Source organism: Promicromonospora sp. NPDC059942, assembly GCF_042731755.1.
Classification (GTDB): Bacteria; Actinomycetota; Actinomycetes; order Actinomycetales; family Cellulomonadaceae; genus Promicromonospora.
In genome coordinates this window covers 1-55,096 of record NZ_JBHWLR010000017.1, presented here as the reverse complement: position 1 = coordinate 55,096, position 55,096 = coordinate 1, and the positions used below count along the sequence as shown (strand labels likewise).

Annotated in this window: 51 protein-coding genes (1 of these 51 cut by a window edge); 15 read left to right on the top strand and 36 right to left on the bottom strand. The window is 72.5% G+C overall.

Annotated features, from left to right (window positions below; translation table 11 throughout):
• Positions 1-1,479: the 5' portion of a cytochrome c biogenesis protein CcdA gene (locus ACFV9Q_RS23170; RefSeq protein ID WP_377236363.1), read on the bottom strand. 342 nt of this gene lie to the left of the window's left edge; the window shows 1,479 of its 1,821 coding nt (coding positions 1-1,479); it begins with the start codon at positions 1,477-1,479; its stop codon lies beyond the left edge, outside the window.
• Positions 1,480-1,642: 163 nt separating this feature from the next.
• Here ACFV9Q_RS23170 and ACFV9Q_RS23165 point away from each other — a divergent pair, with 163 nt between their 5' ends.
• Entirely contained in the window at positions 1,643-2,326 is a 684-nt protein-coding gene (locus ACFV9Q_RS23165) for a fasciclin domain-containing protein (RefSeq protein WP_377236362.1), read from the top strand.
• Between the two features lie 93 nt (positions 2,327-2,419).
• Here ACFV9Q_RS23165 and ACFV9Q_RS23160 read toward each other — a convergent pair whose 3' ends face one another.
• The 12 genes from ACFV9Q_RS23160 to ACFV9Q_RS23105 form a co-directional block, all read right to left on the bottom strand.
• Positions 2,420-3,244, bottom strand: coding sequence for an anti-sigma factor domain-containing protein (locus tag ACFV9Q_RS23160; RefSeq protein ID WP_377236361.1), 825 nt, complete (start codon positions 3,242-3,244; stop codon positions 2,420-2,422).
• Positions 3,237-3,818, bottom strand: coding sequence for an ECF RNA polymerase sigma factor SigK (gene sigK / locus ACFV9Q_RS23155; protein WP_377236360.1), 582 nt, complete (start codon positions 3,816-3,818; stop codon positions 3,237-3,239). Before sigK ends, ACFV9Q_RS23160 begins: the two co-directional genes overlap by 8 nt.
• A gap of 96 nt (positions 3,819-3,914) precedes the next feature.
• Entirely contained in the window at positions 3,915-5,129 is a 1,215-nt protein-coding gene (manD, locus tag ACFV9Q_RS23150) for a D-mannonate dehydratase ManD (protein ID WP_377230713.1), read from the bottom strand.
• 60 nt (positions 5,130-5,189) lie between these two features.
• Entirely contained in the window at positions 5,190-6,005 is an 816-nt protein-coding gene (locus tag ACFV9Q_RS23145; RefSeq protein ID WP_377236359.1) for a carbohydrate ABC transporter permease, read from the bottom strand.
• Entirely contained in the window at positions 6,002-6,964 is a 963-nt protein-coding gene (locus ACFV9Q_RS23140; protein ID WP_377236358.1) for a carbohydrate ABC transporter permease, read from the bottom strand. The genes ACFV9Q_RS23145 and ACFV9Q_RS23140 overlap by 4 nt, the downstream gene beginning before the upstream one ends.
• Entirely contained in the window at positions 6,964-8,283 is a 1,320-nt protein-coding gene (locus ACFV9Q_RS23135; RefSeq protein WP_377236357.1) for an extracellular solute-binding protein, read from the bottom strand. The genes ACFV9Q_RS23140 and ACFV9Q_RS23135 overlap by 1 nt, the downstream gene beginning before the upstream one ends.
• A gap of 201 nt (positions 8,284-8,484) precedes the next feature.
• Complete coding sequence (locus ACFV9Q_RS23130; RefSeq protein ID WP_377236356.1) at positions 8,485-9,261, bottom strand: FadR/GntR family transcriptional regulator; 777 nt, start codon at positions 9,259-9,261, stop codon at positions 8,485-8,487.
• Between the two features lie 62 nt (positions 9,262-9,323).
• Positions 9,324-9,899: a hypothetical protein gene (locus ACFV9Q_RS23125; RefSeq protein ID WP_377236355.1), complete on the bottom strand. Its 576-nt coding sequence runs from the start codon at positions 9,897-9,899 to the stop codon at positions 9,324-9,326.
• Between the two features lie 124 nt (positions 9,900-10,023).
• Entirely contained in the window at positions 10,024-10,920 is an 897-nt protein-coding gene (locus tag ACFV9Q_RS23120; RefSeq protein WP_377236354.1) for an endo alpha-1,4 polygalactosaminidase, read from the bottom strand.
• A gap of 186 nt (positions 10,921-11,106) precedes the next feature.
• On the bottom strand, positions 11,107-11,751 hold the full coding sequence (locus ACFV9Q_RS23115; protein ID WP_377236353.1) for an SDR family oxidoreductase: 645 nt from the start codon (positions 11,749-11,751) through the stop codon (positions 11,107-11,109).
• A 45-nt stretch (positions 11,752-11,796) separates the two neighbouring features.
• Positions 11,797-12,603, bottom strand: a complete 807-nt coding sequence (locus tag ACFV9Q_RS23110) for an SDR family NAD(P)-dependent oxidoreductase (protein WP_377236352.1) — start codon at positions 12,601-12,603, stop codon at positions 11,797-11,799.
• Between the two features lie 129 nt (positions 12,604-12,732).
• A complete protein-coding gene (locus tag ACFV9Q_RS23105) occupies positions 12,733-13,230 on the bottom strand; it encodes a pyridoxamine 5'-phosphate oxidase family protein (protein WP_377236351.1) in 498 nt (165 codons plus the stop codon).
• An 88-nt stretch (positions 13,231-13,318) separates the two neighbouring features.
• Between ACFV9Q_RS23105 and ACFV9Q_RS23100 the strand changes: the two genes are divergently transcribed.
• The 8 genes from ACFV9Q_RS23100 (at position 13,319) to ACFV9Q_RS23065 (ending at position 19,410) form a co-directional block, all read left to right on the top strand.
• On the top strand, positions 13,319-14,407 hold the full coding sequence (locus ACFV9Q_RS23100) for a phosphotransferase family protein (protein WP_377236350.1): 1,089 nt from the start codon (positions 13,319-13,321) through the stop codon (positions 14,405-14,407).
• Between the two features lie 97 nt (positions 14,408-14,504).
• Positions 14,505-14,669: a hypothetical protein gene (locus ACFV9Q_RS23095; protein WP_377236349.1), complete on the top strand. Its 165-nt coding sequence runs from the start codon at positions 14,505-14,507 to the stop codon at positions 14,667-14,669.
• Positions 14,669-15,376, top strand: coding sequence for a DsbA family oxidoreductase (locus ACFV9Q_RS23090; RefSeq protein WP_377232197.1), 708 nt, complete (start codon positions 14,669-14,671; stop codon positions 15,374-15,376). The genes ACFV9Q_RS23095 and ACFV9Q_RS23090 overlap by 1 nt, the downstream gene beginning before the upstream one ends.
• Positions 15,373-15,948, top strand: a complete 576-nt coding sequence (locus ACFV9Q_RS23085; protein WP_377236348.1) for a TetR/AcrR family transcriptional regulator — start codon at positions 15,373-15,375, stop codon at positions 15,946-15,948. Before ACFV9Q_RS23090 ends, ACFV9Q_RS23085 begins: the two co-directional genes overlap by 4 nt.
• Before the next feature lie 38 nt (positions 15,949-15,986).
• A complete protein-coding gene (locus tag ACFV9Q_RS23080) occupies positions 15,987-16,697 on the top strand; it encodes a haloacid dehalogenase type II (RefSeq protein ID WP_377236347.1) in 711 nt (236 codons plus the stop codon).
• A 191-nt stretch (positions 16,698-16,888) separates the two neighbouring features.
• The gene (locus tag ACFV9Q_RS23075) at positions 16,889-17,713 is read left to right on the top strand and encodes a hypothetical protein (protein ID WP_377236346.1); all 825 of its coding nucleotides are present in this window, start codon (positions 16,889-16,891) and stop codon (positions 17,711-17,713) included.
• 34 nt (positions 17,714-17,747) lie between these two features.
• Complete coding sequence (locus ACFV9Q_RS23070; protein WP_377236345.1) at positions 17,748-18,731, top strand: Dyp-type peroxidase; 984 nt, start codon at positions 17,748-17,750, stop codon at positions 18,729-18,731.
• A gap of 49 nt (positions 18,732-18,780) precedes the next feature.
• A complete protein-coding gene (locus ACFV9Q_RS23065; RefSeq protein ID WP_377236344.1) occupies positions 18,781-19,410 on the top strand; it encodes a hypothetical protein in 630 nt (209 codons plus the stop codon).
• On the opposite strand, the gene ACFV9Q_RS23060 is transcribed toward ACFV9Q_RS23065, so the two are convergent.
• Positions 19,407-20,180, bottom strand: coding sequence for a MarR family transcriptional regulator (locus ACFV9Q_RS23060; RefSeq protein WP_377236343.1), 774 nt, complete (start codon positions 20,178-20,180; stop codon positions 19,407-19,409). The two genes, ACFV9Q_RS23065 and ACFV9Q_RS23060, sit on opposite strands and share 4 nt — an antisense overlap.
• 200 nt (positions 20,181-20,380) lie before the next feature.
• Between ACFV9Q_RS23060 and ACFV9Q_RS23055 the strand changes: the two genes are divergently transcribed.
• Together ACFV9Q_RS23055 and ACFV9Q_RS23050 are read left to right on the top strand one after the other, a co-directional pair.
• The gene (locus tag ACFV9Q_RS23055; RefSeq protein ID WP_377236342.1) at positions 20,381-21,088 is read left to right on the top strand and encodes a DUF4097 family beta strand repeat-containing protein; all 708 of its coding nucleotides are present in this window, start codon (positions 20,381-20,383) and stop codon (positions 21,086-21,088) included.
• Positions 21,089-21,210: 122 nt separating this feature from the next.
• Positions 21,211-22,029, top strand: coding sequence for an alpha/beta fold hydrolase (locus ACFV9Q_RS23050; RefSeq protein WP_377236341.1), 819 nt, complete (start codon positions 21,211-21,213; stop codon positions 22,027-22,029).
• A gap of 81 nt (positions 22,030-22,110) precedes the next feature.
• On the opposite strand, the gene ACFV9Q_RS23045 is transcribed toward ACFV9Q_RS23050, so the two are convergent.
• From ACFV9Q_RS23045 to ACFV9Q_RS23000, 10 genes are all read right to left on the bottom strand, one after another.
• On the bottom strand, positions 22,111-23,217 hold the full coding sequence (locus ACFV9Q_RS23045) for an enolase C-terminal domain-like protein (protein WP_377236340.1): 1,107 nt from the start codon (positions 23,215-23,217) through the stop codon (positions 22,111-22,113).
• Positions 23,218-23,231: 14 nt separating this feature from the next.
• Positions 23,232-24,023: an IclR family transcriptional regulator gene (locus ACFV9Q_RS23040; RefSeq protein WP_377236339.1), complete on the bottom strand. Its 792-nt coding sequence runs from the start codon at positions 24,021-24,023 to the stop codon at positions 23,232-23,234.
• A gap of 24 nt (positions 24,024-24,047) precedes the next feature.
• Positions 24,048-24,965, bottom strand: coding sequence for a carbohydrate ABC transporter permease (locus ACFV9Q_RS23035; protein WP_377236338.1), 918 nt, complete (start codon positions 24,963-24,965; stop codon positions 24,048-24,050).
• A gap of 1 nt (position 24,966) precedes the next feature.
• Positions 24,967-25,923: a carbohydrate ABC transporter permease gene (locus tag ACFV9Q_RS23030; protein WP_377236337.1), complete on the bottom strand. Its 957-nt coding sequence runs from the start codon at positions 25,921-25,923 to the stop codon at positions 24,967-24,969.
• 1 nt (position 25,924) lies between these two features.
• Positions 25,925-27,256 carry an ABC transporter substrate-binding protein gene (locus ACFV9Q_RS23025; RefSeq protein WP_377236336.1) on the bottom strand — a complete coding sequence of 444 codons (1,332 nt, stop codon included), beginning with the start codon at positions 27,254-27,256 and terminating at the stop codon, positions 25,925-25,927.
• Positions 27,257-27,432: 176 nt separating this feature from the next.
• Positions 27,433-28,779, bottom strand: coding sequence for a dipeptidase (locus ACFV9Q_RS23020; protein ID WP_377236405.1), 1,347 nt, complete (start codon positions 28,777-28,779; stop codon positions 27,433-27,435).
• Between the two features lie 2 nt (positions 28,780-28,781).
• Positions 28,782-29,231, bottom strand: a complete 450-nt coding sequence (locus ACFV9Q_RS23015) for a hypothetical protein (protein ID WP_377236335.1) — start codon at positions 29,229-29,231, stop codon at positions 28,782-28,784.
• A complete protein-coding gene (locus tag ACFV9Q_RS23010) occupies positions 29,228-30,739 on the bottom strand; it encodes an APC family permease (protein ID WP_377236334.1) in 1,512 nt (503 codons plus the stop codon). The genes ACFV9Q_RS23015 and ACFV9Q_RS23010 overlap by 4 nt, the downstream gene beginning before the upstream one ends.
• A 42-nt stretch (positions 30,740-30,781) precedes the next feature.
• Positions 30,782-31,084, bottom strand: coding sequence for an SHOCT domain-containing protein (locus tag ACFV9Q_RS23005; RefSeq protein WP_377229484.1), 303 nt, complete (start codon positions 31,082-31,084; stop codon positions 30,782-30,784).
• A complete protein-coding gene (locus ACFV9Q_RS23000; RefSeq protein ID WP_377236333.1) occupies positions 31,084-31,566 on the bottom strand; it encodes a DUF6325 family protein in 483 nt (160 codons plus the stop codon). Before ACFV9Q_RS23000 ends, ACFV9Q_RS23005 begins: the two co-directional genes overlap by 1 nt.
• A gap of 148 nt (positions 31,567-31,714) precedes the next feature.
• Between ACFV9Q_RS23000 and ACFV9Q_RS22995 the strand changes: the two genes are divergently transcribed.
• Positions 31,715-32,500 (top strand): hypothetical protein, encoded by a 786-nt coding sequence (locus tag ACFV9Q_RS22995; protein WP_377236332.1) that lies wholly within the window; start codon positions 31,715-31,717, stop codon positions 32,498-32,500.
• Here ACFV9Q_RS22995 and ACFV9Q_RS22990 read toward each other — a convergent pair.
• Together ACFV9Q_RS22990 and ACFV9Q_RS22985 are read right to left on the bottom strand one after the other, a co-directional pair.
• A complete protein-coding gene (locus ACFV9Q_RS22990) occupies positions 32,473-35,103 on the bottom strand; it encodes a LuxR C-terminal-related transcriptional regulator (RefSeq protein WP_377236331.1) in 2,631 nt (876 codons plus the stop codon). The two genes, ACFV9Q_RS22995 and ACFV9Q_RS22990, sit on opposite strands and share 28 nt — an antisense overlap.
• Before the next feature lie 78 nt (positions 35,104-35,181).
• Entirely contained in the window at positions 35,182-36,579 is a 1,398-nt protein-coding gene (locus ACFV9Q_RS22985) for a cryptochrome/photolyase family protein (RefSeq protein ID WP_377236330.1), read from the bottom strand.
• 88 nt (positions 36,580-36,667) lie between these two features.
• Here ACFV9Q_RS22985 and ACFV9Q_RS22980 point away from each other — a divergent pair, with 88 nt between their 5' ends.
• A complete protein-coding gene (locus ACFV9Q_RS22980) occupies positions 36,668-37,129 on the top strand; it encodes an HIT family protein (protein WP_377236329.1) in 462 nt (153 codons plus the stop codon).
• A 107-nt stretch (positions 37,130-37,236) separates the two neighbouring features.
• Here the strand turns inward: ACFV9Q_RS22980 and ACFV9Q_RS22975 are convergent, their stop codons facing one another.
• Positions 37,237-38,919 (bottom strand): copper resistance protein CopC, encoded by a 1,683-nt coding sequence (locus ACFV9Q_RS22975; RefSeq protein WP_377236328.1) that lies wholly within the window; start codon positions 38,917-38,919, stop codon positions 37,237-37,239.
• Positions 38,916-39,635, bottom strand: a complete 720-nt coding sequence (locus tag ACFV9Q_RS22970) for a YcnI family protein (protein WP_377236327.1) — start codon at positions 39,633-39,635, stop codon at positions 38,916-38,918. The genes ACFV9Q_RS22975 and ACFV9Q_RS22970 overlap by 4 nt, the downstream gene beginning before the upstream one ends.
• Before the next feature lie 182 nt (positions 39,636-39,817).
• Here ACFV9Q_RS22970 and ACFV9Q_RS22965 point away from each other — a divergent pair, with 182 nt between their 5' ends.
• On the top strand, positions 39,818-40,042 hold the full coding sequence (locus ACFV9Q_RS22965; protein ID WP_377229493.1) for a 4-oxalocrotonate tautomerase family protein: 225 nt from the start codon (positions 39,818-39,820) through the stop codon (positions 40,040-40,042).
• A gap of 116 nt (positions 40,043-40,158) precedes the next feature.
• Here ACFV9Q_RS22965 and ACFV9Q_RS22960 read toward each other — a convergent pair whose 3' ends face one another.
• The 8 genes from ACFV9Q_RS22960 to kduI form a co-directional block, all read right to left on the bottom strand.
• Positions 40,159-45,915 (bottom strand): LamG-like jellyroll fold domain-containing protein, encoded by a 5,757-nt coding sequence (locus tag ACFV9Q_RS22960; protein WP_377236326.1) that lies wholly within the window; start codon positions 45,913-45,915, stop codon positions 40,159-40,161.
• 165 nt (positions 45,916-46,080) lie between these two features.
• Complete coding sequence (locus ACFV9Q_RS22955) at positions 46,081-47,571, bottom strand: aldehyde dehydrogenase family protein (protein WP_377236325.1); 1,491 nt, start codon at positions 47,569-47,571, stop codon at positions 46,081-46,083.
• A gap of 59 nt (positions 47,572-47,630) precedes the next feature.
• A complete protein-coding gene (locus tag ACFV9Q_RS22950) occupies positions 47,631-48,635 on the bottom strand; it encodes an ABC transporter permease (protein ID WP_377236324.1) in 1,005 nt (334 codons plus the stop codon).
• 2 nt (positions 48,636-48,637) lie between these two features.
• Entirely contained in the window at positions 48,638-50,200 is a 1,563-nt protein-coding gene (locus ACFV9Q_RS22945; RefSeq protein ID WP_377236323.1) for a sugar ABC transporter ATP-binding protein, read from the bottom strand.
• The gene (locus ACFV9Q_RS22940; RefSeq protein WP_377230743.1) at positions 50,197-51,210 is read right to left on the bottom strand and encodes an ABC transporter permease; all 1,014 of its coding nucleotides are present in this window, start codon (positions 51,208-51,210) and stop codon (positions 50,197-50,199) included. Before ACFV9Q_RS22940 ends, ACFV9Q_RS22945 begins: the two co-directional genes overlap by 4 nt.
• 2 nt (positions 51,211-51,212) lie before the next feature.
• Positions 51,213-52,313, bottom strand: coding sequence for a sugar ABC transporter substrate-binding protein (locus ACFV9Q_RS22935; RefSeq protein WP_377230738.1), 1,101 nt, complete (start codon positions 52,311-52,313; stop codon positions 51,213-51,215).
• Between the two features lie 65 nt (positions 52,314-52,378).
• Positions 52,379-53,167, bottom strand: a complete 789-nt coding sequence (kduD, locus tag ACFV9Q_RS22930) for a 2-dehydro-3-deoxy-D-gluconate 5-dehydrogenase KduD (RefSeq protein WP_377236322.1) — start codon at positions 53,165-53,167, stop codon at positions 52,379-52,381.
• Positions 53,164-53,982 carry a 5-dehydro-4-deoxy-D-glucuronate isomerase gene (gene kduI / locus ACFV9Q_RS22925; protein ID WP_377236321.1) on the bottom strand — a complete coding sequence of 273 codons (819 nt, stop codon included), beginning with the start codon at positions 53,980-53,982 and terminating at the stop codon, positions 53,164-53,166. Before kduI ends, kduD begins: the two co-directional genes overlap by 4 nt.
• A gap of 197 nt (positions 53,983-54,179) precedes the next feature.
• Here kduI and ACFV9Q_RS22920 point away from each other — a divergent pair, with 197 nt between their 5' ends.
• The gene (locus tag ACFV9Q_RS22920; protein WP_377230735.1) at positions 54,180-54,983 is read left to right on the top strand and encodes an IclR family transcriptional regulator; all 804 of its coding nucleotides are present in this window, start codon (positions 54,180-54,182) and stop codon (positions 54,981-54,983) included.
• Positions 54,984-55,096: the final 113 nt, after the last annotated feature.

Genomic DNA, 55,096 nt, shown 5'->3' with positions numbered 1-55,096 from the left:
CCGCGGCTCGCCCGAGTAGTTGATGACGCGCTTGATGGAGAAGTACGTCTCGGGCGTGATCTGGTCGAGCGGGGTCGCGTCCCGCACCGTGGTCGCGCCGGGCAGCTCGACGCCGGGGTTGGCGTCGGCGAGCAGCTCGCGGATCAGGTTCTCGGTGCGCTGGTACCCGCCCTCGCCCAGGCGGATGTGCCGCACGGTGCCGTCGGCGTCGATGAGGTACTGGGCGGGCCAGTACCGGTTCCGGTACGCCGTCCAGGTCGCGTACGAGTTGTCCTGGGCGATCGGGTAGGTCACGCCGAGGTCCTTGGCGCCCGCGATCACGTTGCGCGTCTCGCGCTCGAAGGCGAACTCCGGCGTGTGCACACCGATCACCTCGAAGCCCTTGCCGACGTCGGCGTACTTGTCGTACCAGGCGCTGATGTGCGGGATGGACCGCTGGCAGTTGATGCACGAGTAGGTCCAGAAGTCGATGAGCACCACCTGGCCGCGCATCGCGTCGAGCTGGAGCGCCTTGCCGTCCGGCGTGTTCAGCCACTTGTCGATGCCGCGGATCTCCGGCGCCGTGCCGCAGTCCTCCAGGACGGGTGCGCCGTTCGAGCAGTTGGACAGCTCGCGGTTCTCGTCGGTCACCAGTCCGCCGAGGTCGAGCGCCTCACGCACCGTCTCGGAGGAGTCGATACGCTGCTGGAGCGCGCCCGTGTAGTCCGGCAGCAGCCGCTGGATCGCCGCGGGCACGTTGAAGGCCAGCGCTATCGCCAGCAGGATGACGACGATGCCGCCGCCGGTACGGATGGCCTTGGTGTGCCGCTGGAAGGCCTGCACCCGCTCGGCGATCCGGCGTCCGGCCAGGGCGAACAGGAGCAGCGGGAGCGCGGCGCCGACGGCGAACGACACGGTCAGCGCCACCGTCTCGACCCCGATGTTGCCCGTGGCGCCGGCGACCGTGATCGCCGCGAGCACCGGTCCGGCGCACGGCACGTAGAGCACGCCGAGGCCGAGACCGAGGATGAAGGCGCCCCGGTCCTGCCGGGCCGCGCCCCGCTTGGCCCCGAAGGCGGCGATGCGCTGGAACGGCCGCTCCAGGATCATCTCGAACCGGGGCACGATCATGCCGATGCCCAGGAGGACCAGCAGCGTGATCCCCGCCCAGCGCAGCAGGTCCTGCGGCAGCCCGAGCACGGACAGCAGCAGGGAGCCGAGCAGCGTGAAGAAGCTGAAGCTCAGGACCAGGCCCGCGATCACGATGTAGGGGCGCAGGGACGGCCGGGCGCGGACGGCGGTGTCCGGCGTCGCGGTGGCGACGCCGCCCCCGCCACCCTCGGCGTCCGGAGCCTTCCCCTGGCGCGCCCCACCGCCTGTCCGGTTCCGCGCACCCTGCACGCCGCCCGCGAAGAAGACGGCCGGCAGCATCGGGAGGATGCACGGCGAGATTCCGGTGATCAGGCCCCCGAGAAGGCCGATGACGATGAGGGTTCCCATGTGCCGGGTTCGGCGCGCGGCCCGTTCCGGATGGGTACGGACCGGACGCCGGACGCCGCGGAAAACTGATGTGCACCGACCCCCATCCGGGGAGCCGACGGCTCCGAACCCCGGTCAAGACGCCCCGTGAGACGCGGGGTGACGCCACACCGAGGAGAGACCGATGAACGCTCGAACCCGCACGTCCTACGCCGTCGCCGGTATCGCCACGCTGGCCATGCTCGGCCTCTCGGCCTGCAGCATGGACTCGTCGGGCGGGGACACCGGATCGGAGGACACCTCGGCGTCCGAGGAGGCCACCGACTCGATGACCGAGGAGACCCCCGCCGAGGACGACGCCGCGGTCGACCCCGCCGCGAACCTCGTGGGCCCCGGCTGTGCCGCGTACGCCGAGGAGGTGCCGGACGGCCCCGGCTCCGTGACCGGCATGTCCACCGACCCGGTGGCCGTGGCGGCCTCCAACAACCCGCTGCTGACGACCCTTGTCTCGGCCGTGAGCGGCAAGGTCAACCCCGACGTGGACCTCGTCGACACCCTCAACGGTGACGAGTTCACCGTCTTCGCCCCGGTGGACGACGCCTTCAAGTCGATCGACGCCGAGACGATGGACACGCTGTCCACGGACAGCGACCTGCTGACCGCGATCCTCACGTACCACGTGGTGCCCGGCCAGCTCACGCCCGACCAGGTGGTCGGCGAGCAGAAGACCGTCGAGGGCGACACCCTCGAGGTCACCGGCAGCGGTGACGACCTCAAGGTGAACGACGCGAACGTGATCTGCGGTGGCGTCATGACCCAGAACGCGACCGTCTACCTCATCGACGGGGTGCTGATGCCCCCGATGTGATCCTCCAGCGATGACCGAGAGAAGCCTCGTCCGGCCGGACGGGGCTTCTCTCGTGTCCGCGGGTGCGGACCGGTTCGCTCGGGACGGGCCGGGTCAGGCCCCCAGCACGACGATCGGTGCCGTCGTGGGCTCCTCGGAACCCGACGCCGGCTCGACCGACACCGCCATGCCCACGCCGTGCTCACCCTGGACGAGCGCGGTCGCCTGGTCGCCCCGCAGGGCGAGCAGGCCCGCCGAGGAGACGCTGCCGTCACCCTCCACCACCCAGAGCTGGTAAGCCTTGCCCTGCTCGGGAGCCGGGAGCCCCTCGGCGTGGAAGAACATGTCGTCGCCGGAGACCAGCACGGACGCCTCGCCGCCACCCTCGACGGAGGCCCGCAGCACCGAGCTGTCCGGGTCGGCCAGCATCTCCGAGACCACCTGTGCCTGCTCGCGCAGGCGGTCGCGCTCGGCGGTCACCTGGACGGCGATCGTGGTCGGGACGGCGATGGCGACCGCCGCGGCGACCGCGGCCACCGCCGTGCCCCAGCGCCGACGGCGGCGGGCGGCGAGGTCCACGACGTCGCCGCCGCTGCCCGACGACGGGGTCGCGGCCGGCGGCCCGGCGGGAGCGGCGGCGGGCAAGGCGGCCGGAGCAGAAGGTGCCTCCGCCGTCGGGCCCGGGACCTGCGGCGTGCCTGCCACCTGCGCGAGCACCCCGGCCCGCAGCGCGGCGGGCGGTTCGGCCTCGACCACGAACGCGGCGACGACGTCGCGGTACTCGTCGAGCGCGCGACGGGCGTCGGCATCCGACGCGAGCAGCCGCTCGACCGCCTCGCGGTCGGCATCGTCCAGCGCGTCCAGGGCGTACCCGGGGATCAGGTCCCGGACGTCGCCGGCCACGCCGTCGGCACCGGTACCGGTCGTCTCGTCAGCCACGTCCCACCTCCAGGCAGTCCCGGAGCCGGTTGAGGCCGTCGCGGATCCTGCTCTTGACGGTCGGCAGGGCCTTGTCGAGCTTCTCGGCGACCTCGCGATAGGTCAGGCCGCCGTAGTACGCGACCACCACCGCCTCGCGCTGCGTCGGGGTGAGCCCCTCGATGCAGCGGCGCACGGCGGACCCCTCGAGACGCCGTTCGACGTCCTCGACCACCACGTCCCGCTCGGACTCGTTGGTGCGCAGGTCCGTGTCCCGCTGGTCGCGGTCCCGGTGCGCCTGCTCCGACCGCACGCGGTCGACCGCACGCCGGCGCGCCAGCGTGGCGACCCAGGTGCGGGCGGAGCCGCGTGCGGCGTCGAACCGCGAAGCCGTCTGCCACACCTCCACCATCACCTCCTGGGTCACCTCTGCCGCATGGTCGGGGTCGCGCAGGACGCCGAGCGACGCGCCGTAGGCTACCGGCCCCAGCGCGTCGTACACGGGCGTGAACGACTCCGGGTCGCCCCCGGCGCACGCCGTGAGCAGTGCGTCGACGGTGTCCCGTGACGAGGTCCGGACAGGTGGTGAGGCCACCGAACCAGTCTGCCCCACAACGGCCTCCGATCGTGTCTGCACCGGTGGTTCGGCGCGGTGGCGCTTACGGATGGGACGACGCGGGGGTGATCCGCGTCACCAGTCGTGGACGGACCCGTCCTGGAGCCGGTTGACCGGCAGGTAGCCGGGCTCGTACGGGTGGGCGGCCGCGAGCTCCTCGTCCAGCTCGACGCCGATGCCGGGGGCCTCGCCCGGGTGCAGGTGGCCGTCCTCGAACGTGTACGCGTGCCGGAAGACCTCGTTCGTCAGGTCGGTGTGGCCCGAGTACTCCTGGATGCCGAAGTTGTGGATCGCCAGGTCGAGGTGGATCGCGGCGGCCATGCCAACCGGCGAGATGTCCTCGGGGCCGTGGATCGCGCTCTTGATCCCGCGCTGGCCCGCGTAGTCGAACAGCTTCTTCATGGGGCTGACGCCGCCGAAGTGCGTGACGGCGGAGCGCACGTAGTCGATGAGCCGGTCGTCGATCAGCGTCTGGTAGTCGAAGACGGTGTTGAACACCTCGCCGATCGCCAGCGGCGTGGTCGTGTGCTGCCGCACCAGGCGCAGCGCCTCCTGGTCCTCGGCGGGCGTGCAGTCCTCCAGCCAGAACAGGTCGTACGGCTCCAGGTCCTTGCCGAGGCGGGCGGCCTCGATCGGGGACAGCCGGTGGTGCGCGTCGTGCAGCAGCGGCAGGTCCGGGCCGAACTCGTTGCGCACGGCCTCGAAGACCTTCGGGATGTACCGCAGGTAGGCGGCGGTGTCCCAGTCCTCGACGGCCGGCCGCGCGAGCACGTCGGGCGCGGAGCCGTCGTCCGACGTCGCCGTGTGGACGCCGTAGACGGACTTCAGGCCCGGCACGCCGCTCTGGATGCGGATGCTCTGGTAGCCGCGCTCCTGCAGCGCCCGCACCGAGTCGAAGATCTCGGGCAGGCTGGAGCCGTTCGCATGCCCGTAGGCGCGGATCCGGTCGCGGCTGGCCCCGCCCAGAAGCTGGTACAGCGGCAGGCCGGCGACCTTCGCCTTGATGTCCCACAGGGCGACGTCGACGGCGGCGATCGCCGCCATGGTCACCGGGCCGCGGCGCCAGTAGGCGCCCCGGTAGAGGTACTGCCACGTGTCCTCGATGCGGTGCGGGTCGCGGCCGATCAGCAGCGGCGCGACGTGGTCGCGCAGGTAGCTGACGACGGCCAGCTCGCGGCCGTTCAGGGTGGCGTCGCCCAGGCCGGTCACCCCGTCGTCCGTGGTGATCTGGAGCGTGACGAAGTTGCGGCCGGGCGACGTGACGACGACCTTCGCGTCGACGATCTTCATGCGGAAACCTTCTGTCGGTGGTGGGGGAAGCAGGAGTGCGGGCGTCAGCCCCGGGCAGTGTCAGCCCTTCGTGGCGCCGGCGGTCAGCCCGGCCACGAGGAAACGCTGCCCGAAGATCGCGGCCAGCAGGACGGGCACGGTCATGAGGGTCGCGGCCGCCATGAGCCCGCCCCAGTCCGTGCTGGCGTAGGACATGAAGTTGAACAGCAGCACGGGCATCGTCATCGTCCGCTCGTCCGCGAGGATCAGCGCGAAGATGAAGTTGTTCCAGCTGAAGATGAACGCCAGCACCGCGGCGGACGCCGTGCCGGGCGCCGCGAGCGGGAGCGCGATCCGCAGGAACGCGCCGAAGGCGGACAGGCCGTCGGTCCGCGCGGCGTCCTCCAGCTCGACCGGCAGGCCCTCGAAGAAGCCGATCATGATCCACAGGATCAGCGGCACGGACACGAACATGTGGCTCAGGATCAGCACCAGGTGGCTGCCCACCAGGCCGAGCTGCGCGAACATGTAGTACCAGGGCACGAGCAGCGAGATGGCCGGGATGATGCGGGCCACGAGGACCGTCGAGCCGGTGCGGCGCATCCGGAACCGGCCCACCGCCCAGGCGGCCGGCACGGCGATGACCACGCTGAGCGCCGTCGAGACGACGCCGATGACCAGCGAGTTGAGCAGCGAGTGCGCCAGGGCGCCGTCGGCCAGGACGTTGCGGAAGTTGTCCCAGGTGGGCGCGAAGACCAGGCCGACCGTCGGGTCGGTGACCTGCACGTTGGTCTTGAAGGCGGCGGCGATCATCCAGATGATCGGCAGCGCGATCACCGCGCAGACGACGGTGATCAGCACGCCGCGCAGGACGCGGAAGGTGGTGGTGGCGCTCACGAGGCGCTCCTCTCGGTGCGGCGCCGCAGCACGACCACGACCGCGACGATGAACAGCGTGAACAGGACCAGCACCGCGGAGGCGAGGCCGTACTCCTGGTAGTCGAAGGTGAGCCCGTAGGCGTAGACGTTGAGCGTCTCGGCCTCGAAGTCCGACCCGCCGCCGGGACCTTTGGTCGCGTAGATCAGGTCGAACGTCTTCAGGGCGTCGACGCCGCGGAGCACCAGCGCCGTCAGGATGGTGGTGCGGAGCATCGGCAGGATGATGTGCACGAACCGCTGCCAGGCGTTGGCGCCGTCGACCCGGGCGGCCTCCTCCGGCTCCTCGGGCAGCGTGGTCAGGCCTGCCAGCAGCAGCACGGTCATCATCGGGGTCCACTGCCACACGTCGATGAGCATCAGGGTGGGCAGCGACTGCGACACCGAGCCCAGGAACTCCTGCGGCGGGATGCCCACGAAGCCGAGCAGGTGGTTGGCGATGCCGTTGGTCGGGTCGAGGATGAGCATCCACAGGATGCCGATCGCGACCGGGGTGGCCAGCAGCGGCACCATCAGGATGGTGCGCACGATCTCCATGCCGCGGAACGCCTTGCGCATGAGCATCGCCAGGGCCAGCCCGAGCACGGTCTCCAGCACGACGGCGCCGAGCGTGAACATGACCGTGCGGCCGACGGCGGGCCAGAACCGGCGCGTGTCCGTCAGGGCGTCGGCGAAGTTCTGCAGGCCCACGTAGGAGCTGCCGGCGTTCACCGCGCCGAACGCGTCGGTGAGGCTGAGGTTGATCGTGAAGACGAGCGGGAACGCGATCATCAGGCCGACGAAGCCCAGCGCGGGCGCGAGCAGCGCCCACTTGAGGCGGCGGTTCGCCTGCTCGAAGGTCACGAACGGCTTGCCCGACGGCGGGGTGCGGCGCGTGCTGTTCTTGGGGCCGACTGAGGTGGGGGCGGTGGTCGTCGTCATCAGAACTCCTGCTGACGGTTGTCGCGGACGAGGAAGTCGTTGAACTCGGCGTCCGCGTCGGCGGCCACGGACGCGACGTCCTCGCCGACGATGCCGGAGACCAGCGGGCGGCCGACGATGTCGCGGGCGCGGCCCACCTGCATCACCTCGGGGCGGTCGTGCCCGACGCCGTTGGCCGCGTTGATCCGCATGGCCTCGGCGAGGTCGGCGGGGAAGGATGCGAGCGTCGCCGGGTCGTCCCAGACGGACTGGCGCGCGCCCGGGATGCCCTCGGACTGCAGGCGGGCGACCATCTCGGGGCTGGAGGCCCACCGGAGGAACTCCCACGAGTCGTCCCGCAGCAGCGAGAACTCGTTGATCGCCAGGCTCCACGACGGGATGTTGTGCGGCACGGAACCCGCCTGACCGGCGGGGAAGGGTGCGAAGCCCACGGTGTCGGTGACGGTGGAGATCGAGGTGTCCAGGAAGTTGCTGTAGATCGCGTCGGCGTCGACGTACATCGCGGCCTTGCCCTGCGCGAAGATCGGCATCGCCTGTTCGAGGCTCATGTTGGTGGCCCCGGGCGGTCCGGCGTCGTGCAGCAGGCGCCCGTAGAACTCGTAGGCGGCGACCGCCTCGGGCGTGCCGATGCCCGACCGGCCGTCGACCGTGAAGTCGCCGCCGAACGAGTAGAGGAAGCTCGACCACTGCGTGACGGCGCCGGCCCGCTGGCCACGGCCGACGAACCCGAAGAAGCCCTCGTCGCGCCGCTGGGTCTCCAGGGCGATGTCGAGCATGTCGTCGAGGGTCTTCGGCGCCCCGCCGAACTCCTCGAGCAGGTCCTTGCGGTAGTAGAGCGCCGGACGCTCGGTGACGACGGGGACGCTGACCGCGGCGCCCGCCGTGATCGACCGCTCGCGCGGGGCGTCCTGGAAGTCGGTCCAGTGGTAGTCGGTGTCGCCCTCGACCCGGTCGGTGAGGTCGGCGATCCAGCCGTTGCGCGCGAACATCATCTGGTCCTGCAGCGGCCGGATCGTCATGACGTCGATGTCGGTGGCCGACGCGTTGAGCTTGACGTTGAAGCTGGAGGTGAGCTGGTCGGCGGTGAGCATCCGCAGGGACACCCGGCGGCCGATCCGCTCCTCGAACTCGGGGAGGTAGCGGCTGATCGCCTGCGTCCAGACGTGGTTGATCGCGAGCACCCGCAGCGGGGCGTCCGGGCTCGCCGTCCGCGGGCTGCCCGAGCAGGCGGCCAGCACGGACGCCGCGGCGAGCACGCCGAACGACCGCCGGCTCAGCTCGAACCCCCGCGCCACCCGCGGCCTGAGTAGATGCGTCATGACGAAAAGTCACACCTCCATGTGTGCCCAAGCCCGTTGAGTGCTGGGTATTTGCGTCCCCAGGCGCTGAGATCGCGCAGATATCCAGCACTCAACGAGGGAAGGAGCGTCAGTGGTCCAACTGGTAGGACCAGTTGGACCGTAGCACGGTGCCGAGGGTGGGTTCAAAGGTGCTGGTGGGGTTCGGGGCCCGGCCTCGGCCTACCGCTCCAGCAGGGTCTCGATGTGGCGGGACGCCATCAGGTCCAGGCCCACGTCGAGGTCCGGGCCGTAGGTGCGCAGGCCGAGCGCGAGGTGCTCGCGCATGCGCTCCCGGGCGAGCGCGACGTCGCGCGCCTGGATCGCCTCGACGATCTCGGGGTGGTGCGGCACGCCCGGTTCCCCGATCCGCGGATCGGAGTTGGAGCGCAGCATCATCTCGAACATCATGCCGCCGATCGACGACAGCATGATGCGCAGCACCGGGTTGCCGCAGGCGGCGGCGATGGTGTCGTGGAACCGGAGGTCCTCGCGCGCCTTGTCGACGACGTCGCCGGCCGACTCCACGCGGTCCAGCGCCTGCACGATGGCGTCGACCTGCTCGTCCGTGGCCCGCTCCGTCGCCAGCCCGGCGATCTCGACCTCGAGCGGGATCCGCGCCTCGATGAGCTGCCGGACCGTCGGGCGCTCGGTGCGGTAGAGGGCGTCGTAGCCCCGCGCGTGCGCCGACGACTGCTCGGTGACGAACGACCCGCGGCCCGGCGCCACCTCGATCAGGTCAGTGGCCTCCAGGCGGCGCAGCACCTCGCGGATCACGTTCCTGCTCGCCCCGAACTGCACCGCGAGCTCGCGCTCGGACGGCAGCTTGGAGCCCACGGCCCACTCCCCCGTGCGGATCTGCTGCTCGAGCTGGCGCGCGATGTGCTCGGTGAGCAGGCCCCTGCGACCGGTCGTCCCCGCGTCACGGGGATCCAGCGGCGGCACGAGGGGGGATGTCATGCGTCGAGGATAAGCACCGGCGGGACCGGCCCGGGCCCGACGGCGCAGCGGGACGGCGCCGGCTACCGCTCTCCCCAGGGTCGATGACGGCAGCCGGCCGTCGCGCAGCTCATCGGACCGCTCGGGTGGTGCTTGTAGTAGTACCGGTCGAAGTCCTCGACGGCGATCATGGTCGGCTCCTGCTCGGAACCGTCCCAGTCGTAGTCCAGGTGGACCCACCCCGACTCGACGGACGTGATCGACCACGGCCGGTGGTTCTGGGACCAGACGCCGTTGCCGACCTCGACGCGGACGCCGTCCCTGGTCACCAGCCCGGAGTCCGACGAGGACGACGGCGAGGAGGCGCCGCTGCCGGACGAGCTCGACGACGTGTCGCCGTCCGCGACCTTGATCACGAACCAGATGACGACCCCGATGATCACGAACAGCTTGATCCAGTTGAGCGGCGTCTCCTCGACACCGCCGTCGAAGAGCTGGCCGACGAACGGGACTGCCAGCACGCCGAAGGCAACGAACCCGATCAGCAAGGCGGTGAACTCGAAGCCCCCGGGGTCATCCATGTCGTTCAGGATGAACACGCAGATCCCGAGGACGACCAGCAGGAAGACGTCGACCTGTTCCGCCGTGAACTGCTCCATCGCGCCCCCTACGTCGCTGCGGTCGGTACCGGTCAGTCAGACGTGCTCGACGTAGCACCCCAGTCTCAGGCCTGACCGTTGTGTCCGGCAACAGCCACTTTGCGCCGCACGCCCAGCGCCGGGCTCAGCACTGCTCGTACGCGTAGGCCTCGTCGTCGGGGCCCACCAGGTCGCGGTCGCGCAGGATCGCCAGCGGGGCGCGGTCCGGGTCGGCGCAGACGGCGTCGAACCCGTCCGGGAGGTTGTCGGTGTACTCGATCTGCAGCACGTTCTGCCCGTAGACGCCGGTGTAGGCGCCGCACTCGGCGTACGCGGCGCACTCCTCGGTGACGGCGAAGTCGAACCCCAGGTCGCGCCCCACCGTCGTCGCCTCGGCGGCGTTCTTCTGTCCGATGGCGAGGCCTGCCTCGTGCGCGAGGTCGATGTACGCGCCGGCCAGGGCCAGGGCGGCGTCCTTCTCGATCAGGCCGGTGCCCGGTTCGGTGAATCGCGTCCAGGTGTCGAGGTTGTCGATCTCGACGCCGGCGAATCCCGCGTCGGCGCAGCCCGTGATCACCGGGCCGAGCAGGTCGAGGATGCGGCCGCGCTTGTCGTCGGTCGACGGGTCCAGGACGTACTCGTCGGGCCAGTCCGGGTCCACGACGAGCTCCCCCGCCGCGTCGTGGAGCAGCAGGTCCTCGTTGTCGCCGAGCCAGAGGTCCGCCTGGTCCGGCTGGGTCTGGAAGCCGTTGACGTAGCAGATCCCGTAGGCGCCGTCCGCGGGTTCGGCGGTGGCGTCGCGCACGACGACGTCGAGGCCGCCGTCCGGCTCGTACGCGGTGCCGAGCTGGTAGTCGAACCGGCCCGTCGTCGGCGGAAGGGTCACCGCGGCGTCGCCGGTTCCGGCGTCGGTACCGGCGCCCGCGCCGGCGTCGTCCGAGGCCAGAGCGCTGCTGGAGCCGGCCTCCGGGCCGGCCGCCTGGCTGCCCCCGCAGGCCGTGAGCACGAGGGCGACGAGGACGGCGACGATCAGCTGCGGCATCCGGCGATCGTAACGAGCGCGGCGGCAGGGCGAGGGTTGGCCGGCATGCCGCCGTCCGCCCCTCCCCTTTGAGGCCTGGGTTTCTTGTCTTTGCGGAGCCGCAAAGACAAGAAACCCGGGCCTCAAAGGGAAGTTGCGAGGCGACGTCAGGCGACGTCAGCCCAGGTCAGCCGACGTCAACCCACCTCAGCCCGCGATCGCCTCCGCGATCGGCGTGCCGCCGTTGCCGAACGCGATGGTGCGGCCCAAGGTGCCGTCATCGAGCAGGACGGCGGCGATCACCCCGGCCACGTCGGCGCGCGCGACCCGCCCGACACCCGGGTCGGCCACCTCGATGAGACCCGTCGGCTCGTCCAGCGTGAGCGGTCCGGGCTGGAGGATCGTGTAGTCGAGTCCCGTGCCGCGCAGGTGCTCGTCGGCCGCGGTCTTCGCCTCCGCGTAGGCGAAGAACGAGTTGTCCTCGGGCACGCCGTGGTCGGGGCCCGCGCCGAGGTAGGACACCATCACGTAGCGTGCGACGCCCGCCGCCTTCGCGGCGTCCATCGACCGGATCGCGGCGTCGCGGTCGACGGCGTAGGTGCGCGCCGGGTTGCCGCCGCCGGCACCCGCCGACCAGACCACGGCGTCCTGGCCGCGCAGCAGGTCCGTGAGGCCCGCGGTGTCGAGCTGCTCGACGTCGGCGACCAGCGGCGTCGCCCCCGTGGCCGCGACCTCCTCCTGGTGGTCCGGGTTGCGGAAGACGCTGGTGACCTCGTCACCCCGCTCGACGAGCAGGGGCGCGAGGCGCAGCGCGATCTTTCCGTGGCCGCCGATGATGAGAACGCGGGACATGGTGCTTCCTTCCGTCAGGGTCCGCTCCAGGCTATGCCGGAACCCTCACAGGTACGGCCGCAGCACCCCGAAGGCGTAGTCCATGAGCGCCCGCCCGAGCCGGGCGTCCCGCGCCTGGGCGCTGGGCTCGACCAGCTCGCCGTCGTCGAAGTAGTCGCCCGCGCGGACCGGCCCCGTGACCGCGGCCAGGACGTTGTCGGCCCCGTGCCGCACCGACACCCCGCCGACGCTGAACATCGCGTGCAGCAGCGGCGTGCTGATCACGCCGGGGCTGAGGCTCACGGGTGTGACGCCGTTGCCGGCCAGCCGGTCCGCGAGCCACCGGGTGTACAGGATGATCGCGAGCTTGGAGCGGGCGTAGGCCCGGACGGCGTCGTAGCCGCGCTCCAGCTCGATGTCCGCCAGGTCGAGCTCGGTCATCTCGTGCGTGGCCGACGCGAGGTTGACCACGCGGGCGTCGTCCGCGAGCGCCGGCAGCAGCCGCTCGGTGAGGAGCACCATCGCGAGGAAGTTCACCTGGAGCGTGCGTTCGTGCTCGTCCTTCGTGACCTGGCGGGTGGTCGCCCCGGGGACGCCCGCGTTGTTGACGACGGCGTCGATCGGTCCCGCGGCCAGCGCGGCCATGGTGGCGGCGGCGTCGGCGACGTCCGCGAGCGACTCGAAGTCGCACTGGACGTAGCGGACCTCCGCGGCCCCCTCGGTGAGCACGTGGAGCGCCGGGCGCACCATGGTCTCCGGCTCGGGGCCCTGGACGATCACCTGCCGGACGCGGCCCACGAGGTCACGCGCGGTCTGGAGCCCGATGCCACCGGTCGCACCGGTGACGATCACGGTCGATTTCTCGGAGATCATGCCGCTCCTCGTGGGTCACCTGCGACGAGCGTAAGCAGGCGAGCGGCCGGTGGTAACCCCCGTTTAGCCGGTTTCACCCGGTGCGTCCGGACGCGGCCGGGATGCACCACCTCGGCGCCGCGTCCGCCGTCACGCCCCCTGGCGCTCGGCCTGCCTCCGGAGCAGCTCCTCGACGGCGGAGGGCAGCGTCGTCTCGAAGTCGATCAGCTTCGCCCAGGTCGGGGTCACCACGACCCGGACCATGCCGTCGTAGAGCGAGCGCACGCCGACCTCCCACTCGGCGCGCTGCTCCGGCGTCATCTCGTAGCTGGTGTTCGCCTCCAGGTACTCGTCCGGGATGCCGTCGACGACGTCCAGCTCGGCCCGGCCGCGGACCAGCAGGATCCTGGGCGGGTGCAACTCGGTGTCGATCGTCAGGGCGACCATGGGGTTCGCCCGCAGGTGCGGGAGCTTGGGCGCGTTGGTCGAGGTGCACATCACGATCTCGGTGCCGTTCCAGGAGAACCCGATCGGCACGGTGCGGGGCGTGCCGTCCGTGGCGACGTACGCGAGGCGCGTGATGTCGCGGGCCAGCAGCTCCTGGCTGAGCGGCCGGTTCAGGATCTCGGTGACCTCGTTCGCTTCCATCGGTATCACTCCAAGCATTCGCGCTGCCCGTGTGGCTGCTGGTATCCCTGGGACGGAGCCGCCGCCACGTTCTCGACATCGAGGGAAGATGATGAACGCACCTGGCCTGCCCGACGCCGAGACGATCGAGACCGTCCTGAAGTCCCGGGAGGGCGCCTGGGGTCCCGGCGCGCGCGTCCTGTCGGTGCGCGACCTGTCGCAGGGCCTGAGCCAGGCCGCCGTGCTCCGGGTCTGCGTGGCGGTCCCGCACGCGGAGCCGTCCGCCTGGATCGTGAAGGTCCCGGGCTGGGGTCAGCCCTCCCTGCTCGACTCGCGCGACGGCGGGCTGGACCACCGCGAGGCCCGCTTCTTCCGGAGCGGCGTCCCGGGCCTGCTCCCCCGCGGCACGACGACGCCGCCCCATGTCACCGTGGTCGGGCACAACGGGCTCGACTGGATCGTCATGCGCGACGTCGACGCCGTGCTGCAGCAGAGCTGGACGCCCGCCGCCGCGACGATCGCCGCCGAGCGGGCCGCGCTGCTGCACGTGCCCGGCGACCTGGAGCCCGGCCTGCTCGGCGCCCCCTGGCTGGAGACCGCGGGCTACGCCGCCTACGCCCACCACGTGCCGGACGGGCACGACAACCTCGACGCCCTGCCCGGCGACCCGCGGCTGCGGAACCTGTTCACCCCCGAGCAGGTCGACGCGCTGCACGCCGGGCTGGACGCCGCGGACGAGCTCGCGGCGCGCGCGGCGGAGCTGCCGACCACGCTCGTCCACGGCGACCTCACGCCCCGCAACGCGGGCCTGACCGCCGACGGCGCCCTGGTGCTCATCGACTGGGAGCACGTCGGCGTGGGGCCGGTCGGCTACGACCTCGGCACGTTCGTCTCCATGTACCGGGCCTTCGGTGGCCACGGCGAGCTGGACGAGCCGGCCGTCCTCGACGTCTACGCCGAGGCCGTGAGTGCCCTGGCGGGCACCAACCTGCGCCCGGCCGCCGCCCTCGGCTTCGCGGTCGCCCACCTCACGTGGGGGCTGCACCTGCGGCTCGGCCCGGGGCTGACCGCCGTCCGGCAGGGCCTGAACAGCCACGCCCCGGCGCGGCTCGCCGCGCACCTCGACGACATCCGGTCGGGGTGCCTGCGCGCGCTGTCCTGGGCGCCGGTGACCCAGGCTGTCACCGCGGGCCGCTGAGGGGGCCGGGCCCGGCCGTGATCTGTCGGTCACACTGCTCGCGAACCCCCGCGACGGAAGTTGACGGAGGGTTCAAGTTAGACCTACCGTCCTTGGCATGACAACGAGTGACACGGTCGCCGAGGCGACCCCGGTGGTCGAGACCCCGGCGGAGGTGACCCCCGGCGCCGTCGACGGCGCCCCGGTCGCCTCCTCCCCGTTCGAGCTCCTGCCCGTGGGCGACGCGTTCGGCGTCTGCTCCGTGGACGGGGTGTGCTCCTGATGGCCGGTGCGTTCGGCCGGGCCGCCGACAAGCTCGTGATCGACGTCTGGAGCGACGTCATGTGCCCGTTCTGCTACATGGGCGACGCGCTCCTGGAGCAGGCCCTGGAGCAGTTCCCGCACTCCGCCCAGGTCGAGGTGCGCTACCACAGCTTCCTGCTGATGCCGCAGCTCACCGGCGACGTGCCGATCGACCTCATGGACCTGCTGGTGGCCGAGAAGGGCTTCCCGCGCGAGCAGGCGGCGGCCATGCACGAGCAGATCTCAGAGCGCGGCCGGCAGCTCGGCCTGGACTACCGCTTCGAGCAGGCGAAGGCCGTGGGCACGCGCACGGCACACCAGCTCAGCCACTTCGCGGCGGGCCACGGCAAGCAGCACGAGATGGTCCAGCGGCTGTTCCGGGCCTACTTCACGGACGGCCTGAACGTCGCGGACCACCAGGTCCTGGGCGACCTGGCCGCCGAGGTCGGCCTGGACCGCGACGCCGCCCTCGCGGCGCTCGCCTCCGAGGAGTTCGCCGGCGCCGTCGAGGCCGACATCCAGCAGGCCCGGCAGTACGGGATCCAGGGCGTGCCGTTCTTCGTGTTCGCCGGCAAGTACGCGGTCTCCGGCGCGCAGCCGGTGGAGTCGTTCCTGCGGACGCTGGAGACGAGCTGGAACGAGACGGTGGGCTCCCCCGCCGCCGCCGGGGCCGGGACCGCTCGATGACCTCGGACCCGCCGCGGCTCCGCGCCGACGCGCGGCGCAACGTCGAGGGCATCCGGCTGGCCGCCCTCGACGTGTTCCGCGCGGGCGGGCTGAACAGCCCGCTGGACGAGGTGGCGCGGGCCGCGGGGGTCAGCAAGGGCACGATCTACCACCGCTTCGGGGGTCGGCAGGGCCTGATCGACGCGGTGGTCGAGGAGCTGTTCGCCGAGCGCATCGCCGGGATCATCACCGAGGTCGGCGCCGTCGAGGACCCTGTCGAGCGGTTCGAGGGCTACCTGCGGCGCATCTGGCTGGTCGCGTTCGACGAGCCCGCGGCCAACGACGTGCTGCTGCGCGCCCAGCCCGGGTCCGGCACGCTGACCGCGCTGTGCGAGCGCGCCAGCAAGGTCGCCGCGGGATTCCTCGCCGACGCCCAGGCGACCGGCGCGATCCGCGCCGACCTCACGCCGGACGACGTCTACGTGCTGATCTGGGAGCGCGGGATCATCGCCCGCGCCAGCGAGGAGCAGCACCGCGACGGCTACATCCGCAGCTTCGAGCACACCCTGCGGGGGCTGCGCAGCACCCCGTAGCCCTCGGGGCTTCGACGTCGGCGGCTAGCGTGGGGCCCATGCAGCCTGCGGAGATGCGGACAGCCCGGCCGGTCGTCGTCCTCGACGTGCTCGGCACCCTCGTGGACCAGGCCGGGAGCCTGCGGCGTCAGGTCGCCGACGCCACCGGGTCGGGCGCCGACGCCGCGGCGGACGTCGTCGGGCGCTGGCTCGACCACGTCGCCGCGCAGGAGCGGGCGATCATCGCGGGCCGCCGGCCGTTCGCGCCCAGCCACGAGCTCGACCGCGAGGCCCTCGACACGCTGGTCCGTGAGCGCATGCTCCCGCCCGACGCCGCCACCACGCTGGCCGACGCCGCGGAACGGCTGGAGCCCTGGCCCGACACGGTGGCAGGCGTCGACCGGCTCGCCGCCGACGTCACGGTGCTCGGCCTCTCGAACGCGAGCCGCCGCACCCTCGCCGGCCTCGGCGCGAACGCCGGGCTGCGGTGGCACCGGGTGCTCTCCGCGGAGGACGCCGCCACGTACAAGCCAGCCTCGGGGATCTACGAGCTCGCGCTGCGCAGCGCGCCTGCGACGTCGGGCACGCCGGTCATGGTTGCCGCGCACGCCTGGGACCTGCGCGGTGCCGCGGCCGCGGGCCTGCGCACGGCGTACGTGCCCCGGCCCGACGGCGACGCGCCGGGCCCGGACGACGCGTTCGACCTGTACGCGACGGACCTCCAGGACCTGCACGCCCAGCTCCTGAATGTTGGCGCCGGCACGCTCTGACGCAGCCCGCGGGGTCGGCACCCCGTGGCCGGTCGGCAGCCAGCGGCCAGGTCGGCACCTTGCATCGAGGTCGGCACAGGCCTGTGCCGACCTCGATGCAAGGTGCCGACCCCAAGGACAGACTGCCGACGTCGAGGGGGACGACGAAAAGGCCAGGACCACCGCCGGCACCGGACACTAGGCTCCCCCGCGTGATCGTGACCCACCTCGACGGCCTGCCCGTACGCCTGCGGGCGCCGCACGACCTGTCCTTCACGGCCCGCTGGGGCACGGTGTTCGCGGTGCTCGACAACCAGGACTCGGGCAACCTCTGCCTCGGCGTCGAGGGGCCGGCGGGCCGGGTGTTCGTCAAGTACGCGGGCGCCCCCACGCTGCGGTACGACGGCGACGTCGCGGAGGCGGCCGACCGCGCCCGCCGGGCCGCCGAGGTCTACCGGGCGCTCGCCCACCCGACGCTCGTGACCCTGCGCGAGGCCGTCGACGTCGGGACCGGCCACGCCCTGGTGTTCGACTGGACCGACGCGACGCCGGTCGGCCGGCAGTACGAGCAGTCGCACGTGGTGCGGTCCCTGGACCTCGCCGCCCGGGTCGACGCCGTCCGACAGGTCTACGACTTCCACGCGCACGCGGCGGCGCTCGGCTGGGTGGCCGTCGACCTGTACGACGGCTCCGTGCTGATCGACCCGGAGAGCGGGCGCGTCGTCCTGTGCGACCTCGACCTCTACGAGCCCGCGCCGACGGTCAACCGGATGGGGCGGATGTGGGGGTCGTCCAGGTTCATGTCGCCGGAGGAGTACGCGCTCGGCGCGCCGATCGACGAGGTCACGAACGTCGTCGCGCTCGGGACGCTCGCGCACACGTTCCTGGGCGACGACGCGACGCGGTCGCCCGCGGCCTGGGCCGGCTCGCCCGCGCAGCTCGCCATCGCCGACCGCGCGGTGCGCGCCGAGCGGGCGGAGCGCTGGCCGTCGGTCGCGGCGCTGGCCGAGGCCTGGCGGGCAGCAGCCCGGGACTGAGCCCGGGCCGGCCCGCCGCTGTTAGCCTTCCGGCATGCCGGACAGCACGAGCAGCGGACACACCGACCGGACCGCCCCGTCAACCTACGGCGCACCCGTCTCGCCGCAGGGCGTGGACGCCCCGCTGCGCCGGTCGGCCGTCTTCCTCACGCTGGTCGTGGCCGACGGCGACGAGGCGATGAGCACCGTCCGCGAGGTGCTCGCCGACCTCGGCGGGCTGGTCAAGACCGTCGGCTTCCGGGACCTGGCGAACCCGGTCTCGTGCACCGTCGGCATCGGCAGCCGGATCTGGACGGAGCTGACCGGGCGGGAGCAGCCCGCCGAGCTCCACCCCTTCCGCGAGATCGCCGGCGCCGCGCACACGGCGGTCTCCACCCCGGGTGACCTGCTGTTCCACCTCTGGTCGGACCGTCAGGACCTCTGCTTCGAGCTGGAGCGCCTGCTGCTCGCTGCGCTCGGCACCGCGGTCACCACCGCCGACGAGGTGTCGGGGTTCCGCTACTTCGACACCCGCGACCTGCTCGGCTTCGTCGACGGCACGGCCAACCCGGTGGGCGCGGAGCTGCCGGAGTCCACCCTGGTGGGCGACGAGGACCCGGAGCTCGCCGGCGGCAGCTACGTCGTCGTGCAGAAGTACCTGCACACCCTCGCCGCCTGGCAGGCGCTGTCCACCGAGCAGCAGGAGCGGATCATCGGCCGCACCAAGGCGGACGGCGTCGAGCTCGACGACGCGGCCGCCGGGCAGAAGTCGCACAAGACGCTCGCCACGATCACCGACGAGGACGGCGAGCACGACATCCTGCGCGACAACATGCCGTTCGGCCGTCCGGGGCACGGCGAGTTCGGCACCTACTTCATCGGCTACGCCCGGCACCTGTGGGTCATCGAGCGGATGCTGGAGCGCATGTTCGTGGGTGACCCGCCCGGCCTGCACGACCGGATCCTCGACTTCTCGACGCCGCAGACCGGCACCACGTTCTTCGTGCCGCCCACGTCGGTCCTCGACGCGCTGGCCTGACCGCCTTCACCGCTTTCGGGTGAGGTGCGCGCACCCCGTCGCTCCTAGCGTGCAGACGCACCTTCCCACCGCGACGAAGCGGAGCCCCGTGCGCACCGACGAGCCGGAACCCCGCCGCACCGGCCGGCACGCCAGGACCGACGGACCGGACGAGCCGCCGGGGCCGCACGCGCGCGACGAACCGCACGAGCCCGGCGATCCGCACGAGCCCGCCGAGTCGCTCAAGGAGCGTGCCGCGTACCTGTACGGGCTGGTCATCACGGGCTCCGTGCTCGCGTCGGCCCCTGCGGACCTGGGGCTCGTCCGGGTCGCCGGGCTGCTGGGCGGCACCCTGCTGGTCTACTGGTGCGCCGAGTCCTACGCGCACCTCATCGCCGCCCGCTCCCTCGCGCGCCGCCCCCTGCACCCCGACGAGCGCCGGCACGTGCTGGCCGAGGGGCTGCCGATCGTCGCCGCCTGCACGGCGCCCGCCGTCGTGCTCCTGATCGAGGCGCTGCTCCGGGTGCCCGCCGACGTCGCCGTCGACATCGCGCTGCTGGTCAACCTCGCGCTGCTGCTCGTCGTGGGCTGGCGGATGAGCACCGACGGCGGCCTGACGGGCGGCCGGCGGCTGGGCGCGACCCTCGTCGCGGGGCTGCTGGGCGTCGCGATGATCGGGCTCAAGCTGGCGTTGCACTAGCCGTCGCGGGACGGCGCTCCGGCCTCGTCCGGTGCCGGTCCCGCGTCGCCCGACGCCACCGCGGGACCGGTGTGCAGCACCTCGCGGGCCTGCTCGGCGGCCCGCACGATGCTCTCGCTGATGAAGTCGAGGAACCGGGCGATGTTCTCCAGGCGCGCCGCGGCGGGCGTGCTCGCCCCGAGCACGACGACGCCCTGCCGGGCGGTCGCGGCGAGCTGGTCGTTGGCCCGGGCGCTGCCGATCGTCGACTGGTACCAGACGTCGTTGTCCGCGACGTACCGCTCTCGGCGGCCCTCGTCGCGCTCCCGCCGCACGAGGCCCTGGCGCTCGAGGTACGTGATCGCCTTGGAGACGGACGCCGGGCTGACCTGGAGGCGCTGCACGAGGTCCGCGGCGGTGACGCTCCCGGCGTCGGTGGTGAACACGCAGGTCAGCACCCGGGCGGTCATCCTGGTCAGGCCGGAGGCCATGAGCACGCCGGTGAGCGACTCCTCGAACTCGGCCACGGCGGCGGCGTCGCGCCCGTGGGCCTGCGGGGCCGCCTGCGCGGCGCGCGGCGCGACCTGGCGGCTGCGCTGGGCGCGGCGCTCCGTGGCGCGGTGCGCCAGCTCGGCGCGGTAGCCCCCCGGGCCGCCGTTGCGCAGCACCTCCCGCGTGACCGTGGACGTCGGGCGGTCCAGCCGGCGCGCGATCTCGGCGTACGACAGGTCGTCGGCCAGGCCCAGCGCGATCTGCTGACGTTCCTGCTTGGTGAGTCGGCCTCCCGGCATCGCGATCTCCTCCGTGCTGCGCGTGATGGTCCCTGCCCGCCCACCATAGCGTTCACTCTCCAGTCATTGCAATGCAACGACACTCACCGTTGCATTACTCTCACGATCGTTGCAACAGTTTTATGGCTGTGACCTGCGTAAACGTAGATCCAACGCAACAAGCATGTTGCCCGCTTGTGGAAAGCAACGTAGCGTTTGCGATGTCAGAAACACCGGGAACACCAGCACAGGAGCCGATCGCCATGCAGAACTTCGCCACCCCCGCCCCGATCTCCGCCGTCGTCGAGATCCCCGCCGGCCGGGTCCAGCTCATCGCCGCCGACCGCGCCGACACCACCGTCGAGGTCCGGCCCACCAACCCCGCCAAGAGCAACGACGTCCGGACCGCCGAGCAGACCACCGTCACCTACACCGACGGCGTGCTCAAGATCCAGACCGCCGAGCCGCACAACAAGCTCGTCGGCCACGCGGGTTCGGTCGAGGTCACCGTCCAGCTCCCCGCGGGCTCCGCTCTCGAGGGCACGTCCGGGGCCGCCGAGCTCCGCGCCGTCGGCCGCCTCGGTGCCGTCGTCTTCGACGGCGCCTACCAGCAGATCAAGATCGACGAGGCGGCGAGCCTGCGCCTCACCGCGACCGACGGCGACGTCGAGGTGGGCCGGCTCACCGGTCCCGCGGAGATCACCACCGCCCGCGGTGACATCAAGATCGCCGAGGCCACGAACGGTTCGGTCGTGCTCAGCACCCAGGCCGGTGACATCACGGTCGCCGCGAGCGCCGGCGTCTCGGCCACGCTCGACGCCGGTACGACCCTCGGCCGCATCAGCAACACCCTCAAGAACGACGGCGCCGCCGTGCTCGACGTCCGCGCGACCACCGCCTACGGCGACATCTCGGCGCACAGCCTCTGAGCCGAACCGGTCCGGGCCTTCGGGCCCGGACCAGGCACCACCCCGCACGACGCGACAACACACCGCGCACCGCGCGCACCGACCAGCACCACTCCCGCACCACGAACCGACAGGTGGAGAACATGACGAACGACAGCGCTTCCTCGACCAGCACCGCGTGGTCCGGCCTGGTACCGGTCGACGACACGGCCCTGGCCGTGACCGACACGGGCGGCACCGGCCTCCCGGTCGTCTACCTGAACGGCCAGTTCGCCACCCAGGGCTACTGGCGCAGGACCATCGCCGACCTGGGTACCGGCTACCGGCACATCACCTTCGACGAGCGCGCCCGCGGCAAGAAGTCCGGGACGTCCGCGGACTACTCGTTCGAGGCGGCCGTGCGCGACGTCGACGCCGTCCTCGCCGCCCGCGGCGTGGAGAAGGCGCTGGTGATCGGCTGGTCCTACGGGGCGGTCGTCGCGGCGCACTGGGCGCAGCGCAACCCGGGACGCACCCTGGGCGCGGTCCTGGTCGACGGCGCCTTCCCCCACGACTGGCTCGACGACGCGATGGAGGTCCGCATCCGCAAGCTGTTCCGCCGCATGAGCTGGTTCACCGTCCCGCTGCGGATCACGGGCATCACGCCCCGGATGTCCGCGGCGGAGCAGGCGGAGAGCAACATCGAGCTCGGCAAGCTGTCCCGGGAGGCCGCCCTGGCGCCGGTGCTGAACGACATCAGCGTCCCGGTCCGGTACGTCGTGGCCTCGGGGACGTCGCTCGGCAGCAAGGGTGACGAGCAGGAGCAGATCCGGGCCGGGCTGGAGGCGGCGACCGCCGACAACCCGAACATCAGGATCAGCGCCAAGGTCGCCAGCAACCACGGGGCGATCCTCAACAAGGACTTCCGCGCGATCGGCGACGCCCTCCGGGAGGTCGCGGACCTGAGCCGCACGCAGAAGTAGGCACCACAAGTAGGCACCGCAAGACGACGAGGGCCGGGGCATCGCGCGAGCGACGCCCCGGCCCCGTCCGCGTCGTCCGGGTCAGCCGATCGGGCGCAGGTGGACGTCGTCCGGCACCGGGATGCCGAAGCCCGGCGCGTCACCCAGCCGGAGCACGCCGTCCGCGGGCGCGAGCAGCGCGGGGTCGACGCCGGCCACGGTGCCCGGCACCCCCTCGACCACCTCGACGTTGCCGAGGCCGGCCGCGAGGTGTGCGGCGTAGCGGGTCTTGAGCGGCCGCCCCCACGCGTGCGGCGAACCGTGGACGCCGTCCGCCACGAGCCGGGGCATCAGGGCGCGCCAGGCGGTCAGGCCGTACGACATCACGTCCATGAGCAGCACGTCGATCGAGCCCGCGGCGGCCACCGGCAGCAGCGCGGCGACGTCGGGCGAGGTCTCGCCCTCCGCGATCCGGGTGTCCGGCGAGTGCGCGTCGAGCCAGGCGCGCAGGGCCTTGAGGTCGTCTGCGTCGTCCAGGAACGGCTCCTCGACCCAGTACAGCCCGACGTCGGCGACGGCCTCCAGGTAGGCGATGAACCCGTCGCGGTCGTAGCCGTCGTTGGCGTCCACCAGGATCCGGGCGTCCGGGAACGCGTCCCGGATCGCGCGGGTCACCTCGATGTCGCGGGCGTCGCCGGCCTCCCTGGAGAGCCACTTGTTGCCGCGGCCGATCTTGAGCTTGAAGTCGCGGAAGCCCAGCGCGGCGTCCGCGCGGCACTCCTCGACCAGCACGCCGACGCCGCGCGGAGCGTCGTCGGGGTCGAGGTCGTCGAAGTAGATCGCGCCGTCGTAGACGGCCACGTCCCGTGTGCCCCGCCCGCCGAGCAGCACGTGCACGGGCTCCTCGAGCACCACGCCCAACAGGTCGTGCAGGGCGATGTCGAGCCAGTGCTCCGCGGCGTCGAGGATGCCCGTGGCGGGGTCGATCAGCTCCGAGAGCAGGCGCCCCTCGACCCGGGCGACGTCGCCCGGCGGCCCCTCGAACAGTCCCCAGCCGGTCCGGCCGTCGTCGGTGACCAGCACCGCGACGTCCGAGTCGGGGCCGGCGCCGTGGCTGCCGAGCCGGGCGTTGCGGCCCACGGTCCGCGGGTAGCGGGTCTCCAGCGAGGCGAGCCGGACGGAACGGATACGGGGGTCTGCGGAGGCCATGGGGTCCAATCAGGTCAGGTCAGGTCGGGCGGTGGCGCCGCGCCGAGCGCGACGGAGAGGCGGGTGGCGGTACGGCGCACGGCCGCCACGATCGAGGGCTGGGCCGCGACGATGCGGTCCCGGGGCCCGGCCGCGCTGATCGCGGCGACCGGGAGATCGTCCGCGCCGAGGATCGGCGCGGCGACGCAGCGCACGCCGGGCTCCCGCTCGGCGTCGTCGAGGGCCCAGCCGCGGTCGCGGATGAGGTCGAGCTCCGCGTGCAGCGTGGGCGCGGTGGTCAGGGTGGTCGGGGTGTAGCCCGTCAGCGGGATGCGGTCGACGATCGCCGCGGCCTCGGCCGGCGGGAGCGCCGACAGGTAGGCCTTGCCGAGCGCCGACGCGTGCAGCGGGGCGCGGCTGCCCAGCTTGGAGACCACCTTCACCACCTGCGGCCCCTCCTGCTGCATCACGTAGCACATCTGGTCGTCGTCGAAGATGGCGATGAACGCCGTCTCCTCGGTCTCGGCGACGAGCTCGCGCAGGTGGTCGGGCCCGACGGCGTGGACGTCGAGGCCGTCCAGCGCCTGCAGCCCCAGCCGCATGATGACGGGCCCGAGCCGCAGCTCGGTCTCGCCCACCACGTAGCCGCGCTCCCGCAGCGTGCCCACGATGCGGTAGGCGGCGCTGCGGCTGAGCCCGAGGTCCGCGGCCAGCCGCTGGACGGTCAGGCCCGGCGTCGCCGCGATCCGTTCGACGATGTCCAGGCCGCGTGCGAGGGTGCCGGCGGCCCCGCCGTCGGCGGGGGTCCGGTTGCTCGTGTCATTCACGCTGCCATTCTGCACGGCACCTGCTCACCCCTTGAGACCGGAGCGGGCGACGCCGGCGATCACGTAGCGCTGCACGAACGCGAACAGGATCAGCACCGGGACGCTCGCGATCGCCGCCCCCGCCATGACGGCCGGGAAGTCGGTGGCATACGCGCCGCGCAGCGTCGCCAGGCCCGCGGGGAGCGTGAGCTGCTCCGGGTTGAACAGCACGTACAGGGGCCACAGGAAGTCGTTCCAGCTCCCGAGGAACGACAGCAGGCCGAGCGTCGCGAGCGGCGCCCTGGACAGGGGCAGCACCACGCGGACGAAGATCTGCCAGCGGTTGGCGCCGTCGATCAGCGCCGCCTCCTCCAGCTCCGCCGGGAGGCTCTGGAAGAACTGGACCAGGAAGAACACGCCGAACGCGCTCGCCGCGCCCGGCACCACCAGCGCCCAGACGCTGTCGAGCCAGCCCAGCCCGTCCACGATCAGGTAGTTCGGCATGAGGAAGACGAAGCCGGGGACGAACAGCGTGGCGATGATCAGCCCGAAGATCAGCCGGCGTCCGGGGAACCGCATCCGGGCCAGCGGGTACGCGGCCGCCGACGCCGTGGCGAGCACCAGCACCGTGTGCAGCACGCCGACCAGCACGGAGTTGCCGAGCCAGCGCAGCAGCGGGGCCTGGGCGTCGGCGAACAGCCGGGTGTAGCCCTCGACGCTCGGCGTGGGCGGGATCCACTGCGGCGGCAGGGCCGTGGCGTCGCCCGTCGTCTTGAACGACGTCGAGAGCATCCACAGCAGCGGCGCCAGGATCAGCACGGACAGGATGAGCAGCATCGCGTACAGCAGCAGCGTGCCGACGACGCCGCGGCCGGTCGCCTCGTCACGCCGGCGCCGCGGCGCGGGCTGCCGTGTCGTGGGCGGGCGGGTGGTGCTGCCAGGGGGAACGACGGTGGTCGCCATGTCAGCTCTCCTTCTGTCGCAGGAACAGGAAGTTCAGGGCGCTGACGGCGATCAGCAGCAGGGCCAGGAGGTAGCTCATCGCGGCGGCGAGGCCCATGCGGAACTGTTCCAGGCCCACCTCGGCGATGAACATGATGGCCGTGCGCGTCTCGTTCGACGGGTTGCCCGCGGTGAGCAGGTAGGACTGGCCGAACATGTTCGCCGAGGCCAGCACAGTCATCGTCAGGACGAAGAGGATGACGGGGCGCAGCTGCGGGATCGTGACGTGCACGAACTGCTGCCAGCGGTTGGCGCCGTCGACCTTGGCGGCGTCGTAGAGCGCGTCGTCCACGTTCTGCAGGCCCGCGAGGTAGACCACGGAGTTGAAGCCCAGGGTCCACCAGAGCGTGACGCCCACCAGCGAGACCCAGACCCACGGCGTCGCCGTCAGCCACGGCACCGCCTCGGTGACGCCGAGCTCCGCGAGGTACCCGTTGACCAGGCCGGTGTTGCCGTTGAGCAGGTACTGCCAGAGCAGGCCGACCACGCTGACGCCCAGCACGTACGGCGCGAAGAAGACCGCGCGGAAGAAGGTGCGCCCGCGGAACCGCTGGTTGAGCAGGAGCGCCAGGCCCAGCGGGACGGCCATGAGCAGCGGCACGGAGAGCACCACGAACAGCCCGGTGGCCCGCATGCTCTCCCAGAACTGCTGCGCCACCAGGGCGTCCGGGGTGAACAGGTCCACGTAGTTCTGCAGGCCCACGAACGGCCGGTCGGGCAGGAAGAAGTCCCAGTTGTGCAGGCTCATCCAGAGCCCCGACACGGCGGGGACCAGCACGAACGTGCCGAAGATCAGCAGGAACGGCGCGAGGAAGAGGTAGGGCGTCCAGGGCCGGGGCCGGCTGGGCGAGACGACGGCGGCGGCCCGGGCTCCGGCGACGGGCGTGGTCGCCGGGGCCGCGGTGGCGGTGGCGGTCATGTCAGGCCCTCCCGTACTTCTCGGCGTTCTCCTGGAGCAGGAAGGACGCCTGGGTCGTCGCGGTCCCGAGGGCCGCAGCGGGGTCGCCGAGCGAGAGCAGGGCGTCGCCGATCGCGGGGTACAGGATGGTGGTCTGCACCTCCGCGATCCCCGGCACCAGCGGGTAGAACCGGATGTGCTCCACGCCCTCGGCCACGTGTGACTGCGCTGTCAGCTCAGCCAGCTCGGGCGAGTCGAGGATGGGCAGGCGGGCGGGGACCGGGCCCGCGGTGGCCCAGCCGATCGAGTTCGCGAGGATCCAGCCGAGGAACGTCACGACGGCGGCGAGCCGGTCGGCGTCGAACCGCGGCTGGCGCGCGACCACGAACTGGTGCGAGCCGGAGAACGCGGCCCGTCCGCTGCCGATCTGGGGTAGCGGCGCGACGTCCCAGTCGAGCCCGTCGACGGAGCCGAGGTCGTTGATGAGGGCGCCGGGGCCGCCCCAGAGGAACGCGTTCTGGTCGTTCTTGAACGCCATCGAGGCGTCCGAGCCGCTCACGTTCCGCGGGCTCCAGCCGGCCCGGATCAGGGACTGCTGCCAGGTGAGCGCGTCCACGCCGGCCTGCGCGCCGAACGTCGCGGCGCGTCCGGCGGCGTCGTAGTGCTCGCCGCCGAACTGCCAGAGCAGGGAGTCGAAGCCGCGCCCGACGCCCTGCGGGTCGACGGCGGGCAGCCAGTGGCCCTGGACGCCGGACGAGGCCAGCGCGTCGAGCGCGTGCTCGTACGCGGCGCGGTCGGTCGGCGGCGCGTCCGGGTCCAGCCCGGCCTGCTCCAGCACCCGGCGGTTGTAGAACAGCGAGTCGGGCCACATGTCCAGCGGCAGCGACCAGCGCTGGTCGCGGTAGACGCCGGAGCCCCAGACGACCGGGAGGTAGTCGGACTCCACGAGGCCGACCGTCTCCAGGACGTCGTCGACCGGCATGATCACCTTCCGCGCGGCGTTGGTCGCCACCTGGAAGTTGTGCATGAGGGCGAAGTCCGGCGCGAGCCCGCTCGTCACCGCGGCGGGGAACTTCTGGTAGAAGTCGCCCCACGGCAGGGCGTACATGTCGATGCCGATGTGCGGGTGCTCCCGCGTGAACTCGTCGATCAGGGTCCGCATGACCGGCCCGTCGCCGCCGGTGAGACCGTTCCAGAACTTCAGCGTGACCGGCGGCCCGTCGTAGGCCGCGGGGACCCGCGGCAGCCGCGCCGTCCCGATCGTCGGCGCGCAGCCGGCGAGCGACGCCGCGACGCCGGCGAGCCCGGCCGCACCGATCGCCCGCAGTACCGCGCGGCGCGTGAGCGTACTCATCTCCACGTCCCCACCTCATTGTGTGCTGTCCCGATCATCGGGACTGCTGTGTCGATGAGCGGGACACTATCGAAAGGCATGGAACGCGCGCAAGGGTCCGCCGCGAAAAGGTGCTCGCGCAGACCCTCGACGTCGAGAGCCTGCGCGAGCACCGCCCGGGAGCGGAATCCGGACGGTCAGCGGGCGGCGGCCTCCGCGTAGCGCTGGAGGAAGCGGGCGGTGCCCCGCGCCATGTTCGCGATCTCGGTGGGGTCCACGCTCTCGTTCGGGGCGTGGATGGCGGCGAGCGGTTCCTCGACGCCGACCAGGAGGATCTCCGCCCCGGGGTAGGTGTCCGCGAAGACGTTGCAGAGCGGGATCGACCCGCCCTGCCCGAGCCGGGCCAGCGGCTTGCCGTAGGCCTCCTCCAGTGCCGCGGCGAGCGCGTGGAACGCGGGGCCGTCGACCGCCGCGAGGAAGGGTTCGCCCTCTGCCTCGACCGTGACCTGCACCGCGACGCCCCAGGGTGCCGCCGCGCGGAGCTGGCGCTCGAGCGCCGTCCGGGCCTGGTCCGCCGTGGTCCCCGGCGGGATGCGGAGGTTCAGCCGGGCGGAGGCGCGCGGCGTGATCGCCGAGGCGGACCCCACCACCGGCGGGCAGTCGATGCCCAGGATGGTCAGCGCGGGACGCGCCCAGAGCAGGTCCGCGACGCTGCCGTCGCCGAGCAGGGAGACGCCCTCCAGCACGGTCGCGTCCCACCGGAACCGGTCGGCGGGGTACCCCTCGCCCGCCCAGGTCCCGCGGTGGTCGAGCCCGGCGACCGTGGTGTCCCCGTTGCCGTCGCGCAGGGTGGCCAGCACCGCGACCAGGGCCGCCAGCGCGTCAGGGGCGGCGCCCCCGAACATGCCGGAGTGCACCTCTGAGGCGAGCGCCTGGAGCGTCAGCACCACGTTGACCATCCCGCGCAGGCTGACGGTCGCCGCGGGCTGCCCGACGGCGGCGTTGCCGGTGTCGCACACGAGGACGGCGTCGGCGCGCAGCAGGTCGGCGTGCTCCGGCACGAACGCCTCCAGGCCGCCCGTGCCCTGCTCCTCCGAGCCCTCGACCACGAGCTTGAGGTGCACCGGCGGCTCGCCGAGCGCCCGCAGGGCGGCCAGGAGCATGACGATGTTCCCCTTGCAGTCCGCGCTGCCGCGGCCGTACCACCGGCCGTCGGCCTCGGTGAGCTCGAAGGGCGGCGTGCGCCACGCGGCCTCGTCCAGCGGCGGCTGCACGTCGTAGTGCGCGTAGAGCAGCACGGTCGGGGCGGCCGGGTCGGCGCAGGGCCGGGAGCCGACCACTGCCATGCTCCCGTCCGCCGTCCGCTCCAGGTGCGCGTCCTCGAAGCCGACGTCGGCGAACCGGGTGAGCACCCACTGCGCGGCCCGGTCGCACTCGTCCGGCGGGAACTGCCGGGAGTCCGCGACGGACCGGATGGCGACGAGCTCCGCGAGCTCGGCGCGGACCTGTGGCATCTCGGCGTCGACCCGGGCGCGGAGGTCCATGGTCACGCACCCGTCACGTCGTCGGTCTCGAGGCTGTCCACGTACTGCTGGAACTCCTCGAGCTCGTCGGGGCAGTAGATCTGGATGATCAGCATCTGGCCGCGCAGGATCTTGCGGTCCGAGATCACCGGGCGCGCCCCGGGCCCGCCGGCGCCGTTGGCGAGCTGCGCCTGCAGCGTCGCGCGGTTCAGGGGGTCGTTCGGGTCGGCGCAGGTCGCCCCGCCGTCGTCGCCGAGCACCCGGACGATCTGGTCCTTCGACGGCGAGACCGTGGCCCCCGCCTCGTCGAGCGCCTGGATCAGCTCGTCGGCCTTCGCCTCGGCGTCGTGGGTCCGGTCCGCCGCGCGGTAGAGGACCAGGGCCAGGACGAGGAGGACGCCGATCACGACGCCCACCGCCACGTACAGGATGGTGCGCTCGCGCCTGGACTGGGTCTCGTCGGTGGTGCTCATTCCGGGCTCGCCTCCTCCGCCGACTCCGCCAGCTTCCACGAGGGCTTGCGGGCCCGGTAGAAGAGGTACGGGACCAGCAGGCCGAGGCCCAGGGCACCGACGACGACGATCACGACGTACACGGCCGGGTTGCCCCCGCTGAACTGGGACGGCGGCACGAACCCGACCAGCAGGGCCGCGAGCGACGCCCCGAAGCCGATGCCGCAGAGCGACTTGAGCATCGGGCTGCGGAAGCCGCGCGGATGGTCGGGGTACTTGCGGCGCAGCCCGATGGCCGCGACGAACATGAGCAGGTACATGATCAGGTACACCTGCGTGGTGATCACCGAGAAGATCCAGTACGCGCTGGAGACGTTGGGGATCAGCGCGTACATCAGGCCGATCGCCGTGGTGACGACGCCCTGGACCACCAGGATGTTCTGCTGCACCCCGTTCTTGTTGAGCCGCTGCAGGTAGGGCGGCAGGTAGCCCTCCTGCCGGGAGATCAGCAGCAGGCCCTTGGACGGGCCGGCGAGCCAGGTGAGCATCCCGCCGAGCGAGGCAGCCACGAGCATGACGCCGACGATCGGGGTGAGCCACTGCGTCCCGAAGTTCGCGAACACGGCGTCGAAGGCCTGCATCACCCCGGCGGTGAGCGAGAGCTGGTCGGCGGGCACCACCCAGCTGATCGCCAGGGCCGGGAGGATGAAGATCAGCAGCACCATGCCCATCGCCAGGAACATCGACTTCGGGAACTCCTTGCCCGGGTTCCGCAGCGACGACACGTGCACCGCGTTCATCTCCATGCCGGAGTACGAGAGGAAGTTGTTCACGATGAGCACGAGGCTGGCGAGCCCCGCCCACGCGGGGAGGATGTGGTCGGACGTCATCGGCGCGGCCGACTCGTTGCCCTGGCCGAGGAACACCATGCCGAGCACCACCAGCACCACGCCGGGGATCAGCGTGCCGATGATGAGGCCGCCGCTCGCGAGCCCCGCCACGCCCTTGGTGCCCCGCGAGGAGACCCAGACGCCGCTCCAGTAGACGACGATGATCACGCACGCCGTCCAGACGCCGCTGCTCGCGAGCGCCGGGTTGAAGACGTAGGCCAGGGTGCTCGCGACGAACCCCAGCAGGCTGGGGTAGTAGAAGATCGTCATCGCGAACTGGCACCACACCGCGAGGAACCCCATGGGCTTGGAGATGCCGCGCGCGACCCAGTTGTAGACGCCGCCCTTCCAGCCGGAGGCGAGCTCCGCGGAGACGAGCGACGTCGGCAGCAGGAAGACCACCGCCGGCACCAGGTAGAGGAACACGCACGCCAGCCCGTAGACCGCCATGGTCGGCGCGGCCCGCAGGCTCGCCACCGAGCTGGTGGTCATCATCGCGAGCGCGACCCAGGAGATCCACGCCGTCGCGGGCACCTTGGCGCGGACCTGGGCGGCCGGCTCCGCGACGGGGGTCGGCTCGGCGGCGTGCCGCGCCACCGGCTCGTGCGCGGGTTCGTGCGAAGCGTCCATGGCGCTCATGACCTGCCTCCGTCCGGTCGGGCGGTACAGCGGGGAAAGACGTCAGCCGGCGAGGAGCCTGGCCTTCTGCGCGCTGAACTCGGCGTCGGTCAGGACGCCGTCGTCCCGCAGGCGGCCGAGCCGTTCGAGCTGCGCGATCACGTCCTCCGACGCCGGGCCGGGGTTCGTGACCGGGGCCGGGGCAGGCGGCGGGGGCGCCGCGTAGACCTGCTGCTGCGGCGGCGGCGCCGCGTAGGACTCCTGCGCGGCCCAGCGGTTCGCCTGACGCCGCGAGACCCGGTTGGACACCGCGGTCGCGGTGCCGGCCACGACGGCCGTGCGTGCCATGCCTCCGATGAGTCCCATCACGTCATCCCTTCCTGCGTCTGAGCCGGTGTGGTGCTCGGCGACGTCTGCTCCGCCTCCAGCGCGTCGAGCGCCGCGACGACGTCCTCCACGGGGATGCGGCCGGTGGCGATCACCTGCGCCCCGGCCTCCCGCATGGCCGTCACGAACGGGCCGGCCCACGTGTTCTCGTACACGATGAGGCCGACGGCGTCGCCGGGAGCGACCAGCGCGACGCTCTGCGCCAGGTCCTCGTCGTCGAGCAGGCCGGAGCCCACGCCCTCGAACACGGCGAGGTCGAGCGAGCCGTCGTGGTCCAGGTCGGTGAGGGCGACCGCCACGACGTCGCCCTCCTCGGTACGTCTGGCGACCCGGAGGTCGAGGATCCGGATGATCCCGCGTTCTACGAGGTCCAGCAGCGCGGCAAGGCCCTTGCCCTGCATCCTGCTGCCGGGGAACTCGACGGCGAGGTAGTCGATCGGTCCGACGTCCAGCTCGGTCATCTCCGCACCTCCTGCGGTGCCGGTCGGGTACAGCGCTTCCGGACCCAGGCTGGCGTCGACCAGGGTGGTAGCGGCCCACCCGCACCGGGGTGGACCTGCGCCACCCGGTCCGGCGCCATGATCGCGGGACAGACCCCCGGAGGCCCCCATGTCCGCCATCCCGACCTACGACGCCGAGCAGCTCACCGGCATGCTCGCGCTCCTGCCCGACGTGGACTCGGTCGAGCTCAAGCTCACCGTCCCCGACGACTTCCAGCGCACCGCCGTGCGGACCCTCGGCATCGACCCGCTGGACGCGGTGCTGCGCCAGGTCGCGTTCGTCGACACCCCCGACCTGCGGCTCTCGACCGCCGGGGTGGTGCTGCGCGCCCGCCGCACCCAGCGCAAGCCCGCCGACCTGACGGTCAAGCTCCGGCCCGCGATGCCGCGCGACGTGCCCGACGGCTACCGCGGCCACGACGGGTTCAAGGTCGAGCTCGACGCGTCACCCGCCGGGTACACCTGCTCGTGCTCCCTGACCGTCGAGGCGCCCGACCGCCGGGTCCGCAAGGTGATGCTCGGCGACCGGGGCATCCACGGCCTGCTCGACGACGACCAGCGGGCCCTGCTGGGCGAGCGCATGCCCGAGGACGTGCAGGCCGACGACCTCGTCGTCCTGGGTCCGATCAACCTGATCAAGTGCCGGTTCCGGGCCAAGGGGTACCGCCGCCGCATGGTCGCCGAGCTGTGGGGGCTGCCGGACGGCTCACGGATCCTCGAGCTGTCCACCAAGGCACCCCCGGAGGAGGCCTTCCAGGCCGCCGCGGAGACCAAGGCCGTCCTGGCCGGCAAGGGGCTCGACCTCGGCTCCCCGCAGGAGACCAAGACCCGGGCGGCGCTCGCCGCCCTGACGGCCGGGGACGACCCTCAGCGCCGCCAGGCGCCCGCGGGCTGACCGCGCCGGGGCCGGTTCATCAGGGCCCGGGCCAGGTCGGCCGCCTCGGCGCGGGACCCGCAGCCGAGCTTGCGGTAGATCACCTTGAGATGGAACTTGAGCGTGTTCACCGAGATGAACAGCTCGTCCGCGATCTCCCGCAGGCTGAGCCGGCTCGGGAGCATCCGCAGGATGCCGAGCTGCCGGTCCGTCAGGTCCTCGACGAGCTCGACCACCGCCGTCCCGGGCGGGGACGCCCCGGAGAGCGGCACACGGCGGAGCCGGTCCAGCCAGGGCCGCGGCACCTGCCAGGCCAGCCGCTCGATCGCCTCGACGACCTCCGTGCCCTCGGACGCGACCGTCTGCACGAGGCCGTGCGCGGCGGCGAGCCGCACCGCGCGCGACAGGGCGGCCTCGGCCTCGTCCGCGTCGCGGGTCGTTCGGCTCAGCAGCAGGTCGAGGAGCACGTGGTGCCGCACGCACCGCGGGGCGGCTGCGCGCAGCGTCGTGTCCGCCGCGCCGACGTCGCCCTCGGCGATGAGCACGCGCGCCGACTCGACGCCGCCCCAGAAGGGGTCATCGACCTCGGCGGCCCAGCGCGCGGCGTCGTCGAGCCGGCTCTCGGCCAGGGCCAGCAGGGTGCCCGTGCGGGCCAGGAGCGTGCGGCTGCCGGGCCCCGTGAGCTCCGTGTCGACCAGCTCCGCGGCGGCGCCGAAGGCACGCTCGGCCGCCGCGCCGTCGCCGGAGTCGACCGCGGCCCGCGCCAGCTCCAGGGAGGCCAGCAGCCGGCAGTGCGGCACCGGGTCGCACGGGGTCTCGACCAGGCGCGACAGGACCGGCAGCGCCGCCGACTGCTCCCCGATCTCCCGGTTGGCCAGCGCCTCCGCGACCATCAGCTCGGTCTGCGCCGTCGTCAGGTTCGCCGCCTCGGACACCTGCCGGGTGCCGTACACCAGGCGCAGCGCCTCGACCGGGCGTCCGGCGAGGGCCACGCCCAGGGCCCGGGTGGCCTCGAAGGCGATCCGCCGTCCGGGTACCGGGCTGAGGGTGCGGGCCACGTGGCGCACCTCCGCGCCGGCGTCGTCCCACCGCTCCGTGAGGGCGATCTCCCGGGCCAGCAGGTTCCAGCCGAACCGGCACAGCGGGTCGGTCTGCCAGCGGTCCCCGATCGTCGCGAGAGCCCACCGGGCCGACCGGGCCCCCGCTCCCCAGTCGCCGGACACGGCCGCCGACGCCGCGCGGAGCATCTCCAGCCGCGCGAGCAGCCCCGGTTCGATCGCGCCGTCGCCGTCGGCCTGGGCGACGACGGTGTGCACCGCCTGCACGAACGCGTTCCGGTCGGCGAAGAGCTGGCACCAGGCGAGGTCGACGGCCGCGGCGGTGTCGCCCGACGCGGCGCCCACCGGGATCGCGGCGAGCATGCGCCGCACCGTGACCTCACGCCCGCTGTCGTAGAGCTGGGGCACGCAGGACGCCAGCAGCCGGAGCGCGGCGCGGTCCTGGCCGGCGCGCAGCAGGTGCTCGAGCGCGACCACCGGCCGCCCACCGTCCTCGAACCACCGCGCGGCGCGGCGGTGCAGCTCTGCCAGGCGGTCGGGGTCGCGCCTGCGCAGCTCGACCAGGAGGGCGTCCCGGACCAGGGCGTGCGTCTCGTACGCCCCCGAGGGCTCGATCCGCGCGGCGAACAGCCCCCGCTCCTCGGCCCGCTCCAGCAGCTCCGGGGCGTCGGGCCGGCCGGCGAGCACCCGGGCGAGGCCCGGCTCCACCCGGTCCACCACGGACACCGCCATCAGCACGTCGACGACGTCGGCGGGCTCCCCGCTGAGCACCTCGTGCCAGACGTAGTCGCCGACGTAGCGCTCGACGTCGTCCTGCCGCGGCGCGTCCGGCGCCGCGCGGGCGTCCGCCGTCCGGGCGGCCAGCGCGGCGAGCTGGATGCTGGCGGCCCAGCCGCCGGCGTGCCGTGCGGCCTTGGCCACGCGCTGCGGCGGAAGCGTCGGGGCCAGCCGGGACAGCATCTCCGTCGCCTCGTCGAACGAGAACCGCAGCTCGGGGAACCGCACCTCGCCGATCAGCCCCCGCGCGCGCAGCCGGTCCACCGGAAGGGGCGGGACGTGCCGGCTGACCAGCACGACGCGCAGCCACCGGGGCAGGTGCTGGACGAACATCGTCAGGGACCCGCCCGCGACCGCCTCGTCCACGACCTCCAGGTCGTCGATCACCAGCACGCGCGGGCCGTACCGCCGCGACTCCAGGTCGTCGAGCAGCGTCCCCACGGCGTCGAGGAGCGCGTGCCGGCGCCGGATGAGGTCGGCGGCGGGCTCTGCGCAGCCCGGGGCGATCCCGTCGAGCGCGGCGAGGATGCTCAGCCAGAGCTGGGCGGGGTCCCGGTCCGACTCGTCGACGGACAGCCAGGCGTGCGGCAGGTCGGTCCAGCCCACCCAGTCGCGCAGCAGGGAGGTCTTGCCCGAGCCGGCCGGCGCGACGACGAGGGTGAGCGGCGACTCGACCGCGGTGTCGAGCAGCTCGATGAGCCGGGGCCGCCGCACGAGGTACTCCGGGTTGACGGCCGGCCGCAGCTTCGCCTGGTAGACGAGCACGTTGCCGCCGAACGAGTCGCTCATGTCCGACTCTCCTAGGTGCGCCTGGCTGCCGTGTGGGCACGACACCACGCAGTCGACCACTCCCGTGTGCGGGGACGCTCACCCGGTTCGGGGGATCTGGCGCGCCGCGCGGACGGCCTCGTAGCGGTCCAGGGCCTCCACGCGCTCGGCCTTGTGGTCGACGACGGGTGCGGGGTAGCCGGCCGGCGGACCGTCCGGCAGCTTCCAGGGCTGGTGCGCCGCCTTGCCCGGCACGTCCGCGAGCTCGGGGACGTACTTGCGCACGTAGGCGCCGTCCGGGTCGAACCGCTCGCCCTGCAGCACCGGGTTGAACACCCGGAAGTACGGGGCTGCGTCGGTGCCGCTGCCGGCCACCCACTGCCAGCCGTGCTGGTTGGAGGCGAGGTCGCCGTCGACGAGCTTGCTCATGAAGTGCCTGGCGCCCCACCACCACGGCAGGTGCAGGTCCTTGACGAGGAACGACGCCGTGATCATGCGCACCCGGTTGTGCATCCACCTCTCGGCCAGGAGCTGCCGCATCCCGGCGTCGACGACGGGAAAGCCGGTGCGGCCCTCCCGCCAGGCGGCGAACAGCTCGTCGGCGTCGGGCCCGCTGTCGGTGACCAGCGCGTCGAAGGAGCGGTCGTAGTTGCGGTGGGCGGAGTCGGGGCGCTGGTCGAGCACGTCGGCGTAGAAGTCGCGCCACGCGAGCTCGTTGCGGAACGACTGGGCGCCGTTCGAACGCTTGGCCGCGAGGTCGGCGAGCAGGCTGCGCGGGTGCACGCAGCCGTACTTGAGGTAGACCGACATCCGCGAGGTGCCGGGGCGGTCGGGCCGGTCACGGCCGTCCGCGTAGTCCTGGAGGTGGTCGCCGACGAACTCGTCCCAGCGCCGGTGCGCCGCCGCCTCCCCGGGCTCGGGCAGGTCGGCGTCGACGGTGGGCTGGTCGGGGATCTCCGTCGCCTTCACGTCGACGGTCGCGGGATCGATCCAGTCCAGGGAGCCCGCGTCGGTGTCCGCGGGGGCGCGCCACCCGTGGTCGGCCCAGGCCCGGCTGAACGGCGTGAACACGCGGTAGCGGCCGCCGTCCCCGGACCGGACCCGGCCGGGGGCGACGGCGTACGGCGAGCCCGTGCGCACCAGCTCGCGGCCCTGCTCGCCGAGGGCGTGCTCGACGTCGTTGTCCCGGGCCTGGCCGTAGGGACCGAAGTCGGCGGCGATGTGGACGGCGCCCGCGCCGATCGCCTCGGCCACCCGGGGCACGACGTCGACCGGGTCGCCCTTCACGACCAGCAGCCTGCCGCCGAGGCTCTCGCTCAGGTCCCGCAGGCAGCCGTAGAGGAACCACTGCCGCGGGGTGCCGGAGGGCTTGAGCAGGCGCGGGTCGAGCACGAACAGGGCCAGCGCGCGGGCGCCCTGACCTGCGGCGAGAAAGGTCGGCTGGTCGGCGACGCGCAGGTCGCGACGGAACCAGATCAGCGCCGGGGCATCGGTCATGCCGCCCACCGTACGGGGGCGCGGGTCGGCTCGCGCCCGGGCGGGACCGTTCCTGTCCCCGCCTCGACGGGGGCCCTAGGGTCCACCTGTGCACAACCACGAACCCGCGGACTACGACTGCCCGTTCTGCGACTTCGCGGCGGAGCGCGAGGCCGACGTGGTCTACCGCGACGACCGGGTCTTCGCGATCATCGCGCCCCGCTGGTGGCCGCGGAACGCGGGCCACGCGCTGATCATCCCGGTCGCCCACCACGAGAACCTGTACGACCTCCCGGCGGCCGACGGCCACGCGATCTTCGACGTCACCCAGCGGCTCGCCCGCGCGATGCGCACCGCGTACGGCTGCGCGGGCGTCTCCACCCGCCAGCACAACGAGCCCGCCGGCAACCAGGACGTGTGGCACTTCCACCAGCACCTGTTCCCCCGCTACCCGGGCGACGACCTCTACGGCACGCTCCCGGAACCGGACTGGCTCCCGGCCGACCGCCGCCGCGCCTACGCGGACCGCCTGCGGTCCGCCCTCCAACCCGCCGCCGAGTCAGCCGACTAGTCCGACCACCCGGCTGACTCGCCACACATTCTTCGCCGAGTCAGCCGGGTGGTCGGACCAGTCGACTGACTCGGCGAAGAAGGTCGGGCGAGTCAGCCGACTGGGCGTCAGGGCACTTCGAACGTCACCGTCTGCACCGGGTTGTCGAACTCCGTGGTCCGGAGCGACACCTGCACGTCCCACTCCCCCGTGGTCGGCAGCACGAGGTCGCCCGCGTAGACGCCCGGCCCCAGCGAGCTGAGCGTCACCTCGCCCAGCTCCACCTCGTCCGAGGCCAGCGCGAGCCGCGGCGCCTCGTAGCCTTCCACGGGTTCGCCGGCGGCGTCGGTCATCTCGATGGTGAGGGTGGCGGGGCCGACGGCGAGGGGGGCCAGGGTGATCCGGGCCGAGATGTCGTCGAGCTGCACCGACTCCTCGGCGGTCGGTCCCCGGGTCTCGGCGGCGGTGACGGCCGCGTCGGACTCGGGGCTGCGGTCCACCAGGAAGCCAGTGACGGCCAGGACCACGACCAGCACGCCCGCCTCCGCGAGCGCCGTCCGGACCAGGAGCGCGGCGGGCGCCGCACGACCCTTGCGCGGTGCCGTGCGCAGGCGCGGCAGCAGCGCGAACCGGTTCCACGCGGCGATCCCGATCGCGACCAGCGCTGCGAGGACCTTGACCAGCAGCAGCGCCCCGTAGCCGGAGTCGACGAGCGCGCCCCAGCTCCCGGCGACCCGCCAGGCCAGCACGGTCCCGGCGACCACGAGCACCGCCAGCAGCACCGAGGCCCAGGTGGAGAAACGGCCGAGCACGACTGCGCCGGCGTCGCCGCGCGCGAGGTCCCCGAGCACGAGCGCGACCGCCACGAGGCCGCCGAGCCACAGGGCTCCCGCGGCCAGGTGCAGCACGTCCACGCCGATCACGAGCGCCTCGGGCGTCGCCGCGCGCGTGTGCCCGGTGAACGCGGGCGCGGCCAGCGCGAGCGCGCAGCCGGCCAGCACCAGGACGACCCGCTTCCGGTCGGGCGCCGCACCCGCCGGGAGCAACCGGACGGCGAGCGCGAGCCCCGCGACCACGGCGGCGGGGACGGCGTACTCGGCGGGCGCGAGCGCCGACCAGGTCGAGCCGTCGGTGATCGCCGACGCCGGCAGGCCGAGCTGGTAGAGCGCGACCAGCGGCACGGCCAGCCCCCAGCCGAGGGCGGCGACGCCGGCCGCCATCCTGGCGACTGCACGGAGTCGCGTGCGTGACCGGTCGGCCACGCGGTCGCGCGGGAGGAACAGGACCACGAAGGCCGCCACCCCGGCGGCCGCCAGCAGGCCCACGTACCCCACCCCGCGGACGACGCCGAGCAGGACGGGCGCGTCGGTGCCGGCGTCCGCGCCGGTCGGCACGTCCACCACGTCGCTGGGCGCCCCCACCGAGAAGCTGAGCGAGCCGCCGATCGGGTGCCCGTCCTCCGACACGAGCCGCCACACCACCACGAGCGTGCCGTCCGGGACCTCCTCGTCGAGGTCGACGAGGAGCCGCGAGGCGCGGACCGTGGCCGTCGACGCCACCTCCTCGCCGGTCGCGTCGAACACCTTGATCCCGGCCGGGACCCCGATCACGGACTCGTTGAAGGTGAAGGTGACCCGCTCGGGGGCGGCGTCGAGCACCGCGCCCTGCGCCGGGTCGGTGCTGATGAGCGTCGCGTGGGCCGCGGCGGGGCTCGCCGACCCGAGCAGGAGCGCCCAGGCGACGGCGAGCAGGAGCAGCCAGCCGCCGGCGCGCCGCCCCGCGGTGCGGTGGCCCGCGGTACGGCGGGTCATCCGCGTCGGCGCTGCCGCAGCAGCACCGCCCCGCCCACCAGGACGCCCGCGGCCAGGAGGCCCGCGGCACCGTAGGTGACCAGCGAGCCGCGCGCCTCGGCGGCGGCAGGCTCCGCGGCGGCAGGCTCGCCGGCGGCGGGCTCAGCGGCCGGCTCCGCGATCACGGTCGCCTCGGGAGTGGGCTCCGCGGTGGGCTCGGCCTTCGCGGACGGCGTCGCGGCGGGCTCGTCCTCACCCGCCGTCACCACGAGGACCGGCGCCGGCCGTTCGAGCGCGTCGTGGCCCTCCCCGTGCTCGGCGACCTCGGTCCAGGCCGCCTCCCCCACCTCGCACTGCTGGACGACCGGGAAGACGAGGGTCGCCCCGGCGTCGTCGGGCAGGCGCACGGAGAACTCGACCTCGGCGTGCTCCCCGTCCGGGAGCGGCTCGTCGGTCGACCAGGTCAGGGCGTCCGGGGTCTGCTCGACGGCCCAGCGGTCCGTGCCGGAGGCGGTGACGTCGGTGGCCTCCTCGGGGACCCGGACGGAGATCGCGGTCGTGGCCGACTCCGCGCAGCCGTGCGGGATCTCGACGCGGAGCTCGGCCGTGGCACCCGCAGCGGTGGTGGAGGGCGTGATGGTCACGTGGGCTGACGCCGTCGTCGTCCCGAGGACCACGAGGCCCACGGCGGCAAGGCCGGTGAGGGCCGCGCGACGGATCGTTGTCGTGCGATTCATGGTGACTCCTGGGGAATGGAGCTGGCCCGCACACCAAACCAGCCTGTCGAACTAGTGTCAAGAATGTGAACTGATGCACCCGCGACCATGGATTTCGGGGTGCGCTGCGCGTACGGTGGTTCACGTCACTGAATCAAGGTCGCAGCCGTGAACTGCGGAGCGGCCGCCACCGGAGGGAAGACATGCCCAACATCACCGTCGAGCTGCTGCGCGGCCGCACGATCGAGCAGCGTCGCGACTTCGCCAAGGCCGTGGCCGACAGCGCCGTCGAGATCCTGGGTGCCCGCCGCCAGGACGTCCGCATGGTGTTCAGCGAGATCACCCCCGACATCGTCGCCAACGGCGGTGTGCTCGCCAGCGAGGACGACAGCCGGGCCGGCGTCGTCGCCACGTTCGCCGACGACTGACAGTTCACTTCGAGGCCCGGGTTTCTTCGACTGTGGTGAGCTCAGCGGGAAGAAAACAAGGACCCGAAGGGGATCGGGCCGGGCCCGGAGGACACGTCCTCCAGGCCCGGCCTCTTCTACTTCACCTTGACGGTCACCCTGGTCTCCGCCGCGAGCGCCAGCTCGCTGCCGAGGTAGGACGCCGTCAGCGTCAGGTCCTTCCCCTTGGGCTGGTCCACCTCGAACCGGGCACGCCCGTTCTCGATGGTCCCGAGGAGCGTCTGCCCGTCCTTCACCGCGAGGCGCACCTGCCCCGTCACCGGGACCTCGTTCGCGGCGGTGAAGGAGACCTCGACGGCCACCTTCTTGCCCGACTTCTTCGCGGTGATCTCCATGGTGGGTACCACCTTGTCGACCACGACCCGGACCTTGGACGTCGCGGCCTTGTGGTCGGCGTCGCCCCCGTAGCGCAGGGTCAGGTCGTACACCCCGGGCTTCAGGCCCTTGGCCGCCAGGACGAGGGTTCCTCGCCCGTCCGCGACCGTGGCCGTCGCGAGGGTGGTGTCACCGTCGCGCAGCTCGACCGCACCCGTGGCCGTGTCCGGCGAGACCGCCACCGAGACCGTGCCCGCCGTGCCGTAGGTGATGGGCAGGGCCACACCGGCCACCGCCGTCACCGTCGGCGACTTCACCGTGATGGTCACCGTGGCCGCGGCGGACGTCGCCGTGCCGTCGGACGCCTTGTAGGTGAACACGTCCTTGCCGGAGAACCCGTCGTCGGAGGTGTAGGTGAACGACCCGTCCGCCTCCAGGGTGACCCGGCCGTTGGCCGGCTGCGTCACCGCGGTCGCGGTCAGCACGTTCCCGTCGGCGTCGGTGTCGTTGGCCAGCACACCCGGCGCCGGGAGGGTCAGCGGCTGGCCGCCCACGGCCGAGTACGCGTCGTTGCCCGCGACCGGAGCCGTGTTGACGGGCGGCTGCTCGCCCTCCTCCACCGTGATGGTCACCGTCGTCGCGGCGGACGTCGCCGCGCCGTCGGAGGCCTTGTAGGTGAACGTGTCCGTCCCGAACCACCCGCTGTCGGGCGTGTAGGTGAAGGACCCGTCCGCCTGCAGGACGACGTCGCCGTGGGCCGGCTGGGTGAGCCCGGTCGCGGTCAGGTCGTCGCCGTCGATGTCGGTGTCGTTCGCCAGGAGACCGGGCGCCGCCACCTCCAGCGCCTTGTCCTCGACGGTGCCGTAGGCGTCGGCGGCACCCACCGGGGCCGTGTTCGCTGCCGTCCCGGCGGCCAGGTCGCCCACCTGCTCGGCGGTCAGCTCGTAGCCGAACATCCGGAAGTCGTCGACCAGGCCGTCCCAGCGGCCGTCCGGCCAGCTGGTCCCGCCGATGAGGTTGGTCGTCGTCTGGCCGCCCACCCCGACGTCACCGATGGTGACGGTGAAGTCGTTGCGCGTGGCCTGGAGCTCGCCGTCGAAGTAGATCTTCCCGACTGAGCCGCTCTGGGTGAACACGACGTGCGTCCACTCGTTCAGCGGCAGGTCCTTGCCCTGGCCCAGGACCAGACGCTCCTGGGCGGTACCCGGGGTGCCCGGCGCCTTGAACGTCGCCGCGAAGCCGGTGGCCCCGCTGGTCTGGGTGTTGGACTGGAGCAGGAAGAACGTGTCGGTGCTGCTGCCGATCTGCAGCAGCGGCACCCACGTGGGCAGGGCGTCCGGACGGGCCCAGATCGAGACGCTGAACTCGTCCTCCATCCCGGCCTCGATGTTGTCCGGCAGCTCGACCTGGTTGCCCGTGCCCGCCGCACCGCCGGGCAGGTTGACCGCCCCGCCGAACCTGCCGGCACCGGACCAGCCGGTCGACCCGGTGAGCGTCGCCGCCCCGACCGAGCTGTCCAGCCCGGTGTTGGCCGCCGTCGACCCCTGACCCTCGTCGAAGGTGTAGTGGATCGGCGTGCCCTCGCCGGGCGGCGGCCGCTCGACCGTGTGCTCCACGGTCTGCGCGGAGTCGCGCCACCCGTCGTCGGCGAGAAAGCGGATCTGCACGTCGTGGTCGCCCGGGGAGAGCGCCACGTCGGTGAACTCCACCGCGCCGGCGACGACGTCGACCTGCCCGCCCACGCGGGCGCCGTCGACCCACAGCTCGGCGACGCCCGTGGGGGCCCCGCCGCTCGCGGCCGCGAAGGCGCCCGAGACGGTGACCGGCGCGCCGAACGGCGACGGGGAGCCCGGCTCGACCGTGACCGTGGTGGTCGTGGCGAGCGCGCTGCCGTCGGCGTACAGGGCAGCCACGGCGTCGTCACCGAGCGCCGAGGTGTAGACCCGGACGTCGTCCATGAGGCCGTCGTAGGCCGGGTCCGGGAAGCCGTTGCGTCCCAGCCAGTTGTTGGCCGTCGGCCCGACGTCGGTCATGTCGATCGTCAGGTCGTCCCGGGACGCGATGGGCTCGCCGTTCAGGTAGAGCGTGCCGGTCGCACCCTGCCGGGTGAACGCGACGTGGTTCCACTCGTTGGCCGTCACGTCCCGGGTCGGCGTGGCGTAGACCCGTTCCTGCAGCGCGGCGCCCTTGGCCTTGAACGTCGCCGCGAGCCCGGTGGCCCCGGCGGCGTTGGTCTGCATCTGGATCTGGAAGAAGCTGCCCGCGTCCCCGAGCCCGTCGCCGAGGTGGAACAGGCCGGTCCAGCCGGTCCTGGTGTCGGGCCGCACCCAGAACGAGGTGGTGAAGCTCTCCTCGCCCTGGAGCAGGTTGTCCGGCAGGTCCACCGCGTTGGCGTTGCTGCCGCCGCTGAGGTCGAGGGCGTCGCCGAACACGCCGTCCTCGCTCCAGCCGGTGGTCCCCGTGAGCGTGGCAGCGCCCACGGACCCGTCCGTGCCGGTGTTGGCGGCCCGGGTGCCGGAACCCTCCTCGAACGCGTAGTGCACCGGGACGTCGGAGGCGCCCGTGTCGGAGCCCACGATCACCAGGTCGTCGATCATGACGCCCGCGCCGGACGCCCCGGCGGAGAGGGTCAGGTCCTGCGACCGTGCCCCGGCCACGAAGGTCCCGACGTACTTGCCGAACTTGCTCTGCGACGACAGGTCCGTGCCCGCCGAGAGCGTGGTCGACAGGTCGCCGACCGAGAGGTCGGCGGTGCCGGGTGCCGTGCCGGAGGACCGGCTGTCGCGGGCGTAGCGCAGCGAGACCCGGTACTCGCGGCCCGGGTCGAGACCCTTGACCGTGCGGGTCAGGCTGCCCTCGCCGCCCACGGCGAGGTGGTAGCCGGTCGCGCCGAGTCCGCCCTGGCTGGGCGCGGCGGCGCGGACGAGCTGGACCTCGCTGTCGACCTCCCAGGGAGACATGCGGCCGTTGCCCGGCTCGACGTCCACCACGGCCGGCGGGTTGGCGGAACGCCAGTCCGCGGGCAGGCGCGGGTACTCGAGCTGGTCGACCAGGTGCGGGGCCGGGGAGTCCATCTCGACCTCGGGGTCGATCTGGAAGATGTCGGCCACCGACGGCGTGCCGTCCTCGTCGAAGACGAAGAGCATGTACGCACCGGGCGGGGCGTACGTGCCGTCGACCGGGCTCTCGACGGTGAGGGTGTCACCGTTCTGGGCGAACGCCAGGTCCTGGAAGTTCTGGTCGTTGTTGAACCCGTGCGTCACCGAGCCGTTGCGGACCAGGGTGACCCGCGAGACGTCGACGTCGGCCTGCACGTCGAACGTGCCGTCGTAGCCGACCTTCTCCGGCACGCCCGTGACCTCCGGGCGCACCGCCGGCTCGTCGCCGTCGAACAGGTACGACGGGGAGTAGAACTCGACGTCCGTGTAGTTACGCGGGCCCGGCGTGCCGCCGCCGCCCACCATCAGGCGGCCGTCGGGCAGCAGCAGGGCGGTCGAGTGGTACAGCCGGGCGTGCTCGTAGGGCACGTCGACCGTGGCCCACTCGCCCGTCTCCGGGTCCCAGATCTCGGCGGTGGTGACGTAGCCACCGTTGCCGTTGTTGTCGCGCGAGCCGCCGGTGACGATCACGTCGCCGTCGGGCAGCACCGTGGACGTGGCCCAGTGCCGGGCGTACTGCATCGGCTCGGTCGCCTCGACCACCGGCGCGTCGGTGCCGCCGGTGATGTCGACGGTGAAGCCGGCGCGGGCGCCGTCCGGACCGCCGCCGTTGGCCCACCAGCCGCCGCCGACCTGCAGGATCTTGCCGGGGCGGTACATCGTGGCTGTGGACGTGGCGCCGACCGGGTTGCCGAGGCCGCCCTGGTTCGCGATGTTCGCCGGCAGGGTGCCGCGGAGGGTCACCTCGCCGTCGCCCGAGGGGTCGAGCTCGTACATCTGGGTGCCGGTGATGTTGAAGACGTTGCCGTTGCCCGGCGCGACGAACGCGCGCGGGTACCACCAGCGGTTCTCGTCGGGCCCGTTGCCGTTGCCGCCGTCGCCGTACGCGGCCGCGCTGGTGGCGCCGTCCAGCAGCTTCCAGGAGCTGCCCTCGTCCGGCGTGTAGATCTCCGGCGTCAGCACGCCGGGACCGCCGGGGCCGCCCTTGAGGCTGCCGCCCTGCACCACGACGGAGCCGTCCGGCAGGGTGGTGCCCGTGGGGTACCAGCGCGGGAAGTTCATCGGGGCCTCGTTGCGCAGCCCCTGGTTGGTCGTGTAGCTGGTGACGCCGATCGCGGCGTCGTTCGGCGCGTTGCCGCCCAGGCCGTCGTCACCGCCGACCGTCATCGTGGCCCGCCGGTGCGGCATCTGGACCTGCATCGAGCAGAACAGGTCGGTGTAGGTCGAGTTCGTCACGATGCCGTCGTTCACGTTGGCGGTCGTGCGCTCCTCGTCCGGGTCCCAGACGTCGATCTCCATCTGGCCGCCCTGCGTGACGCAGGAGTTGCCGTAGAAGTCGTAGGGCGTGTTGTCGGTGCAGCCCGACGAGACGCTGCCGAACGACTGGACCTTGCCGTCGGACGTCAGCGCCGCGTTGATCGGCACCAACGGCCAGGGCGTGACGCCGCTCCAGGCGCCCTGCTCGGCCTTGTTCGGCGCCGAGCAGTCGGCCGGGAGCAGGCCCGCGGTGTAGGCCAGGCCGTTCTTGATCTGGGTGCGGATCGGGGCCTCGGCGTAGGCCGTGCCCTCGTGCCCCATCCCCGAGTACCACGACCGGCCGGAGTCGATCTCCTGGCACCACGTGATCGGGTGGTTCGTGCCGTTGTTGCCCCCGCCGTACGACGACTCGTCGGCGTTCAGCAGCGTGCGCACGTTGGGCGCCGGGTTGACCAGCCAGTCGTACCACTCGTCGCTGCGGGTGAACTCGGCCGGCAGGCCCTGGGTCAGCGGGTGCGAGGTGTCCTTGACCACCACGCGGCCCGGGCGCACCGCCGGGTTCTCCGGGTGGCCCTCGGACGCCGCGCCCACGAGCCGGGCGTAGAACGGGTTCACGTCGTGCTCGCTCTGGCCGACCGACCAGCCCGCGTAGTGCAGGCCCAGGTAGCCGCCGCCACCGCGGATGTAGGCCTCCAGCGCGGCGCGCTGGTCCACGTTGAACAGCACGCCACCGGTCTGGGCGAACGCGATCGTGTCCTTGGTCGCCAGGTTCGCCGTGGTGAACGCAGCGGGGTCGTCGGTCTCCTGGATCTCGACCGGCTGGTTGTACTCCACGCCCAGGTCCGCGACCAGGTCGCGGATGGCCTGGCGGGCCTGGACGTGCGAGGCGTGGAAGTTGGACTTGTAGAACAGCAGGACGCGCAGCACGCCGTCGTCCACGGAGCCCGGCGCGGCCTGCGCGGGGGCCGCCGCTGCGGGGGCGGCCTGGGCGACGCCGCCCAGGAAGGGCACGACCGCCAAGGAGGCGGCGAGCACGGCCGCCAGGCGTGCCCGGCGGGAGCGACGCGCATGGTGGCGCCGGTCAGGTCTGCGTAACAGGTTCATCGTTGATCCCTTTTCGCACGTTGTTGATGGACATGAGGGCAGGCCGGGACGGCCGATCCCCGCACGGGGTCGGCCGCCCCGGAGCTGCTCTCCGGTGGTGCGTCTTGCGTTCAGTGCCCCCTGAAGTACAGTGCCCCCTGAACATGTGGTGCCCTCGGGGCCCGGTCAGCGCAGCTCGGCGATGACCGTCTTGAGCTCCGTGTAGTCGTCCAGCCCGAACGAGCCCAGCTCGCGGCCCCAGCCGGACTGCTTGAAGCCGCCCCGCGGGAGGGTGACGTCGTCCGCGTGCCAGGTGTTGAGCCAGACCGTGCCGGCCCGGAGCCTGCTGCCGACCCGGTGGGCCGTGCTCAGGTCGCGCGACCACACGCCCGCGGCCAGGCCGTAGACCGTGTTGTTGGCCGCCGCGACCACCTCGTCCTCGCTGTCGAACGGGATGGCGGTGATGACGGGCCCGAAGATCTCGTCGGTCTGGACCGCCATCTGCTCGGTGACGTCGGTGATGAGCGTCGGGGAGAAGAAGTAGCCGCGGTCGGCGGCCGGGTCGGGGCTGCCCGCGGCGATCGTGGCGCCGTCGGCGACCGCTCCCCGCACGTAGCCCATGACCTTCTCGTGCTGCTCCTGCGAGACCAGCGGCCCCATCGTGGTGGCGGGGTCGAACGCGTCGCCGACCCGGATGGCCTTGGCGGCCGCGGCCACACCCTCGATGACCTGGTCGAACACCTCGCGCTGCACGTAGAGGCGCGAGCCGTTGACGCAGCACTGGCCCTCGTTGAAGTAGCCCGCCAGGGCGGCGCCGGCGATCGCGGCGTCGAGGTCGGCGTCGGCGAAGATGATGTTGGGCGCCTTGCCGCCCAGCTCCAGCGAGACCTTCTTGAGGTTCTTCGAGGCGCCCGCGGCGATCTTCTTGCCCACCTCGGTGCTGCCGGTGAAGGCGACCTTGTCCACGCCGGCGTGGTCCACCAGGGCGGCGCCCGCGTCCCCGAACCCGGGCAGCACGTTCACCACACCGGCCGGGACGCCGGCCTCCAGCAGCAGCTCGCCGAGCCGGAGCGCGGTGAGCGGGGTCTGCTCGGCGGGCTTGAGCACCACGGTGTTGCCCGCCGTGATCGACGGGATGATCTTGAAGGCGGCCATCGTGAGCGGGAAGTTCCACGGCACGATGCCGGCGACGACACCGATCGCCTCGCGGCGCGTGTAGGCGTGGAAGTCGCGGCCGGGCACCGACATCGGGATGGTCGTGCCCTCCATCTTGGTGGCCCAGCCCGCGAAGTACCGGAACAGCTCGGCGGCCACGCCGACGTCGCCCCGGGCGGACGCGAGGCTCTTTCCGTTGTCGAGCGACTCGAGCTGCGCGAACTCCTCGGCGCGCTCGTCGATCATGTCGCCGATGCGCCACAACAGGTGCGAGCGGTCGCGCGGGGTCATCCGCGACCACGGCGAGCCCGACTCGAAGGCGTTGCGGGCGGCGGTGACCGCCCGGTCGGCGTCGACCGCGGACGCCTGGGCCACCTGGACCAGGACCTCCTCGGTCGCCGGATTCACCGTCGCAAAGGTCTTGCCGTCCTTGGAGTCGACCCACTCGCCGTCGATCAGCAGCTGCTTGGGCGAGGACAGGAACGAGGAGACGGCGGGCAGAAGAAGGGAGTTCTCGGACATGGGGAGCCTTCCGGGGTGTCGGGGTTCTCAGGGGTGGTTCGGGGCGAGTTCGGCCGCGGCTACTTGATGATCAGCACCTTCGACCGGTCGAGGGTGAGCGCGACGGCGGCGACGATGATCGCGCCGTAGAGGATCTGCTCGTAGGCCGACGGCACGCCGACGATCGGCAGCCCCACGCGCAGCAGCGTCACCACGAGCGCCCCGGCGAGGCTGCGCCAGAGCGAGCCGTGGCCGCCGGTGATGGCGGTGCCGCCCACCACGATGGCCGCCACCGCGGGCAGCAGCAGATTGTCCGCCATGGTCGGGCTGCCGCTGAAGTTCCGGGAGACCAGCATGACGGCGGCCAGGCCCGCGCAGGCGCCGGAGAGCGTGAACGCGGCGACCTTGACCAGGTCGACCGGCGCGCCGCCCAGGCGGGCCGCCGACTCGGAGTAGCCGGTGGCGCGGACCCAGGCGTCGAGCGGGGTGAACCGGAGCACCAGGGAGACCGCGACCACGACGAGCAGCGCGACGAAGAAGGACATCGGCACCACGCCGGCCACGTAGAGCGTGAGCCAGTGGGTGGCGTCCCGGTCGACCACGCGGATCGGCCCGGCGTCGGAGATCACCAGGGCGATCGCGGTGAAGATGCTCATGCCGCCGAGCGTGACGATGAACGACGGGATGCGCAGCAGCACGTGGGCGACGCCCTGGAGCGCGCCGATCGCGCCGGTGGCCGCGATGATCGCCAGGGTGGTGAGCCCGCCGAGGTCGGGCAGCCACAGCGCGAAGAAGACCGTCGCCAGGGAGCACAGCGCGGCGATCGACAGGTCGATGCCGCCGCACAGGACCACCAGGGTGGCGCCGGCGGCGAGCACGACGAGCGGCGCCGAGGTGCGGACCGCGGCCGTGAGGCTGCTGGCGGTCAGGAAGCTCGGGTCGGCGACGGTGAGCGCCGCCAGCAGCACGACGAGCGCGATGACCGGCATGAACGACGTGAGCCGCTGGGCCGTGGTCGGCCGGCCCTTGACGACGGGCTCGGAGGCCGGCCCGGGGGCCGGCTGGGTGAGGACGGGCGTGGACATGCTCAGACCATCTCCTTGACGAGGTCGAGCGGAGTCGGCTTGTTCCCCGTGGGAGCGGCGACCTCCGTGGTCGCGCGGCCGTCGCTCATGACGATGATCCGGTCGGACATGCCGATCGCCTCCTCGAGGCTGTCGGCCAGCAGCACCGTGGCCACGCCGCTGTTGGCGAGCTCACGCATGAGCCGGTACACCTCCGAGCGCGCCCCGACGTCGAGGCCGCGGGTTGGGTGGTCGAGCAGCAGCAGCCGGACGTCGCCGGCCACCAGCCAGCGCGCCAGGACGACCTTCTGCTGGTTGCCGCCCGACAGCCGCTGGATCGCGGTGCCCCGGTGCGGGGTGCGGATCGAGAGCCGGTCGATCCACGTGTCCACCAGCGTCGCCTGCTTGCGCGGCCGGACGACGGGCCCGGTGCAGCGGGCCTGCTGCTTGGTGAGCGTCATGTTGTCGGCCACCGACATCGGCCCGACCATGCCCTCGGTCTTGCGCTCGGCCGGGACGTACCCGATGCCTGCGGCGCAGGCCGCGCGGGTGCCGGACAGGTCGAGCCGCTTGCCGTCGAGCACGACCTCGCCGGCCGTGGTCGGCTCGGCGCCGAAGAGCGCCCGGCACACGTCCTCGCGGCCGGAGCCGTGCACGCCGACGATGCCGACGATCTCGCCGGCGTGGACGTCGAGGTCGACGCCGCTGAACGTCCTGCCGGACAGGCCGCGCACCTCGAGCCGGGGCCTGCGGGGCTCCTCGGACCGCTCGGCGGCGCCGTCGTGGTAGTGGTCGTCGGACCCGGTCGAGCCGATCATCATGCGGTGCAGCTCGGCCGGGGCCGCGCCCTCGGCGGGCACCTCGCCCACCGACTGGCCGCCGCGCAGCACGGCGACCCGGTCGCAGACGTCGAGCACCTCGTCGAGCCGGTGCGAGACGAAGACGACGGACGCGAACTCGCGCAGCCGCCGCACCTGGGTGAACAGGGTCTCGATCTCCTTGGACTCCAGCACGGAAGTGGGCTCGTCGAGGATGATCACCGGCGGGTGCGAGGTGCGCTCCTCGATGCGGAGCACCTTGGCGATCTCGACCATCTGCCGGTCGGCGAAGCTCAGGGTGTCGGTGCGCGCGAGGGGGTCGATGTGCGACCCGATCTTGTCGAGCTGCTCCTGCGCGAGCCGGCGCATCGTGCCCCACCGGTAGATGCCGCGGCGCACGCCGGGTCCCTCGCTGCCGAGCACGATGTTCTCGGCGGCGGTGAGGTTGGGCACGAGCGACTGCTCCTGGAACACCATGCCGATGCCGTGGTCGGCGGCGTCGACGACGCTCCGCAGGCGCACCTTCTCGCCCCGCACCCAGATCTCGCCGTCGTCCGGCCGCACGAGCCCGACCAGAGCCTTGAGCAGCGTGGACTTGCCCGCGCCGTTCTCGCCGGCCAGGCCGAGCACCTCGTTCTGGCGCACCACGAGGTCCACGCCGTCGAGCGCCTTGACGCCCGGGTAGTGCTTGACGAGCCCGCGCACCTCGAGGGCGTGCCGGGGTTCCGGCACGCGGGGTGCGGACTCTGTCCGCAGGTTCGTTGTCACTTGGTCACCTGGTTCCTACGACGCTGTGGGATGACGGCGGCCGCGACGGCCGCGACGACGATGAGGCCCTGGACCCCGCCCTGCCAGTACGGGCTGACCCCGACCTGGACGAGGCCGTTGGTCAGGACGGTCACCAGCAGCACGCCGACCGTGGAGTGGAGGATGCCACCGCGGCCGCCGGTGAGCAGGGTGCCGCCGACGACGGCGGCCGTGATGGCCGAGAAGTCGTAGCCCTTGCCCGCCTGGACCAGGCCCGCGCCGAGCTGGCTGGTGACCAGCACGCCGGCCAGGCCGTAGAACGCGCCCGCCATGGTGAAGACCGCCACCTTGAACGGCGCGACCCGCACGCCGGAGAGCGACAGCACCTCCTCGGCGCCGCCGATCGCGAAGGCGTACCGGCCCAGGCGCGAGTAGCGCTGCACCAGGGCGCCCAGGACCACGCAGGCGAGCGCGATCCAGGTCAGGTGGGCCAGGCCGAGGAACCGGTCCACGGCCCAGCCCTCCAGCATCGGGTCGGTGACGTTGGGCTGGACGCCCGCGAACAGGAGGGTGGCCACGCCCAGGCCCACGGCGGAGACGCCGAGGGTGGCCATGAACGACGGCACCTTGAGCACGACCAGGGCGAGCCCGCTGAGGCAGCCGAGCGCGGCGGCCAGCAGGACCGCGACGGCGACCCCGAGGAGCCCCCAGTCGTTGTCGTTGCGGTTGTTGGCGACCAGGAGGGCGACCGTGATGGCGGACGCGCCCATGATCCCGGGGGCGGACAGGTCGATCGAGCCCATCATCAGCACGAAGCTGATGCCGATGGTCACGACCGCGAGGACCGCCGCGGCGTCCAGGACGTTCTGCACGTTGGAGAGCGTGCGGAACCCGGGGCTGAGCACCGCGAAGATCGCGAAGATGACGACGAGCGCGACCGGCGGTCCCGCGTCCCGCAGGGACACCCCCCGCCGAGGCCGGGGGCGTTGCGCGTGCACGACGTCGGTGTCGGCTTCGGCGGGGGGTGCCATGGTCACGAGATCGCGCCCTGCGACCGGCTGAAGAGGTTGTCGCAGGCGAAGTCGGCCTCGTCGGTCTCCGGGGAGACGAAGTCGGCGACGTTGTCCTGCTCGATGAGGAACTGCTCGGCGAACCAGGCGCGGTCCTCGTCGGCGATGTCCTCGGCGGCGAGCTCACCGGTGGCCACGCAGTAGCCGATGGCCAGGCCGATGCCGCCCTGCCAGGGGCCGTCGCTGGAGACGGTCGCCGTCATGGTGCCGTCCTCGATCGCCGTCAGCGCGTCGGGCACGGCGTCGATGCCGACCACGGCCACGTCGTCCCGGCCGGCCTGCTGCAGCGCCTCGAGCGCGCCGAGCGCCATGTCGTCGTTGGCGGCCCAGATGCCCTTGACGTCGTCGCCGTGCTTGGTCAGCAGCGTCTTGGTGACCTCCAGCGCCTCCGCGCGGGAGAAGTTGGCGGTCTGGTCGTCGAGCAGCTCGACGTCCGGGTTGGCCGCCAGCGACTCCTCGAGCCCGGCGAACCGGTCCTTGGCGGCACCGGTGTCCAGGATTCCCTGGAGGGCGATGATGCCGCCCGAGCCACCGATGGCCTCGGACAGCGCGTCGCCGATCTGCTTGCCGGACTCCACGCCGTTGTAGGTGATGTGCGAGAGCCACTGGTCGTAGTCGGCGACGTTCAGGTCGGCCGGCTTGTTCCACTGGGTGACCAGGAAGGCGCCGGCCTCCTCGGCGCCCTCGACGATCGGCGGGGTGTCGGAGTCGCCGTTGGGCAGGATGTTCATGACGAGGCACTCGGTGTCGCCGGCGAGGAGCTGGGAGATCTGCTCCTGCTGGCGCGTCGAGTCGCCGTCGTAGGTGAGCCGCTCCTGGGTGAGGCCGACCTGCTCGGCGAAGGCGTCGCCGCCGTCGAGCCACGAGGCCTCGTAGGGGTTGGACTCGTTGCGCACCTGGCCCACCAGGGTGACGTCGGCGGGGTCGCAGGCGGCGGCGCCCTCGGTGCTGCCACCGCCCCCGGCGGCCGTCTCGGTGCAGCCCGTGAGCGTGGCGGCCGCCAGGGCGACGCCGAAGACGGCGGCCGTGCCTCGCGCGGCGGTGTGTCGAGAGGTGAACTTCATTGTCGTTTCCTCGATTTCGTTCGGTGCCGGTGTCCGGCGGTGAAACTGGTGTGGGAGGGACGGGCTCAGCGCGCCAGCCAGCCTCCGTCGACGGCCAGGACGTGGCCGTTGACGTAGTCGGCAGCGGGTGAGCTGAGGAAGACGGCCGCTCCGGCGACGTCCTCGGCGGTGCCCCAGCGGCCGGCCGGGATCCGTTCGAGGATGGAGCGTGAGCGGTCCGCGTCGTCGCGGAGCGCGGTGGTGTTGTCGGTGACCATGTAGCCCGGGGCGATCGCGTTGACCTGGACGCCGTGCGGCCCCCACTCGTTGGCCAGCGCCTTGGTCACGCCGGCGACGGCGTGCTTGCTGGCCGCGTAGGACACCACCCGCAGGCCGCCCTGGAAGGACAGCAGGCTGGCGATGCTGACGATCTTGCCGTGACCCCGCTCGACCATCGGCCGGCCGAGCTGCTGGGTCAGGAAGAAGAGCCCGTTGAGGTTGACGTCGAGCACGCGCTGCCAGGAGTCGCGGCTGACGGCCACGGAGTCCTCGCGGTCGATGATCCCGGCGTTGTTGACCACGATGTCGATCTGCCGCGAGCCGGTCAGCTCGGCGCCGACCCGCTCGACCGCGTCGAGGTCGCTCACGTCGAGGTCCACGACGTCGGCCTTCGCGCCGAGCGCGAGGACCTGGTCGCGGGTCTCGTCCTGGTTGCCGGGCCGGCCCAGCAGCACGACGTCGGCGCCCGCGCGAGCAAGGCCGAGCGCGACCGCGCGGCCGAGGCCGCGCCCCGCACCGGTCACCGCGGCGCACCTGCCGTGCAGGTCGAAGGGTGAGCGCGCCTCGCCGGAGGCAGCGGCCGGGCCGGTCGTCACAGGTCCTCCACCGCCACGGGGCTCAGGTCGGTGTAGACGTTGTTCTCGCCGGCCATCGCCCAGATGAAGGCGTACGACCCGGTGCCGGCCCCGGCGTGGACCGACCAGGGCGGGGAGATGACGGCCTCGCGGTTGCGGAGCACGAGGTGCCGGGTGGCGCCGGGCTTGCCCATGAAGTGGAAGACGCGGGCCTCCTCGTCGAGGTCGACGTAGCAGTAGATCTCCGTGCGCCGGTCGTGCAGGTGCGGCGGGAAGGTGTTCCAGACCGAGCCGCTGGCGATGACGGTCACGCCGAACTGGAGCTGCGAGGTCTTGACGTCCTGGCCCCAGACGTAGCGGAAGAGACTGCGCTCGTTGGCGGCGTCGGCCGAGCCCAGCGCCACCGGCTCCACCTCGCTGTGGCTGAGCGCCGTGGTCGGGTAGGTCGCGTGCGCCGGGGCGGACACGAAGTAGAAGGCGGCGTCGGCGCCACCGAACGACACCTCGCTCCCCCGGCCCACGAAGAGGCCGTCGAGGTGCTCGAGCTCGTACTTCTCGTCGTCGACGACGACGTGCCCGGGCGCCCCGACGTTGATGATGCCCAGCTCGCGGCCCTCGAGGTGGGACTCGGTGCCCAGCACCTCGGACCAGGCCGGGAGCGCGAGCTCGGCGGTGCCGGGGACGGCGCCGCCGATGACCAGCCGGTCGTCGTGGGTGTAGGTGCCGTTGACCTCGCCGCTCACGAAGAGGTCGGGGACGAGGAAGTTCTCCCGCAGGTCCGCTGTGGTGGCCGTCTCCGCGCTGGACGGAGATGTCGAGTATCGAACCTGGATCACGTAGCTGCCCCTCGGTCGGTCTGCGAATCGCGTTCGTCTGTGAACTGCGTTCGTCTATGTGAACTGGTCTGAAGATAGACGTGATCCGGCTCACGGGTCAAGGGGCGGAAACCTGTCCATGTATGCGAACTAGCGGTAGCGTTGTATTCACCCCCGGGGAGGGCCCGGTGCACCGTGGTAGGACCAGAGGAGAGTTCATGCAGCTTCAGAAGGAGTTCAAGAGGGAGACGAACGGCGCCGCCGACGCGGGGCCGGTCAAGTCCGCCGCCCGCGCCCTGGACCTGCTGGACGACATCGCGGCCCGCGGCCCCGGAACTCAGCTGCAGCTCTCGAACCGCCTCAACATCCCCAAGAGCAGCCTCCACGCGCTGCTGCGGACCATGACCGAGCGCGGCTGGCTGCAGACGGACCCCACGGGGAGCGTCTACCAGCTCGGCATCCACTCACTAGTCGTCAGCTCGGCCTACCTCGACGGCGACCCCGTGCTGGCGCGCGCCCAGTCCGTGCTCGACGAGGTGGCCGCCGCCACCCAGGAGACGGTTCACCTGGGCCGCCTCGACGGCGCCGACGTCATCTACACCGCCAAGCGCGAGTCGGTGCACCCGCTGCGCATGCACTCCGCCGTCGGACGCCGGCTCCCGGCGTACGCGACCTCGCTGGGCCGCGCCCTGCTGGCCGAGATGCCGGCCGAGGAACGTCGCGACCTGGTGCCCGAGTCGATCGCCGCGATCACGCCGAACACGACCACCGAGAAGGAGGCCGTGCTGGAGATCATCGACCAGGCGGCCTACCAGGGCTACGCCACCGAGAGCGAGGAGTCGTGCATGGGCGTGCGCTGCTTCGGCGTCGCGCTCCCCTTCGGCCACCACGCCGTGGACGCGATGAGCGTCGCGGTGCCGATCAGCCGGCTCGGCGACGGCCGCGAGGACCTCATCATCGAGACCCTGCTGAGCGTGCGGTCGCGGCTCGCGGCCGTGCACGAGAACAGCATGGTGCGCTGAGGGGCCGTCCCGGACGCGCCCCGGACGCACGAGACCCCGCAGGTCCCCTTTGAGGCCCGGGGTTTTTTTTTTTTTTCTTTTTTCCAGCTAAAAAAACCCGGCCCCCCACAGGA

What these genes read in the sequence shown, in the direction of transcription:
- ACFV9Q_RS23020 (WP_377236405.1), bottom strand. Translation starts at nt 28,779, where the DNA reads ATGGACCTCCGCGCCCGGGTCGACGCCGAGATGCCACAGGTCCGCGCC.
- ACFV9Q_RS22935 (WP_377230738.1), bottom strand. Translation starts at nt 52,313, where the DNA reads ATGAAGTTCACCTCTCGACACACCGCCGCGCGAGGCACGGCCGCCGTC.
- ACFV9Q_RS23105 (WP_377236351.1), bottom strand. Translation starts at nt 13,230, where the DNA reads ATGGAAGCGAACGAGGTCACCGAGATCCTGAACCGGCCGCTCAGCCAG.
- ACFV9Q_RS23035 (WP_377236338.1), bottom strand. Translation starts at nt 24,965, where the DNA reads ATGGCGACCACCGTCGTTCCCCCTGGCAGCACCACCCGCCCGCCCACG.
- ACFV9Q_RS23080 (WP_377236347.1), top strand. Translation starts at nt 15,987, where the DNA reads ATGCAGCCTGCGGAGATGCGGACAGCCCGGCCGGTCGTCGTCCTCGAC.
- ACFV9Q_RS23115 (WP_377236353.1), bottom strand. Translation starts at nt 11,751, where the DNA reads ATGTCCCGCGTTCTCATCATCGGCGGCCACGGAAAGATCGCGCTGCGC.
- ACFV9Q_RS23055 (WP_377236342.1), top strand. Translation starts at nt 20,381, where the DNA reads ATGTCAGAAACACCGGGAACACCAGCACAGGAGCCGATCGCCATGCAG.
- ACFV9Q_RS22995 (WP_377236332.1), top strand. Translation starts at nt 31,715, where the DNA reads ATGTCCGCCATCCCGACCTACGACGCCGAGCAGCTCACCGGCATGCTC.
- ACFV9Q_RS23070 (WP_377236345.1), top strand. Translation starts at nt 17,748, where the DNA reads ATGCCGGACAGCACGAGCAGCGGACACACCGACCGGACCGCCCCGTCA.
- ACFV9Q_RS23120 (WP_377236354.1), bottom strand. Translation starts at nt 10,920, where the DNA reads ATGCCGCAGCTGATCGTCGCCGTCCTCGTCGCCCTCGTGCTCACGGCC.
- ACFV9Q_RS22955 (WP_377236325.1), bottom strand. Translation starts at nt 47,571, where the DNA reads ATGTCCGAGAACTCCCTTCTTCTGCCCGCCGTCTCCTCGTTCCTGTCC.
- ACFV9Q_RS23030 (WP_377236337.1), bottom strand. Translation starts at nt 25,923, where the DNA reads ATGACCGCCACCGCCACCGCGGCCCCGGCGACCACGCCCGTCGCCGGA.
- ACFV9Q_RS22950 (WP_377236324.1), bottom strand. Translation starts at nt 48,635, where the DNA reads ATGTCCACGCCCGTCCTCACCCAGCCGGCCCCCGGGCCGGCCTCCGAG.
- ACFV9Q_RS23095 (WP_377236349.1), top strand. Translation starts at nt 14,505, where the DNA reads ATGACAACGAGTGACACGGTCGCCGAGGCGACCCCGGTGGTCGAGACC.
- ACFV9Q_RS22965 (WP_377229493.1), top strand. Translation starts at nt 39,818, where the DNA reads ATGCCCAACATCACCGTCGAGCTGCTGCGCGGCCGCACGATCGAGCAG.
- ACFV9Q_RS23005 (WP_377229484.1), bottom strand. Translation starts at nt 31,084, where the DNA reads ATGGGACTCATCGGAGGCATGGCACGCACGGCCGTCGTGGCCGGCACC.
- ACFV9Q_RS23100 (WP_377236350.1), top strand. Translation starts at nt 13,319, where the DNA reads ATGATGAACGCACCTGGCCTGCCCGACGCCGAGACGATCGAGACCGTC.
- ACFV9Q_RS23110 (WP_377236352.1), bottom strand. Translation starts at nt 12,603, where the DNA reads ATGATCTCCGAGAAATCGACCGTGATCGTCACCGGTGCGACCGGTGGC.
- ACFV9Q_RS23050 (WP_377236341.1), top strand. Translation starts at nt 21,211, where the DNA reads ATGACGAACGACAGCGCTTCCTCGACCAGCACCGCGTGGTCCGGCCTG.
- ACFV9Q_RS22975 (WP_377236328.1), bottom strand. Translation starts at nt 38,919, where the DNA reads ATGACCCGCCGTACCGCGGGCCACCGCACCGCGGGGCGGCGCGCCGGC.
- ACFV9Q_RS23125 (WP_377236355.1), bottom strand. Translation starts at nt 9,899, where the DNA reads ATGGAGCAGTTCACGGCGGAACAGGTCGACGTCTTCCTGCTGGTCGTC.
- ACFV9Q_RS22970 (WP_377236327.1), bottom strand. Translation starts at nt 39,635, where the DNA reads ATGAATCGCACGACAACGATCCGTCGCGCGGCCCTCACCGGCCTTGCC.
- ACFV9Q_RS22960 (WP_377236326.1), bottom strand. Translation starts at nt 45,915, where the DNA reads ATGAACCTGTTACGCAGACCTGACCGGCGCCACCATGCGCGTCGCTCC.
- manD (WP_377230713.1), bottom strand. Translation starts at nt 5,129, where the DNA reads ATGAAGATCGTCGACGCGAAGGTCGTCGTCACGTCGCCCGGCCGCAAC.
- ACFV9Q_RS23140 (WP_377236358.1), bottom strand. Translation starts at nt 6,964, where the DNA reads ATGACGACGACCACCGCCCCCACCTCAGTCGGCCCCAAGAACAGCACG.
- ACFV9Q_RS23015 (WP_377236335.1), bottom strand. Translation starts at nt 29,231, where the DNA reads ATGAGCACCACCGACGAGACCCAGTCCAGGCGCGAGCGCACCATCCTG.
- ACFV9Q_RS23025 (WP_377236336.1), bottom strand. Translation starts at nt 27,256, where the DNA reads ATGAGTACGCTCACGCGCCGCGCGGTACTGCGGGCGATCGGTGCGGCC.
- ACFV9Q_RS23010 (WP_377236334.1), bottom strand. Translation starts at nt 30,739, where the DNA reads ATGAGCGCCATGGACGCTTCGCACGAACCCGCGCACGAGCCGGTGGCG.
- ACFV9Q_RS22985 (WP_377236330.1), bottom strand. Translation starts at nt 36,579, where the DNA reads ATGACCGATGCCCCGGCGCTGATCTGGTTCCGTCGCGACCTGCGCGTC.
- ACFV9Q_RS23085 (WP_377236348.1), top strand. Translation starts at nt 15,373, where the DNA reads ATGACCTCGGACCCGCCGCGGCTCCGCGCCGACGCGCGGCGCAACGTC.
- ACFV9Q_RS23130 (WP_377236356.1), bottom strand. Translation starts at nt 9,261, where the DNA reads ATGACATCCCCCCTCGTGCCGCCGCTGGATCCCCGTGACGCGGGGACG.
- ACFV9Q_RS23165 (WP_377236362.1), top strand. Translation starts at nt 1,643, where the DNA reads ATGAACGCTCGAACCCGCACGTCCTACGCCGTCGCCGGTATCGCCACG.
- ACFV9Q_RS23045 (WP_377236340.1), bottom strand. Translation starts at nt 23,217, where the DNA reads ATGGCCTCCGCAGACCCCCGTATCCGTTCCGTCCGGCTCGCCTCGCTG.
- ACFV9Q_RS22940 (WP_377230743.1), bottom strand. Translation starts at nt 51,210, where the DNA reads ATGGCACCCCCCGCCGAAGCCGACACCGACGTCGTGCACGCGCAACGC.
- ACFV9Q_RS22990 (WP_377236331.1), bottom strand. Translation starts at nt 35,103, where the DNA reads ATGAGCGACTCGTTCGGCGGCAACGTGCTCGTCTACCAGGCGAAGCTG.
- ACFV9Q_RS23060 (WP_377236343.1), bottom strand. Translation starts at nt 20,180, where the DNA reads ATGCCGGGAGGCCGACTCACCAAGCAGGAACGTCAGCAGATCGCGCTG.
- ACFV9Q_RS23000 (WP_377236333.1), bottom strand. Translation starts at nt 31,566, where the DNA reads ATGACCGAGCTGGACGTCGGACCGATCGACTACCTCGCCGTCGAGTTC.
- ACFV9Q_RS22920 (WP_377230735.1), top strand. Translation starts at nt 54,180, where the DNA reads ATGCAGCTTCAGAAGGAGTTCAAGAGGGAGACGAACGGCGCCGCCGAC.
- ACFV9Q_RS23135 (WP_377236357.1), bottom strand. Translation starts at nt 8,283, where the DNA reads ATGACGCATCTACTCAGGCCGCGGGTGGCGCGGGGGTTCGAGCTGAGC.
- ACFV9Q_RS23090 (WP_377232197.1), top strand. Translation starts at nt 14,669, where the DNA reads ATGGCCGGTGCGTTCGGCCGGGCCGCCGACAAGCTCGTGATCGACGTC.